Origin of the sequence: Corynebacterium sp. (genome assembly GCF_030532715.1) — a bacterium.
In the GTDB taxonomy this organism is placed as follows: Bacteria; Actinomycetota; Actinomycetes; order Mycobacteriales; family Mycobacteriaceae; genus Corynebacterium.
Genome location: NZ_JAUNKO010000001.1, coordinates 403,701 through 461,371 on the forward strand (window position 1 = coordinate 403,701; position 57,671 = coordinate 461,371).

A 57,671-nucleotide genomic window follows, 5' to 3' on the forward strand; every position below is an offset into this window, starting at 1 on the left:
GAGCCAGTCCTGCCCGCGCGCAATCACGCCGAGTATCACACCCACGATGAGGCCGTACACCACTTGGGCGCCAAACGAGGTAAACATGCTCCGGCGCGGGGCGTGCCCCGCTTCCGGCTTGGTAGCCACGGTTGTCATTGCTTTACTCTTTCGCTTGTATTTTTGGGCGCATTCCAACTCCAGAAATGCATTCGAAAGCATAAGCTAGACCAATCGGTATGGTCAAATAATGCAGCTCAACGCCCCGTAGCGCCTGCGCTTGTTCGCAATGACTAGACCGTCCGGTCTACTCTGGTTCCTGTTCGTGCTCCAACCGGGAACGCTCCTCACGCGCACCCTTCCGCTCCGCGCGCTTTAACGCCTTCGACAGCTGCGTAGACGTCATCTTCACCGGCGCCCATTCCGCGCTCGTAGGCAGCACCCAACCCCGCCAATACGCGAGGATGGCAAAGCCAGCGCCGAGCGTCGTTGCAACGAGCATGCCCACGGCGTCGTGACCCGCAAAGTGGAACGCAACCATCGTCGCCGAGGACACAATCGCTGGCGTTGCGTACAAGGTATTTCCGCCGAAGATCGAGGGGACGCTGCCGGTGGAAATGTCGCGAATCATGCCGCCACCCACCGCGGTGAGCATGCCCATAAACATTGCCGACGCCCAGGGCATCCCGTACGTCAGCGCCTTCGACGACCCCGTCACAGCCCACACGCCAAGGATGACCGCATCACCATGGACGCGAAACAGCTCCCACGCGCGGCCGTCGAGATGAATGAGCATCACCACCAGCCCGCCGGCAATCGCCATGCCCATATACATCGGCTCCGCAATTGCCGCAGGCGTCCCACGCTGCATCAACGTGTCGCGCAACATGCCGCCACCCAGCGCGGAAAACAACGCCAAAAACGCCACGCCAATAATGTCAAAATTGCGCTGCCGTGCAATCGTGCCGCCGATAGCGCCATTAAGCACAACGCCAATCAAGTCCAGGCTCTGATAGATCGCAAGAATCGTAGGGTCAACTGTGGGCATGCCACCCAGTCAACTACAAGTAGCGGCAACACCCAACCAGCGGCCATACCGCGTGGCGCGAAGTTAGGCCCATCCGTCAGGGGCAGCGTGGCGACCATACGAGGCCCGCAACGGCACACCCTCCGCAGGGTGTTCACCATCAAGAACAGACCCCAACTCGGGCTCCACCTGCTGCGAAAGCATCCAGTGAATGCTCTCCGCCCGGCCTTCAGCGCCAGCCACGATCTCTTCCCACACCCGGTCAATCGTCGCATCGTCGGAAGGCAAACCCAGCTCTTCGTATGCTTCCCGAACCGTACCCCTGAGGATCATCAATACTCTCCTTGATAGCTGACTATTACTGCGTATCTACTCCGTACCGAACCCACCTATTGCGGACTACTATTCAGTACTTCAAGTTCGATAAGTAGCATGCATGAAACTCATCCGGCCACCCTCTAAGACGAATTCTTGCGCAAAACTCAGGGCTATTTTCATCTAGAGGGCAAAACATTAGTCCCACACTCACATTGTGGGCAATCTTCCCAGGGTGTGGAACGCAATCGGTGGAGGCGCGCGCAACGAGCGACGCGCACGACAATCAGCGGGGTACGCAAAAGCACCCCATGCCCGTTGAATGAGCATGGGGTGCCGCAACGTTTGCTGGTGGGGCCAGCGGGGCTCGAACCCGCGACCAGCGGATTATGAGTCCGCGGCTCTAACCGACTGAGCTATAGCCCCGCAGGAAAGCTTAGCGGTTGAAGCGGCATGGTAAAAAACCGCACGCAAACGGCATTGGGACCGGCCGAAAACATGGTCGCCAATACCGCCCTCGACCTGCCCATTTGCACAGGATTCGCCCCCGCGTATATAGTTACTTCTCGTTGCCAGGGAATCTCCCAGCACACACTATTCCCCCATAGCTCAATTGGCAGAGCATTCGACTGTTAATCGAAGGGTTACTGGTTCGAGTCCAGTTGGGGGAGCTCAATTTTACCCCACCAGGACGCTTCCTCGGTGGGGATTTTTTGTAGCCATCGGTAGGTCATGGCCACCACCACAGCCTCTTGTTGCCACGCAACCGGGGTGAACGCCTATTCTCAAACCCGTGCGAGGAAAACGGATATCAACAACACGCTCGGTGAACACTCCGGTGTTCGCGATCACGCTTGTCGGCATTATCGCCCTGGTAGCGTGGGCGTTTTTCGGCCATGATTCGGCGGAGGCGGCACTCGGCACCGTCACTGGGTGGATTGCACAAAAACTCGGCTGGTTTTATGTGCTCACTGCCACCATCGCGGTTGTGTTCGTGTGTGTGGTGGCAATTTCAAAGATGGGCACGCTGCGGCTCGGCCCGGACGATTCCCGCCCCCAGTTCAGTTTGTTTTCCTGGTCCGCCATGTTGTTCGCAGCCGGCATTGGCGTCGATCTCATGTTTTTCTCCGTGGCGGAGCCGGTTACCCAGTACTACCTGCCTCCGCAGGGCGGCGGGCAGACCCGGCAGGCGGCGGAGGATGCCGTGGTGTTTGCCCTCTTCCACTACGGCATTTCCGGCTGGGCAATGTACTCCCTCTTGGGCATGGTGTTTGGGTTTTTTGCGTTCCGATGGAATATGCCGTTGACGCTGCGCAGCGCGTTGTACACGCTCCTAGGCAAACGGGTGCACGGACCGATCGGGCATTCCGTAGACATCGCCGCCACGTTAGGCACTGTGTTCGGCATCGCGGCGTCGCTAGGCATTGGGGTGGTGCAGCTCAATTACGGGCTCACACTATTGTTCGGCTGGGAGGAGGGGCCCGCGGTACAGACGGCACTGATCATCTTCAGCGTCACCATTGGCGCGTTTTCGGCGGTCTCCGGCGTGGACCGCGGAATTAAACGCTTATCGGAGCTGAACGTCCTGTTTGCACTGATCCTCATGGCGTACGTCGTTTTCGCAGGTAAAACCTCATTTCTGCTCGACGCCATGGTAATGAATATCGGCGACTACGCGGCGAATTTCGTAGACTGGTCCCTCGACACCTACGCCTATTCGGAAACCCCGGAGGATACGCGCGCGTGGCTGGCCAGCTGGACGTTGTTCTTCTGGGCGTGGTGGGTTGCCTGGGCGCCATTCGTAGGCTTGTTCTTGGCGCGCATTTCACGGGGGCGGACGTTGCGGGAGTTTGTGCTGGGCACGCTGACCATACCGTTTTTGTTCATCCTCATGTGGATGAGCTTCTTCGGCAACGCGGCGCTTGACCGCGTGCGTGGGGGCGACGATGAGTTCGGTCGCATCGCAATGGAAGCCCCCCAACGCGGGTTTTTCGACCTCATGCTCCACTACCCGGGCGGCATATGGCTGGTGGGGTTGACCACAATCATCGGCCTGCTGCTGTACATCACCTCGGCGGATTCCGGCGCGCTCATCATGTCGAACTTCACCTCACTCAACGACGACACGCACCGCGACGGCCCCCGCTGGTCCCGCGTTGTATGGTCCGTGGTCATCGGTGTGCTCACCCTTGTGATGCTGCGCATCGACGGCGTCGCCACCACCCAAGCCGCCACGGTAGTGATGGGGTTGCCGTTTACGGTGGTGATGTACCCGCTGATGATCAGCCTGTGGAAGTCCCTGCGCCGCGAACTCGAACCGGACGAACAAAAGCTCGACTGGCGCCACCGACTCGCCCGTTCTTTCGACTGGCCGAGCGCGCAGAAAGCCCAACGCTACCTGGACGAAACCGCATTGCCGGCGCTTCTCGACGTCGCGAAGGAACTCTCCGCCCAGCACTTCCCGGCCAGCGTCCACGTCGAGCCCACCACCCCCGTCGCCACACTAACCCTCAATGTTGGCGACAACACGCTGTCCATCGTCCCAGTGGAGTGCGATGTGCCGGCGTTGGCGGGCTATAACCTGGACCGCGAAGACCCGTACATCGAGTTGCGGCTCGGGGCGATCGACATCTACGGTTACGAAACCGAGGAGCTCATCAACGTCGTGCTGGACCTCGTCGAGGCCGAACGCGGATTTTTAGTAGAGTAGCCCTAATTACGAAACCATCGCATGAGGGATAAACAATGATCCAATTCGTCATTGGCGCTGCCGCAGGCTACGTGCTGGGCACCAAGGCGGGACGTAAACGATTCGAACAAATCAAACGCGGCTACGAGTTTGCCGTGCACTCCCCCGCCTCGAAAGCCGCGATTACGGCCACCCGCAAAGCCATTGCCAATCGACTGGATCCCCAGCCGCGCATGAAGGAAATCAAGGAAATCCGCCGGGAGGACGGCACACAAATCCTGGAACCGGACGAAGACTAATTCTGGAACGCGCGCGCCAGCAGATCACGGCGGGCCTGCTCGAGGGCAATGAGGTCCGCAAAAAGCGAGTTGTAGGTTTGTTCGTCATCGGACGGGCGCATGCGCTGCAATCGCCCCTTGAGCTGAGCGATCTGGTTTCCCACCCGCGCCTCCTGCAAACGCGACAGCACGCTATCGGTGTAGCGCGGCAACGCATCCGGTGAGCAGTGGATCTCCTCCACCGCCAACTCCGAAACCAACGACCTGCCCAGCAGGTCCGTCATTTCACCCGCCACCCCCGCGATACCCTGCGGGCTGCGGCACCCGCCCTGGCTTGCAATCGCCTGACGTACCGCCCGGTACGCCGGGTGGGTAAACGAATCCACCGACACGCCATCAAAGTAATCGCCCGCGATGTCGGGGTATTGCAGCGCCAGCTTCAAGCTTTCCCGCTCGGACCACAGCTGGGGGTCACGTGGGTTGGGCAGCTCGAATGAGCTGGTTGGGGCGTCGGTAGTAGCTTCGAATCGGCGGGCGCGGCGAGGCTCCTGCTTGCGCTGCTGCGGGCGGCGCGCGGCCTCCCGCACCTGGGCGAGCACCTCCACCGGATCCGTCCACCCCACCCAACCGGCGAGCTGGCGAGCGTACTCGTTGCGCAGCGTCTCATCCCGGATCGCCGCCACCACCGGCACCGTGCGGCGCAACGCCTGCAGGCGACCATCCGCCGAATCCAGAGAGTAATCCTCCAGCATCGCCCGCACCACGAATTCGAACATGGGTACGCGGCGAGCCACGAGGTCACGCACCGCGGCGTCCCCCTGCGCGAGCCGCAGATCGCAGGGGTCCATACCCTCCGGGGCGACCGAAACATACGATTGTCCGGTGAATTGCTGGTCACCCTCAAACGCACGCATGGCGGCCTTCTGCCCCGCCTCATCGCCGTCGAACGTATAAATCAATTCACCCCGGAAGTAGGCGTCATCGAGCATGAGCCGGCGCAACAGTTGCAGATGTTCCTCGCCGAACGCCGTACCGCACGCGGCCACCGCCACGCCCACCCCGGCGGCGTGCATGGCCATCACATCCGTGTAACCCTCCACCACCACTGCGCGATGCTGCGCCGCAATGTCCTTCTTCGCCTGGTCCAGGCCGAACAGCACCTTCGACTTCTTGTACAGCATGGTCTCGGGGGTATTCATGTACTTGCCAAGGTTGTCATCCTCGAAAAGCTTGCGCGCACCGAACCCAATCACGTCGCCCGCGAGGTTCCGGATCGGCCACAGCAACCGGCGGTGAAAACGGTCAATCGGCCCGCGGCGACCCATCGTGGTCAACCCCGCGGCCTCCAGTTCCTGGTGGCTAAACCCCTTGCGCAGCAGGTGCTTAGTCAACGTGTCCCATCCGCCGGGCGCATACCCGCATCCAAACTTATGTGCGTCTGCGGCGGAGAACCCGCGATCGGTGAGGAACCGCCGCGCCGTAGCCGCCTCCGGGGTTTCCAACTGCGCAATATAGAACCCATGTGCGGCTTTATTGGCGGCGACGAGTCGCTGCCGTGTGCCGGGCTCCTCACGCCGACCCGGCCCCCCACCCTCGTATCGAATCTGGTAGCCAATCTTCTCCGCGCAAATCTCCACCGCTTCCGGGAAACTCACGTGCTCCATCTTCATTAGGAAGCTGAACACATCCCCGCCCTCCCCGGAGGAAAAGCAGTGGAAATACCCGCGATTAGGCCGCACATGGAACGAGGGCGTTTTCTCATCCTTAAACGGGGACAGGCCTTTCAGCGAATCCGCGCCCGCAGGCTTGAGCTGCACATACTCCCCGACAATTTCTTCGATAGGAGTCCGCTCGCGGATTGCCGCAATATCCGAATCTGGGATTCTTCCTTTGGCCATGCCCTATACCTTAGCGCCGAAGCACACCGAGCGACCCTTGCGGCTGCATGCAACTACCCCGACGCTCGCACCCATGAAATGATGGCAAGTATGAATCGAGTGTTGAAGGGTTTGGGCGCGGCCGCCGTGCTGGTCGCTGCCGCGTGGCTGGGCATCGATCTTTCCCAAAGCGAGGGAAATTCCACCGCCAGCACAACCAGCACAAGTAACAGCGCCCCTGTGCAAGCCGCTCAAACACCAAACCGGCAGCAGCAGAAAACTCACCTGCCGTCGTGCCCCACCGACACGCTGCCGCAGCAAGCAACCGAGGTCATTGACGATATCCTCGCCGGAGGGCCGTTCGAACACCCCGAATATGACGGTACGCATTTTGGAAACTATGAGCGAGTCCTGCCCAAGCAGCACAATAACTTTTACCGCGAGTACACGGTAGACACCCCAGGGTTGCGTCACCGCGGGGAGCGGCGCATCGTCGTCGGTGGCGGCACCAAGCAAGACCCAGATACGTGGTATTACACCGACGACCACTACGAAAGCTTCTGCATGATTCCCGACGCGGAAGACTAACCCCACACAAATCGAACGACTATTCGTGCAGGGGTTCCCCTGTCAGCAGATGGTCCGCGTGGTTCAAACTTTCGATGACCAGGCGAGCGAGGTGCCCGTCCAACACGCGGTAGATAATGTTGCGCCCTTCGCGCCGCGATGCAACCAGCCCCCCGAGCCGCAATTTTGCTAGGTGCTGGCTAACCACGGTGCGGCTGACCCCGACGGCGTCGACAAGCTCGGCGACGTTATGTTCATTGTCCACCAGCAACCACAGCAAGTGCAGACGTGTCGGCTCGGCGAGCAGCTTCAAGGTGTCCGCCGCGGAGGTAAAAAGGTCGGCGTCAGGCTGAAGGTCGTGAACGAATGAGGGTTCTAAAGCGTTGCGTTGCGGGAGCATCTTCCACCAAGTCGCGTCAGTAGTGCGTGGGCACTGCCAATGTTTGTTCAAATTGTCGAGCGCTGAGGCTGGTGTACGCACTCAGCAGCACGCCACACAGCCCAATGAGCATTAACACCAGCGTAGCCCATGCCGGCCCTACCTCCGACCCGGCCCAGCCCGCCAATGGATAAGCCACGAGGTAGCACGCATGGCTCAACGAAAACTGCGCGGCAAATACAGCATCGAGGTCCTTCTCGGCAATGTGCAGCCGCAGCACTTGGCTCATCGGTATTTGCATCAGTGCCAGCGCCGCGCCGAGCACCGGCCACAAGGCCCACAGCGCCCACACGGCCTCCCCGACCAGCGTGAGATACAGCAACGCCATCCCGCCTATCGACGCCCCACCTCCCGCCAGCATGAGCGAATAATCGCCGAAGCGTTCGCGTAACCGCGGCACCACCAACGCGATCAGCATGGACCCCGCGCCGAACGCCGCGAACAGCCACGCGAGCACCGCGTCATCCCACTGAAATGTCGTGCGCACGATCACCACAGTATTCACCAACACCATCGCCATCGGCGCAGCGACGGCAAAGTTAAGCCACAGCACGCCACGCAATTCCGGCACTCGCACCATCAGCCGTACCCCTTGCAGCGTGCGCTTGCGAAACGGCTCCTGGCGGCCTGTGTCACCCCGGGCAGGCAGGCTGCGTGCGGCGGCAACCACCAGCAGCAGCGAGCCGAGGAACCCACCGGCGGTGCCCATAAACAACCCGTGATAGCTCACAACGAACAGCGCCCCAGCTGCGAGGATGGGGCTTGCGATTGCCTCGAGGTCATAGGCGAGCCGGGACAGCGAAAGCGCTGCGGTGTAGTCCCGCTCGCCGGGAAGCACCTTGGGAATAAGCGCCTGGAAAGCCGGGGTAAATGTCGCGGAAGCCGCCTGCAGCACGGCGATAGCGAGGTAGAGGGAGACGGCATTATCAACCAACGGGAGGACGAGTGCGATGGCGATGCGCACGGCGTCGGCACCCACGAGCACGACGGCGACGGGCAAGCGTTGGGCAGCGGCACTTATGATCGGCGCGGCAAGCACATACATCAGGATTTTGATGGTCAGCGCGGTGCCGAGGATGGTGCCGGCGTGGCTACCCGCGAAATCGTACGCCTGCAAACTCAGTGCGATTGTGAGCAAACCTGTTCCCACAAGCGCAACGACCTGCGCGCAGAACAGCTTGCGATAGGTGGGGTTGCGCAATGGGGTTAGCATCCGAGACTTCCTCACAACATGTCAATAGGTGCACCTGTGTGCACGTATTGGCAAATGGTAACCCTAACCTAGTCCACGCGCAAGAGCGTCAGGCAAGGAACCCCGAAACCACCACCGCTTCCTTATGGATCCGCTCCAAGCGCGACTCCGTCATCGAAGCGATCTGGTCAATAATCACGCGCTGGCGCTGCGCGTCCGAATCCGCAGCATTAAACCACGCACGGAACAAGGGATCCAACGTTCCCGGCGCACCCATACACAAATATTCGTACACAAGGCGAATCTTGTCGCGTTGCCGATCCTGGCGGCGCAAATGCCCAGGGTCCTCCATCACATACAACACTGCGATGGTCTTTAACAGCGTTACCTCCGCGAGCGCCTCCGGCAGCACAACCAAATCACCAAATCGATCCGGGTTCGCCTGCTTCGTCGCGCTAATCGTAGCGGACACAAAACGCCCCACAAGCTCGGAAGTCAACCCCTTTAAGGCGGCGAGCTTGGTCAGACTACCGTCATAATCCGCCGCGGCATTCACCACCTCCAACTGCCGTAGCCGCGCCGCCGCCTCCAACAATTCGTTCGGATCCCCGCCGAACGCCCGCGCGCCCTTTTCAGCCAGGGCTGCCAACTCCACAAGGTCCCACAGCACCCGCAAATCGATTCGATCAGAAAGGATGCCGTCCTCCACGTCATGCACGGAATACGCCACGTCATCGGACCAATCCATGATCTGCCCCTCCAGCGGCGGCCTCGTATCCGCACGCCCCTGACGCACCCATTCCAGGATCCCGCCATCCTCATCATAAGCCCCGTATTTCCCCCTCGGCGCGTTTGATTTCGTCCATGGGTACTTGCACGCGGCGTCGATAGACGCCCGGCACAGGTTCAACCCAAAACTCTCCCCGTCGGGCGAAAGCACTTTCGGTTCGAGCCTCGTGAGGATGCGTAGTGTCTGCGCATTGCCTTCGAAGCCCCCGCACATATCCGCAAGCTCATTGAGCGCCACCTCCCCGTTGTGCCCATACGGTGGATGGCCGATGTCGTGGCACAATCCCGCCAGCTCCGCCAACTCCGGGTCCACACCAATGCCGGAACCCAAACCACGGGCAATCTGCGCCACCTCCAGCGAGTGCGTCAACCGGGTGCGTGGAGTATCCCCATCATGAGGGCCCACGACCTGAGTTTTATCCGCCAGCCGCCGCAACGCCGCAGAATGCAACACGCGAGCACGATCCCGCGCGAACACACTCCGATGCTCCTCGTCCGTGCCCACGAAGTTGCTACGCTTTTTTGGTTCGCTTAGCCGTCGCTGACGATCCGCCTCGGAGTATTGGTAACCCACGGCACGGCCCCTTCCTGTGTATTGATGCGCTCACTATATGCACCAGTGTGCCACCTGCACCGCTATTGTTGGGGTATGATCTCGAAGCGCCCAAACAACCGCTTGCTTTCGGCTACATTCGCAGCCCTGTGCGTCGCCGCAGCGGCAGCGCTGAGCAACGCTCCCCTCGTATTCGCAGCGGCTCCCGCCCCACCCGCACCCGCACTCTCGGAACCGGTCGTGCCTGGATCGACGGACCCGCTGGCGCCAAGCAAGCTGACGTCGCACGTGGTGGACCACTCAGGCGTGCTTACGGAACCGGAAATTGCCGAACTGGAAGCGATGATCTCTCAAGTTCGCAAAGAAAAGCGCCGCGATATGTTCGTGGTACTGCAGCCTTCATTCGGCAGCTTGAGCGCCGAGGAGTTCTCCGAACGAACGTTTAAATTAAATAGAGCGGATAATGTGTTGGTTTTGGTCATCGCGACAGAGGACCGGAAATACGCGGTCTCCCGCGAGACGAACGACTCGAAATGGTCCGCCTCCGAGGCGCAAAAAGTTGAAGACGCCGCCTACAACAAACTCACCGACCTTGACTTTAAGGGCGCGGTGTACGCGGCAGTGACAACGGCGCGAGGCAAGCCACCGGCAACACCGGAAGAAATCGCGCGCCGGACGCGTAACGGCTACGCCATCCTCGGCGGGGGCGCTGCGAGCTTGGTGGCCGCCGGTGGTGGCGCGTGGGCGCTCCGCCGACGCAAGCGGAAGCGGACGATAGAAAGCGCACGCGAAATCTCGCCTTCGGACGTGAAGACGCTCGGGAATTTGCCGGACGACGTGCTCGAGCAGCTCGCCCAAGAAGAGCTCGTGTCTACGGACGAATCCATCCGCGGCGCGCGCTCGGAGCTGGACCTAGCAATGTCGGAATTCGGTGCGGAACGCGTGCGCCCGTTCACCAGTGCGATGAATAAGTCGACCTCCACGCTCCAGCGCGCGTTCCAGCTCAAGCAGGAGGTTGACACAAAGAACTATAGGGACTTGACCGACCGACGCAGCAAATTGGTTGAGATCGTGTCCAGTTGCGGCCAGGCCGACGACGCCCTCGAAGCTGTCGCCACCGAATTTGCGGAACTGCGCAACCTACTGGTCAACGCCCCAACCAAGATTGAGGAAATCACCCAGCAGCTGGTGGATCTGCGCACCCGCCTGCCAAAGGCGCAGGCCACGCTTGAAGAATTACAGCGGAACTACGAGCCTTCCGTCATCGACAGCATCGACGAAAACGTGGACCTCGCAAGCGAACTCACGACGAAGGCGGAGGAAAGTATCGATTCCGCGCGCAAGCAATTGGAGCTTCCGGTGGGATCCCAGGGCGGTGTGGTCGATGCGATCCGGAACGCGGAAAACGCTATCGCGCACGCGGACAAGGCGCTTGGGGGCATCGAAAATGCGGTCGTGGATATCGCACAGGCGCAATCCGGCATCCCCCCGCTCATCGCAGAAATCGAAGCTGAGGTCCAAGAGGCTCACCAGCTGAAGGAGCAGGGACAAGCCCACGGCACGCCCGCGAACTGGCAAGCAGTGACGGAAACGCTGAACCGCGCTCCGGAAGTGATTTCTACCGCTCAGGCTTCGGCGGAAGCCGATCCACTGGCTACGTACGCCACACTCGTCGAATATGATGCCGAATTGGACCTGTTATTGGACACGGTGCGTGAGAGCAACGCCCAACAGGCGCGAGCGCTGCAAATCTTGGACAACACGCTCGCCACTGCGGGAACGGCGCTGCGCACCGGCGACGATTATATTGGCACCCGCGGCAAGATTGTCGGCTCGGCGGCGCGGACAATGCTCGCGGAGGCTCACCGATACCACGCACAGGCCATTCAGAATCGAACTTCGAATACGCGCGGAGCGATTTCACTTGCGAAAATGTCGGCGACCCAAGCTCGGCGCGCGCTTAAGGCCGCGCGTAACGACGTCTCCGAATACCACGCCAGCCAGCAGCGCAACAACAGCTTCTCCTCCGGCATGATCGCTGGTCACATCATCAGCAGCGGCGGTGGCGGTTTCTCCGGCGGCTTCTCGGGTGGCGGTTTCTCCGGTGGGGGCGGCGGCATTAGCACCAGTAGCGGCAGTTTCTAGGCCCGGCTTTCGAAAAGCTGAGCGTTCGAACAAACGCGCCTGAGAGCCCGTTACCTAACCGTTACTTTCGCGTGGTTGCGGCGGGTTTCCCACCCCCGCAACCGCGTCTCGACGCCGCGTAAATGTACCGCAGACACTCACCACAACACGCCGCGCGATGCCTCTGACCTGCGGTTTTGAAAAAAATTCTTTATCGATCTTGCACAAATTAGTAAATCTTCTATAATTCAGGTAGAATAATTCACACGAAAAGCACAGCTTCACCTGATCCCGTACTACGCTGAACTTCGCAGAGGGGAAGAATGGAGGACCACAAATGAATCTTTATGAAATCTCTTCCCTGCTCTCCGAGTGGTACGCGCTCCCAGACGCTGAGAAGGCCGAAAATCGCCGCGCTGTCACGGTGGAGCGTGTGGCCATGTCCATGGCAATGGAGCGCGAGTACGTCAGTGATGAATGGTTTTGCCACGCCCAGGAACGTCAGTCTCAACTTGCTCCAGTTAAGGTTCAATGACACCAGACTCTAATGGCACACGTACATTCGATACCGTCCACGGTGAGCTAGCGTACTCAGAGGTCAACGAGCGAGTCGCCGAGCCCCTTCGATTACTTATCAATGAAATAAACGAAGGGGCTTTTCTCGATTTCGAACTCAACCCGCACCTACTACAAGAGTTCCACCGGCGGATCTGCGGGGACCTTACCCCCGCCATCGCGGGCCAATTGCGCCACTGCGCAGTGCGCATCGGCCACCACTATCCGCCCGAACACATCTACGTTTCGCAGAAGCTGTGGGAATACTTCGACGATATCAACGCGCGCATGATGTACATCCGCGGCGACCTGCAAAACACCCTGGAACTGCTCGCCTACGTTGAGGCCAAAGGCTTGCACATCCACCCGTTTGTAGATTTCAACGGCCGCGCAATCCGCGCCTTAGTGTACGAGGTAATGCGGCGCATCGACTTCCCACCCATCGAAATCTCCATCGACGCCCAGTCTGCCCTGCACAAAACATACATTCGGGCACTGCGAGAGTTTGACATCCACCAATCCCTCAACGGGCTGGTAGACATTTGGAAAAACCACCGCTTCCCCGCATTCCGCGAGCAATTCTACTGAAGGGGCGCGATGCGGATAAGGCAAGCGGATAGCACCCCCGCTACCCCCAACTTTGTGAACCTCAAAATGTGCCCAAGGTCACGTAATTTTATTTCCGGGATTATAGTCCGCGCTTGGCCAGTTTTCAGGTTAGCTACCTCTTCGAGCCGCCAAAGGGGCCTTGACGTGCGGCTTAGCTACCTTTCTGGGGCATACACCCCGCCCGACCACACTGTCAAATAACTATTGCGAACAAGCAATCGTAGATGTTGTTTTCCCTGGTTAACAGCGGTGCAACGGGGGTGAAGAATACATTGCTTCAAGCCCATTTCCGCTGGCCACGGGGGTGGTAGCACTTACGCGACTGCATTACACTAGAACTTGAAAAACAGCAAGTATTCGTGCGGGGTTCGGGAGGTGCGTGACAATGAGCGGCGAAGCCATCGGTTTCCTCATGCACGAACCCGATAACCCCTTCGGCCAAGCGGAAGTGCAGCAAAACCGAGAGTTCCTGAGCTGCTATTTACTGGCCACCTACGGACTGGATTTCCAGTACCTCAATATCAGTGCGCTGGTCAAGGAGTTCGCCGCACAGAGCGGGCGGTACTCCGAGTTACGCATGAACAATATTGTTGGTGGGTGTTTCCTGCTGCACCATTATCTTCCCCAGCTTAAAGCCCTGGCCATGAACCTGTGGCACGTCGACTATGACATGCTGCGCACCATCTGGAACGGGCTGATCGTAGTGCCGTTGAACTCTTCGCCGAAGATTTGGAACGCGATCGATGCGTTCCTCGTGAGCGAGCTCAGCCCGAGTCGACCCCACCAGGCGTTACCCACGTGCCGGCACATTGCAGCAGCATTAAAAGACGAGTTGGTGCGCCTCGGCGTCTACGAAGATTTTGAGGAGGACACCAGCCCGGAAGCATCCCAAGCAAAACTGGAATCAATGTTTGGGGTGGAGCTGTGGGATTCCCCGCATCCTGGCGTGAGCGTACTGAACGTGACCATGCCCAGCGACTGCGCCTTGGAAGCTAAGCAAAGCATCGAAGCTGCCGCGAAGGCACAACACAAACGCCAAGACGAAATCCTGCTGGCCCGCGTATGCGGAGAGCAGGACGAGCGGGATGAGAAATGTGAGATTCGGCTGCTGGGTTTTGGTGAGCTTACTCCTGCGGTAGAGGTGACGCCTGTGTCGTTGCACGGCGTCGGCAGGCTGACGGAGGCGCAGCGTATTCGCATTCAGGCACGTCAAATTCAATACGACAACATTCTCGCCGTTGCGGACATACGCCGGGGACCCCACGACCCTACCCCTGCACAGCGTGCGCTTGTGAAGCTGCGCGACGGCACCTGTCGCTTCCCCGGATGCAATGTCGACGCCCGCTTCTGCGAAGTTGACCACGTAATTAACTGGGAGGTTGGGGGCTGGACCACCATTTCCAACCTGCAATGCTTGTGTCCCCACCACCACAACTTTAAAACCGACCGCCATGCGAAAGCCCACTCGGACAGCTTTGGCAATATCACCTGGGAGTTCGCTACCGGAACAACAGTGACCACCGTTCCCAAAGGGATTCTCGCGGGGAAAGTCCAGGGGCGAGCCGATGGAATCACCACGCGGCACGACCACCCCACCAAAACCGACGAAGATTACCTCCAGCCCCCGATACGCGACGGGTTTGGACGGTGGGGCACCACGCTCACCCGCTACCGGGAAAAACAACGCGAACGGTACCTCGCACGCAATCACCTGAAAGTGAATATTTCAACGTCCCTTCCGGAGGAACCCCCACCAGAAGGATTCGAACCCCCACCGGATGACCAATATCCACAGGGTTAGGAAATGCGAATGTTCCGGCCTGGGGCGTCCACGAGGAGGCAGCCCCAGGTGAGGGCCACGGCGTCGAGAAGCGGAAAATCCTGCATGTCGAACACGGCGAGCGAAGTGCGGTGCGCGACCACGCGCGCCACAACTTGCCCACCCCGGCGGATGGTGCGCTCCTTGCGGAACGGGGAAACACGGTCGAGGCGGTACCTGCGGTCCGCACACACGGCTGAAAGGGAGCTGACGGTGAGTCCATTATTTCGCATGGTGATCATCTCGCCATTTTCGGCCGTGATACGGAGGCGGAAATTGCACGGGCCAGACATGGATTCGACCAGCAACCGGTGGGCGCCGACGAAAATGACGTCTGCACGCACTTGCGCCACCACGTTCCCTTCCGCGTCGCGCAGAACGTTATCGTCCCAAACCCACGTTGGCATGCGCACTCCTCACTACAACAAGAAAACCCACAGGATAAACGGAGTGAGCAGCAGCAACGAAAGCGTGAGAATCCACGTGGAGCCAACCAAACGAGCCTCCAGCACAATACGTGCCACCCACGCGAGGAACACCGCCTCATCCTGAGTCAGCGAAACGCCTTCTTCCAACTCCAGTTCTACATGACGGACCCCGTGGCCCGCGCCCGTGAACTGGGCTACCTTTTCCGAATCAAGTTCGACGATCCAATCGGACTTCGCCTCCCGCGTGAATGTGAACACGCGTGTGCCCACGGTTGCGGTGATGGTGTCGGAACGGTCAAAGCGGCCCTTTTCGGGAACGGCGGTGTACACAACGGAATCGCCAATACGTGCGACGGCGTTACCTTTACGGGCAACTTCGAACGACCACAATTGCTCGCCAACCTGTGCGGTAGTGGTGTCAGCTTTCCGGTCGGTCACAAACGTGGCGAGCACAGCGTCCCCCGCGAGCAGCGGAATGTGCACCTCCGCGCCAGATTGTTTACGCGCGCCCCAATGCAGGTTCTCCATGCTAGCAGCCTACAAGCCGCTGCCCGAGGTACGCTTCCAGCTCATCCAGCTTCACGCGCTCCTGCTGCATCGTGTCACGCTCACGCACAGTCACCGCGTTATCCTCCAGCGTGTCAAAATCCACGGTAACGCAGAACGGCGTGCCAATCTCGTCCTGACGGCGGTAGCGGCGGCCGATAGCACCCGAGGTATCGTACTCAATATTCCAAAGTTTACGCAGGTCAGCTGCGACTTTTTCGGCAACGGGGGTGAGCGTGTCCTTCTTGCTCAGCGGGAGCACCGCAACCTTGATCGGGGCGAGCCTGCGGTCCAGCTTCAGCACCACCCGCTTGTCCACGCCGCCCTTTGCATTCGGGGCTTCGTCCTCATGGTACGCGTCGCAAAGGAACGCCATAAGGGCGCGGGTAAGCCCGAAGGAAGGTTCGATAACCCAGGGGACGTAGCGCGACCCCGTGGTTTGATCAAAGTAGCTCAAGTCCTCGCCAGAGTGTTCAATGTGGCGGCCGAGATCGTAATCGGTGCGGTTCGCCACGCCCATCAACTCGCCCCACTCCCCGCCCGGGAAACCGAAACGGTACTCGAAATCGATGGTGGCTTTGGAATAGTGCGCACGCTCATCTTCAGGCACATCGAACTGGCGCAGGTTTTCTTCCTTAATGCCAAGGTCCACAAACCAGTCCTGGCAGGCATCCACCCACTCCTGGAACTTCTCGTCCGCGTCGTCCGGCGCAACGAAGTATTCGATCTCCATCTGCTCGAACTCACGCGTGCGGAAAATAAAATTGCCGGGCGTAATTTCGTTGCGGAAAGATTTGCCTACCTGCGCGATACCGAACGGGGGTTTCATCCGCGCGGTGGTCATGACGTTTTTGAAGTTGGTGAAGATACCCTGCGCGGTTTCGGGGCGCAGGTAGTGCAAGCCCTGTTCATTGTCCACGGGGCCGAGGTAGGTTTTCATCAGCCCAGAGAACAATTGCGGTTCGGTCCACTGGCCCGGCTGCCCGGTTTCCGGATCGTTGATGTCCGCGAGGCCATTCTCCGGCGGGTGGCCGTGCTTGGCCTCATACGCCTCCAGCAGGTGATCCACCCGATAACGCTTGTGGGTATGCAGGGACTCCACGAGGGGATCGGTGAAGGTTTCCACATGGCCGGACGCCACCCACACTTGGCGCGGCAGGATAATGGAGGAGTCGATGCCCACGACGTCGGCACGCGCTTGGACGAACGTCCGCCACCACTGCTTCTTGATGTTCTCCTTCAGCTCCATGCCCAGCGGACCGTAGTCCCAAGCCGAGCGAGTGCCGCCGTAGATTTCGCCACAGGGGTAAACCAATCCGCGGCGCTTGCAAAGGTTCACCACGGTATCGATGACGGATTCATTCGCCACTGAACTCTCACAACTCCTCAATCGAGTCGAAGGCGCAAAGCCTCCAATAATCCTTATGCCCGCCTGGCTGACGGGCATGCGATGACGGCTAAGGTCACACATAACCTTAGCGCGTCACGCAAATTACCAGCCATCAGGGGGTTTCGTAACGCTGTACACGTGCTTTTACGGAACTTTCTTCACGCTGTGTTCACACTGTTACCTACAGCGCATAAACCTCACGTTCCACGAGGTAACACCATAGAAAGCTCCTATAGACGGCGTGGACAGCAGCGCCGTAAAGCCATAAATGCACGCGCGTGAACAGCGCTTTTTCATTATCAGGGTACTTAATGGGGTAGCATTGAACGTGGACTCCCGCATCGTAACGCACACCGTGAATCCGCCAACACGGACCTCTGGAAGGAGCCTGGACATCATGGCTGTACACAACGAATCAATCATGCCGAAGCTCGGTGTTCGCAGCACACGCCAACGCGCCGCCGTAGTCAACGTACTCCGCGAACTAGATAATTTCGCTTCCGCGAAGGAAATCCACCAAGCCCTCACCGAACGCAAACACAAGGTCGGCCTCACCACCGTGTACCGTACCTTGCAGTCGCTCGCGGATATCGACGCCGTAGATGTCCTCCACATGGCCAGCGGGGAATCCCTCTACCGCCAATGCACCTCCGACGAGCACCACCATCACCTTGTGTGCACCGGTTGCGGCACCACCGTAGAGATCGACGGCGGCCCCGTGGAACGCTGGGCGAACAGCGTGGCGGAGGAAAACGGGTTCCAGCTCACTGGGCACACCGCCGAAGTGTTCGGCCTATGCGCCCAATGCCAAAGCTAGCCCACCGCCACCCCGAATGCGCGGCCGAGGGCGTACGTGACGGCTGCCGCCCCGAGCCCGATCGCCAGCTGCCGCAACCCGCGCTTCCACGGTGACACCCCAGACAGCACACCGACGATGCTGCCGGTAATCATCAACGCCACGCCGACAAGCACACACGCCGCAACGCCAGCCGTGAGCGGATCAATGGGCAGCAGGAACGGCAGGACGGGCACCAACGCGCCGGTAGCAAAGAACATGAAGCTGGAAATTGCGGCAGACCACCCGCTACCCACCACGTCCGAGTCATTGGTATGTTCGACACCCGCGATGGGGGATTCGGCGGTCATCCCGGTGGCCTTAAGCTCGGCAAACACGCGGCGGGCTTTGCGTTCAGCTTCGTCTTCGCCCATGCCACGCGCCCGGTAGACTAACGCCAGTTCGTTCGCATCAACATCCAGGCGGGGCACCGCGGACGAGGTTTCCGGGTCGGGGGTGGAGGCTTCGAGGAGTTCCTTCTGGGAGCACACCGAAACGTATTCCCCCGCCCCCATGGACAGCGCGCCCGACAGCAACCCGGAAATCCCGGTAAGCAAAATCAGCCGACTATCGACGCCCGCGGCCATCACCCCCAGCACCAACGCAAGGTTGCTCACCAAACCGTCGTTGGCGCCGAAGACTGCCGCGCGGAAGTTGCCGGACATTTCTTCTCGCCCGCGCGCCGCCAATCCGCGGACGATTTCGGCATGAATCCGCTCATCCGCGATCATTTGTTCGGTGGCGTCTTCGTCTTTCGCGTAGGGGGTGCGCGTTTCCGCCGACTGCATCAGCGCCAAGGTGAACACGCTACCGAAGCGCTTCGCCATAAAGCCTAGGAATTGCGTTGAGAGGTCAGGGCGCTGCGGCATGCCCACATAGTTGCCCAACATTTTGCGCCAGTGTTCCTCGTGCCGCAGCTCGGCGTCGGCAATAGCGAGCAGAATGTCCCGCTCAGCGCCTTCCTTACTGAACGCCAGTTCGCGATACACCGCTGCTTCCGCCCGTTCGTTCGCAAGGTGGCGTTGCCAACGGCGGATTTGCTTGCGCGTAGGTGGGGTCATTTCACCCCTCCGAAGCGGCGGTCGCGACGGGCGTACTCCTCCACCGCCGAGTACAAATCGGCCGCCGTGTAGTCGGGGAACAACTTGTCTTGGTACACCATTTCCGCATACACCGACTGCCACACCAAGAAGTTGGATGTACGCTTCTCGCCCGAAGGCCGCAGGAAGAGATCCACATCCGGCATATCCGGCTCGTCGAGAAAGTTTGCGAACGATTCCTCGGTAATGTCGTCGGGGCGCAACTGCCCAGCGGCTGCCTGGCGGGCGATTTCGCGCGCGGCGTCGATAATTTCCGCACGGCCGCCATAGTTGACGCACATGGCCAACGTCATGCGGGTGTTGTCCTTGGTAAGCTCCTCCGCCGCCTCAAGTTCGCGGATGACGGCGCGCCACAATCGCGGTCGTCGCCCCACCCACCGCACTCGCACACCTTTTTGGTGGAGACCATCGCGTTGGCGGCGCAATACGTCCCGGTTAAACCCCATGAGGAAGCGCACTTCGTCCGTACTGCGGCGCCAATTCTCCGTGGAGAACGCATAAGCGGAAAGGTAGGGGATGCCGAGCGCTAGGCAGGCGTCTACAACGTCGAGCAGCACGGCCTCACCACGGCGGTGACCTTCAGTTCGTTTCAGCCCGCGTTGCTGCGCCCACCGACCGTTTCCATCCATCACGATGGCGATATGCCGGGGCAAAAACTCAGCGGGAATCTGCGGCGGATTGTCGTTCACCTCGCCTATACTACAGGGCTACGAAAACGCCCCTTGATCATGAACATCCAGCGCTGCAACACTACGTTCGAGGTGCCAATGCAGGTGCGTACGCGTCAACCTGTGAGCGCTCCCCGCCACCTCCCCGCCTATCGACGCCCCCCGCACCGCCGACCAGCGATCGTGCGCCAACCACCACATCAGGCGCAAACTCAACTCCGGCACATCCGCCGACCCGGGGGGCCGGCACCGCACGCAGACCGCCCCACCAGCACCGGGATGAAACGCATGGTGCGGCCCCGGCGCGCCGCACTGCGCGCAATCGAACAAACTTGGGGCCCAGCCGGCATGCTGCATAGCCTGCAACAAGAATGCGTCGAGCACCAACGTGGGGTCGTCTGCGCCGCACAGGCGGGACAAGGTGGTCAGGGCGGTATCGAACAGCCAGGGATCTTCAATTTCGGCGACGGCGAGACGCTCGGCAGCCTCTAGGGCGGCGCAGGCGGCGGTATAACGTTCGTATTCGTCGATCACCCGTCCGAAAAAGGCAACGGTGTCGGCGCCTGTAATGGTGTACAGTGAGCGGCCGGGATACAACTGCACATTGAGCTCCACAAAGGGCTGCAACCTCGAACCGAACCTACTTTTGGCCCGGCGCACACCCTTCGCCACGCCGCGCACCACGCCGTGATTACGAGTGAGCAGCACAATAACCCGATCCGCCTCCCCGAAATCATAGGTGCGCACCACCAGCGCGCGGTCCCGGTGACTGGCTCGGCGCATGGCTAGAACCCGAGGCGGCCCAGCGCTTTCGGGTCAGATTGCCAGTTCTTCAGCACCTTCATGCGCAGGTCAAGGTATACATTTTGGCCAAGGAGTTCGATGATTTGCGGGCGGGCGTTGTGGATAATGCGACCCATGCGGCGGCCATCTTTGCCCATGAGGATGCGCTTCTGACCGGGACGTTCCACGTAGATCACGGCATGCACATCAAGCACACCTTCGCGCTCTTCGTTGGGCAGGATCTCGTCGATCTCCACAGCCACGGAGTGCGGCAGCTCGTCCTTCAACCCGCTCAGCGCAGCTTCGCGGATCAGTTCGGCAATACGTGTGTTGGTGTCATCGTCGGTGATGTGGTCGTCGGGGTAAAACTTGGGCCCCTCCGGCAGCAGCGACACCATCACATCGATTAATACGTTTGTTTGTTCACCTTTGACGGCAGATACCGGGACGACTTCGCATTCCCCGCCCAACAATTCGTGCAGGGCGACAAGTTGCTCCGCCACGGCGTCGCGCGACACGGTGTCTACCTTGGTGACCACACCCATCAATTTGGTATTCGGCGCCGCCTTACGCACGGCGTCGAGGATCCACCGATCGCCCGGACCGATCTTCTCGTTAGCCGGAATGGTAAGCGCGATCAGGTCAACGTCCGCGTACGTCTCCTTCACAATTTCGTTCAACCGTTCGCCAAGCAGGGTGCGGGGACGGTGCAACCCGGGCGTATCCACCAAAATGATCTGCGCATCCTCACGGTGCACAATGCCGCGAATGGGGTGGCGCGTGGTTTCCGGCTGGTCTGCGGTAATGGCAATTTTCTCCCCCACCAACGCATTAGTGAGGGTCGATTTGCCGGTGTTTGGTCGGCCCACGAAGCTGACGAATCCACTTCGGAAGCCCTCGGGTGCATTGAACATGTTTTCGTCCTTAATCTTCGGGGGCGGAATGTACTTCCACTGTTACTGTAGTCATTCGCATGCGGCCGCGGCGATCCCGCTTACCAGCAGCGACAAGGGTCATGCCGTGCGTATCAACCTTCGAACCGGGCAAGGGGACACGACCCAACTCCAACGCCAACAGGCCGCCAACGGTGTCCACCTCTTCCGTGATTTCCTCGTCGAAGAACAGTTCCACGCCGCAGGACTCCTCCACCAATTCGACCAATTCTTCGAGCGAAAGGCGAGAGACCACCCGGAAGGTGCGATCGCCGAGGCGTTCGATTGGGGCAATTTCCGCGGCGTCGTACTCGTCGGCGATCTCACCGACGATTTCCTCCAAAATATCCTCGATGGAGATCAACCCCGCGATGCCACCGTACTCGTCCACCAACATTGCAATGTGAAAGCGGTGCAGCTGCATCTCGTGCAGCAAGCTATCCAGGCGCTTGGAATCCGGCACAAACGTTGCCTTCCGCATCACGTCCGAAACGCGCACGCTGTGCCCGCCGTCGGTGGCGTGGTAGGTGCGCTGCACCAAGTCCTTCAGGTACACCACCCCCACGATGTCGTCCACGTTTTCCCCCACCACGGGGATGCGGGAATGCCCGGAACGCACGCACAGCGCGGTGGCGTGCCCAGCGGTCTTCTCCTGTTCGATCCACACCATCTCCGGCCTCGGTACCATCACCGATCGCGCCGTCGTGGAGCCGAGATCGAACACGGATTGGATCATGCGGCGTTCTTCCTGCTGCACAATGCCGTGCTCCTGGGCGATGTCCACCATTTCCCGCAACTCGTGCTCATTGGCAAACGGACCATCGCGGAACCCTTTCCCTGGGGCGAGGACATTGCCCACCCAAATGAGCAGGCGAGCCACCGGGCCGAGCACGAACGCCAACACGGACAGGATCATCGCGGAACGCAGCGACACCGTGTACGGGTTCTGCCTGCCGATGGTGCGCGAGTACACCCCCACCACCACAAAGGTCACTAAGGTGAGCACCACAATCGCCACCAGCAACGCAACGGAGTCGAAGGCGAACAGCTGGTAGGTCAGCGCCGTAGTAAGCACAGCGCCCACGGATTCCAAGAGGGTCCGCAGCAGCACCAACAGGTTAATGTGTTCGGCGCGGCGATCCAGCACGCGCAGCAGAGTGGCCGCGCCGGAGTGGTCCTCCCGCATGAGTTCTTCCACACGGGTGCGCGAAATGGAGGCGACGGCGGATTCCACCGTGCCAAGCGCGCCCGCGAGCAAGATGGTTGCAACAGCCCCGAGCGCTAGCCAGGGTTCCATGAGCTACTGGCCTCGTACCAAGCCTCCAGCAATTCGTTCTGGAGTGCAAACATCTCTTGTTCTTCGGCGGGCTCGGCGTGATCGTAACCAAGCAAGTGAAGGCACCCGTGCACCACCAACAGCGCCAACTCACGGTCCAGCGAATGCCCCGCGCGGGCGGCCTGATCCACCGCGAACTCGGGGCAAATCACGATGTCCCCAAGCATGGCGGGCCCAGGGTCAGTGGCGTCAGGGCGGCCACCGCCGGGGGTGAGCTCATCCATGGGAAAGCTCATCACGTCCGTGGGCCCCTCCAGGTCCAGCCATCGAACATGCAGATCGGCGATGGTATCCAGGTCCACGATATGGATCGCGGCTTCGGCGTCGCGGTGCACATCCATCGCTGCCAGCGCGAAGCTCGCCACATCCATGAGTGCTTCCTCGTTGACGCCCTCGAAGCCGGATTCGTTGAACACTTCGATGCTCATCGCATGTCCTTTTCGTAGGTTTCGTACGCATCAACGATAGCCGCCACGAGGCTATGGCGCACCACGTCCGCGGACGTGAGTTCGGCGAAGTGAACGCCCTGCACCCCACGCAGAATGTCACGCGCCAGCCGCAACCCGGACTTCTGTCCGCCCGGCAAGTCCACCTGGGTAATGTCGCCCGTAACCACCATCTTGGAGCCAAACCCCAAGCGCGTGAGAAACATTTTCATTTGCGCCGGCGTGGTGTTCTGCGCCTCGTCCAAGATGATGAACGCGTCGTTGAGGGTGCGGCCGCGCATGTACGCCAGCGGCGCAACCTCCACGATGCCGGCCTCCATCAGCTTCGGGATGATCTCCGGTTCCACCATGTCCCGCAGCGCATCGTGCAGCGGCCGCAGGTAAGGGTCTATTTTGTCGTTGAGGGTGCCGGGCAGAAAACCGAGTTTCTCCCCCGCCTCCACCGCCGGCCGGGTCAAAATAATCCGGTTGACTTCCTTATTGTTCAGCGCCTGCACCGCCTTCGCCATAGCGAGGTAGGTTTTCCCGCTGCCCGCGGGGCCGACGCCGAACACAATGGTGTTGGCATCGATGGCGTCCACGTATTCCTTTTGGCCTAGTGTTTTCGGCCGCACGGGGCGCCCGCGCCGCGTGACAATGTCGGCGGCCAACACGTCGCGCACGGATTGCGGCGCCTCTACCGTCACAATGTTCACGGCGTTTTTTACCGTCGCGGGGCTGATCACGTGCCCGCGGCGCGCGATTGCCTGCAGCTCATCGAGCACGCGTTTGGCGCGGGCCACCTCGTGGTCTGGGCCGGTCAGGGTAACGTCCGTGCCGCGGACGAACACATCGCACGCCAACTGGTTTTCCAGCGTGCGTAAGTTTTCGTCGGTGGTGCCCAGCACGGTTTGGGCGTGCGCTTCGTCGAGCCGGTACGGCTTGGTCAAGATTTGGGTGGTTCGTTCCAACGTGTTCCTTTTCTTCTCATTGCGGAACTTTACCAGCGTGAGGTGAGTACCCCGAGCGCCGACAACGCCGCAAACGCCGCACTGGCTGTGCGCAATACTTCTGGGCCGAGTTTGACCGCCTGCGCGCCCGCTCCGGTGAAACGTTCCACTTCCGCGGGGCTCAGGCCGCCTTCCGGGCCGACTACAAGAAGGACTTCCTGCGCCTGCGAGTAGTCCAAGGATGCGAAGGGGACGGCGGCTTCTTCGTGGAGGAGGAGGGCGGGGCCGTCGGTACGCGCGATGAGGGCGGCGACGTCCGTGGTGGTTGCTAGGGGGGCGACGTCGGGAACCGTAAACCTGCGCGCCTGCTTCGCGGATGCCAGCGCTTGGTTTCGCCACTTCAACAACGCTTTGTCCGCCTTGGCACCCCACTTAGCGATGCACCGGGACGCCTGCCACGGCACGATGCGGTCCGCCCCGGCTTGGGTGGCAAGGTCCACGGCAAGTTCCGCGCGTTCCGACTTCGGGATCGCCTGCACCACCGTCACCTGCGGCACACTCGCTCGCTTCTCGACGCCCTCCCCTACCGCAACCAGCAACCTATCCTTACCGCTGGTGCCGGTGACGGTGGCGTGGACGCCGTGGCCGCGGCCGTCGATAAGCACGAGCTGCTCTCCGGGGCACAAACGTTTGACGGTGACAGCGTGGCGCGCCTCCGGCCCCACCAATTCGACAGCCGAACCGGGGACTGGTAACTCCCCGTCGGCCCACAGGAACACGGGCAGCGACATTAGCGCCTAAACCGGCTACGCAAACGGCTGAACAAACTTTCCTCTTCCTGGTGCGAATCCTGCACCCGCACCTTGTCGGCGCGGTGGGAACGCAACTTCCGCAGGTAGTCTTTGGACTGCGAATCCAGATCCTTCGGAATGATCACGTCCATGTGCGCAACCATATCGCCGGCGCCCTCCGCGCGCAGATGCGGCATACCGGCGCCTTGGACGTGAATACGTTCGGCAGGCTGGGTGCCGGGGGCGACGTGGAACTTCAACGGGTTGCCGTCCAGCCCGGTCACCTCAAACTCCGTGCCCAACGCCGCATCAACCATGGGTAGGCGCACCGTCACATGCAGGTTATCGCCGTCGCGAGTAAACACGGAGTGCGGTTGGGTAATCACCTCAACGTACAAATCACCCGCGGGCCCACCGCCGTGGCCGACCTCGCCTTGCCCGGCCATGCGGATTCGCATACCGTCGCTAATCCCGGCGGGGACGTTGACCGTCAAATCGCGGCGCGCCTTCACGCGGCCGTCGCCGTGGCACTTTGTACAGGGGTCGTCGATAACCTCGCCGAAGCCCTGGCAGGCGGGGCACGGGCGGGACGTCATCACGTTGCCCAGGAAGGAACGCTGCACCTCTTGAATCTCCCCGGCCCCCTGACAATGCGAACACGTATGCGCGCGAGACTTGGATTCGGAACCGGTGCCCTCACACTGATCGCACAACACTGCAGTATCCACCGTAATGTTCTTCTTCACCCCAGAGAACGCCTCCTCGAGGGTGATAGCGGTGCGAAGCAATGCGTCATCCCCCGGCTGCACGCGCGAACGCGGGCCACGGGGCTGGCCGCCGCCGAAAAACGCACCGAAAATGTCCTCGAACCCGCCGAAGCCACCGAAACCGCCGGCGCTCGGCGATTGCTCCATCGGGTCACCGCCCATATCCACAATGCGGCGCTTCTCCGCATTGGTGAGCACCTCGTACGCCAAAGACACCTCGCGGAATTTCTCCGCCGCCTCTTCGGTCCCGTTCACATCCGGATGGTACTTTCGGGCCAACCGCCGGTACGCCTTACGGATTTCGGTTTCCGTCGCCGACCTGTCCACTCCGAGAATGCCGTAATAGTCACGCGCCACGGTCTACTTCTAACTCCCTTATGGATTATTCAATGAACGTCAAGGCATTGTAGCCTACTGGCCGGCAAGTACCCTGCCTACATACTGTGCAACGGCGGACACCTTCGAAATTGTTCCCGAATAATCCATATAGTTCGGGCCGACCACTCCCATGCCACCCAACGTGGCACCCGTCGCCCCGTACCCCGCGGCCACCACCGCAGCGCCCCGCAACTCTTCGTCCCCAATGCTCACCTGCACCTGGCCGACATCCTGCGCGCTGGACAACAGCTTCAGCACCACCACTTGCTCCTCCAGCGCCTCCACCACGCTCGGCAGCCCGGAGGGGAACAGGTGCGAAGCACCAGACAGGATCAACCGGTCGCTCGGCGCCTCCACCAAAGTTTCCACCAGCACGGTGGCGCACCGAATGGAGGCGTTGCGCACATCCGCCGAGGCCTCCACCGCCATGTCTGCCATCGCTACGCTCGCCTCCGTGAGCGTCTTCCCGGCCAACCTGCGGTTAAGGTTCTCCTTCAGCTGCGCCACCTTCTCTGGGCCAAGGTGCTCATCCAACTCCACGTTGCGCTGCTCCACCCGGCCAGTGTCCGTAATCAACACGAGCAGCAAGCGCGTCGGGGTGAGCTCCACCACCTCACAATGCCGCACGCGGGATACCTTTAACGTGGGCAATTGCACCACCGCCGCCTGACGGGTGAGCTGGCTGAGCAATTGCACACTTCGGCGCAACACGTCCTCCAAGTCCACCCCCTGGTCGAGGAACGCGAGAATGGCGCGGCGCTCCGCCCGGGACAGCGGCTTGACATCGTGAATGGAATCCACAAACGCCTGATAGCCCTTTTCCGTGGGAATACGCCCCGAGCTGGCGTGCTGCTGCACGATATAACCTTCGGATTCCAGCACAGCCATATCGTTGCGGATCGTCGCCGGACTCACACCAAGATTGTGGCGGTCCACCAACGCTTTCGAGCCAACCGGCTCCTGGGAGGAAATGTAATCGGCCACAATGGCACACAGCACCTTATGCCGCCGCTGTTCCGTGGCACTAGACACGTTGATGCTCCTTCCCTACAAGCTCCCGCAATAGTCTACGCAGTTTTTCCCACACGCCGACATCACACACCCTGCACCCACGACAAAGGGAAGCCTAATCTAAAGGGTATGGATACCGTGTCCCATACATTATTCTTTCCCTTATTCGGCCGCGCCCAAGCAGCCCGCACCTGGCCAGACCTCTTTCCCGACCCGTGGGCCCTCAAAGCCGAAGCCATCGCCCGCGACGCCGGCACCCCGGCACAATCACTCGGTGACTTCCCCGCCGTCGTCTACGGGCTGCGGCACCTCATCAGTGTCACCAACACCAAACGCTACTTAGAGGCGCATCCCGGCGCGGCCGTCGTCAATCTTGGGTGTGGGCTCGACAGCCTCGCCATGGACCTCGAAGGCCTCGATTGCACCATCTACAACGTGGATTTCCCCGCGGTCATCGAACTCAGGCAACGCTGGATCCCCACCGCCAACAACGAACACGACCTGCCGTATTCGCTCACAGACCACCGGTGGTTCGACCAGGTAGACCCCAGCCGCGGGGCCATCGCCATGGCCAACGGTGTGTTCTACTACCTGGAGGTCGCTCAAGTACGCGATGTGGTGGTAGCGATGGCGGAACGCTTCCCCGGCGGCCGGCTCATATATGACAGCCAATCCCCACGCATCATGCGAAAAAGCGAACAACAAATCGCGGCCAAGGGCACGCCCTGCAGCATGCCGTTCCGCCTCCGCGACCCGTACACGCCGCGCACCTGGAGCGACCGGATCAGCAACGTCACGGTGGAATACGATTACAGCCGCTACCTCACCCCAGCACAGCGGAAACAACTACGCCTCGGGTACCGGCTGGGATTCAACGTGTTCAAAGTAATTCGAGGGATGTACGAAGTCACCATCGACTTCGCCTAATCATCCCCAAGCAAAATGTCCGCAACGATTCCATCCGCGAGCAGGCGCCCCGCCTCCGTCAACGCGATGCGGGAACCCGCCGCTCGGCGCAGCAATCCGCGAGCACAATAATCCTCCACCACAGCCAGACCGCCCGCGCCCAACATGCCCGCCGGAATGCCCTCCCGCAGGCGCAGCCCCAACATCACGCGCTCGACATGCCGGTCGTGCGCACTTAACGTCTCCGCCTCCTGGATCGGTAGCCGACCTTGCGCACACAACGCCGCATACCGGGCGGGGTGCTTGACGTTATAAAAGCGACTGTCCCCCACATGCGAATGCGCGCCAGGGCCCGCACCCCACCAATCACCGTCACGCCAATAGCCCAGGTTGTGGCGGCATTCCCCGCCTAAGCGAGCCCAATTGGACACCTCGTACCACTGGAAACCAGCGTCGCGCAGGGCGGCGTCAATAAGCCCATAACGGTGAGCCAATACGTCCTCATCAGGCGCAGGAATCTCCCCGCGGCGGACTTTCCGCGCCATGGCGGTGCCATCCTCCACGATGAGCGAGTAGGCGGACACGTGGTCCACCCCCGCGGACAGCACCGCGTCGAGGGTTGCGCGCACGTCGTCATCAGTCTCACCAGGGGTGCCGTAAATCATGTCAAGGTTCACGTGTGCAAACCCCGCCCGCGTGGCTTCCCGCGCGGCCGCCACCGCGCGGCCCGGGGTGTGCCGGCGCTCCAACACCCGCAACACGTGCGGTGCCGCGGACTGCATGCCCAGCGATATCCGGGTAAACCCCGCCGCGCGCAGCGCTGCAAACAACTCCGGGGAAGTCGACTCCGGGTTTGACTCCGTAGTCACCTCCGCGCCCGGCGCCAACCCAATGGTTTCCCGCACGTACTCCAGCACCCGCACCAGCTCCCCACCCAGCATCGACGGGGTGCCGCCGCCCACAAAGACAGTCTCGGCGGGCCGCGTATTCCCAGTTTCGGCAGCCAATTCCAACTCGCGGCGCAGCGCAACCAAATACTCCGGCACGGAAGCGGAACTGCCTAACTCGCCCGGCGTATAGGTGTTGAAATCGCAATAACCGCAGCGTGACGCGCAAAACGGAACGTGGATATACACCCCGAAGGGTCGCGTCATGAAGCGAAGCCCCCGTCACGTGCGGCCTCCGCGCGGCGGCGAGCGACGCGGGCAACCACGGCGTCGATACGTGCGCGCTCCATGAGAAATTGCGGCGGATTATGGCCGCGCATCGTCCGCGTGTACGCCGGGTGCGCCTCCGCGACGGCAATAAACCACGCCTCCACGGCGCAGGCAACTAGGTCCCGGGTGCGGGAAAACAGCAGCGGAAGGCTCAACGCATCTAGGTCATCCGCAGCTACCGCAGTCTGGTCGACCACCCATTCGGTGATCTCCCCAAGGTGTTCCACGACGGCGGACGAACGCGCATTCAAAGCATCAGCGAGCTCTCGAACTGCAACCGGGCTGCTATCCAACGGATATTCGCGCATCAGATCCACCGCACGCAGCCGACTCGGGCGCTCCACCAAAGCTTCGCGCGTCGTCCGGGCCGTACTCATGGATCCGGAGCGCAGCCCAGATACTAAAGCTTGGCGCACACCCGCCAGCTCGGCGACGACACGGCGGGAATCATCGCGAGCCTCGATCACAATCTCCTCAAACTCGAGGCGACAATCCGTGACCAACTCCGTGTCCCAATCCGTGAGCGCCTCCACAAGATTATCGATGTACGTGGCTACCTCATCGCCAATGTCGTACACCTCTTGCGTAAGCTCGCGGTGGCGCAGCTTCGCATCAGTCACCTGCACGGCTGCTCCTTAAAGTACTCGAACTGGTACAGCCGCCGCGGTTTGCTTCGCCGGCTGTTATCGAATACGACCCTAAGGCACTTCTTAGAGTGGTGGGGGAAGCCTCGCCGTGAGACACACCAGAATCGTTGCGACACCGGTCAGCGGGGGTGCTTCCCCGGTAGCACCATCCTCGCACCACCTATCGACGCCCCACCCCCGAAATCCCCAGGCAGCGTCAATATTTTCCACTTTCCAAACGAACGTAACGACGAGGGTGTGACGCCACCCCCGCGTTACCTGAATAGCTCGCGCCCTGCCGACTCAGCAGCGCGGCTTATCGCTTATATAATTGATCAATCGCATCTGCGTATCGTTGCACTACAACGTTGCGCTTGATCTTCATCGTGGGCGTCAACTCATTCTCGGCTTCCAGCAGGTCACGGTCCAAAATATAAAATTTCTTAATGGCCTCAGCGGCGGATACTTGCGCGTTCGTATCGTTAATAGCGTCCTGAATTTCGGCGCGCAGCATCGGCTCCGTGGCCAACTCCCGGACCGTTTTCTGCTCCGGAATATTGTGGTTGAGTTTCCACCGCTTTACCGCCTCCTCATCGAGGGTGATCAGAGCGCCCACAAACGGCTTGCCATCCCCCACTACCAGCGCCTGACTGATCAGCGGGTGGTTACGCAACCGGTCCTCCATGGGGCCGGGGGAGACGTTCTTGCCGCCTGCCGTAACGATCAGATCCTTTTTGCGGCCTGTGATTACGATGTGACCAGATTCAAGAATCTCACCCAGATCGCCAGTGTTGAACCAGCCGTCCTCAGTAAACGCTTCCCTGGTCGCTTCCTCGTTGTTCCAGTAGCCATCAAAGACCGTCTCGCCCCGCAACATGATTTCGCTCTCCGAGTTCACACGCACCGAAACCCCGCCGACGGGCCGCCCAACAGTGCCGATGATGTTGTCGTCGAAATTTACCGACGCCGCGGCCACCGTCTCCGTCAGCCCATACCCCTCGTATACGGTCACACCCATGCCCCGGAAGAAGTGCAACAGGTCGTGGTTCATGGAGGACCCACCCGAAATGCAATAGCGCACAGACGAGCCCATAGCCGCCCGGATCTTCGAATACACCAACCGGTCAAATGCCTTGTGCTTCACGGACAGGACGCGGGACGGCCCGTCGAGTGTATCCATAGCGCGGGAGTATTCGATAGCAACGTTTTCTGCCGCGCGAAACATGGTGCCCTTGAATTGGCCGTTATCAAACGCGTTGGCTTCCGCACCGTTCCGCACCTTTTCGAACACGCGAGGCACACCAAGGATAAGGTTAGGCCGCGCCCGCTGAAACTCCACGGTCAACGTCGAAAAATCCGACCAGTGCGACTGGGTGGCGCCACCAATCACCACCGCCAGTGACACCGCCCGCGCAAACACATGCGCCAGCGGCAAAAACGTAAGCACCCGGGTACCCGGCACCGCAATCGCGCCAATGGGATGGGTCAACAGCGCCCGCACCTCTGCGAGCCAGTTATGGTGCGTGGAACGACACCCTTTCGGCCGCCCCGTGGTGCCCGAGGTGTACACCAAGGACGCGAGATCCGTCGACCGAGTAGCATCGATGCGCTGCTGCACCTCATCGTCCGAGATGCCGCGGCCCTCAAACTTCAATGTCTGCACCGCGGAGGCGTTAATCTCCAGCACGCGGCGCAAGCGCGAAGACGAACCCTTCAGCTTTGGGTTGCCATCCGCGTCCAGCTCCAAGTGCTTCATCAAGTCCGTGTGCTCAATGGTTTCAGTGATGGCGAACACAGCGCCGGAATCCTCAATAATCCACTGCACTTGGCTCAGCGACGAAGAACTATAAATCGGAACGCTTACCGCGCCCGCCGCCCAAATCGCAAAATCGAGCAGGGACCACTCGTAGCGAGTCTCGCTGAGCAACGCGACCCGGTCCCCCTGCTGCACCCCGTTGGCGATGAGGCCTTTGGCAACCTCAAACACCTCCTCAACGAACTCTTTTGCGGTGACATTCACCCACTCAAAACTCCGCGGGCGGGTGAATAGCACCCCATACGGGCGGGCCTGCGCGGTATCGAGCAACGCCGTCAAACACGTCTCATGAGGCCCAATTTCGTAGGCTGCCGGGGTGGTGTATTCCTGCACGGTATCAAAGCTCCTTTAAGGGCAAAATATATCGGACTCCTGATAACAAACTACGCGTTTGCGCTCTACAATGCCTAGAACAAACCAATAAGGTGGCAAGATAAATATTTGTGACTTATAGAGACGAACTCAAAACCCTAGCGGCGGCTCACAGCGTTGCCACTTCTTATTACTCCTCCACAGGTGAGTATGTTGAAGTGAGCGAAGACACGCTACTGAAAACGCTCAACGCGCTAGGCGTCAACGTTGGTTTCGGCGAAAACGCGCCCACCGAAGAGGCGCTGCGCGCGGCAATCAGCGAATTCGAGGACGCCAAATTTACCCGCAGCCTGCCGCCTTGCGTGGTTGCCGTCCAAGGCGACGAACACGTATTCCCCGTGCACGTGCATGACGGATCCGAGGCGAAAGTAACCATCGAGCTGGAAAACGGCGAGGTGGTACCCGCCCATCAGGTGGAAAACTGGGCACCCGCACGCGAAATCAACGGCGTGGTCTGGGGCGAGGCCAGCTTTGCCACCCCGGGCGATCTGCCACTCGGTTGGCACACCATTCACCTGGTCACCGAGGGCCTTACCGCCTCCTGCCAGCTGGTCATTACCCCGGCGCGCCTGTCCACCGCGGATTCGCTGATTAGCAAACCCGTTTCCGGCGTGATGGCGCAACTGTACTCCGTGCGCAGCCGCCAATCCTGGGGCATGGGCGATTTCCACGACCTCGGCTCCATTGCGGAAACCACCGCCCGCGCCGCCGGTGCACAATTCCTGCTGATCAACCCGCTGCACGCTGGTGAGCCCTTCGCCCCCATCGAAGACTCCCCCTACCTGCCCACCTCCCGGCGGTTTATCAATCCCCTGTACATCCGCGTCGAAGACATCGAGGAAACCGCCGGGCTGTCGGAGGAAAACCGCGCCGAACTAGAACGCTTTGCCGAGCATTTCCGCACGCGCAACACCACCTCCGAGATGATTGAACGCAACCCCATCTTTGAGGCGAAGTTGGCGATCCTGCACAAGGTGTTCCACGTGAGCCGCTCCCCCGAGCGCGAGCAGGCTTTCCGCGAATACTGCGAGGTTGAGGGCACCGGGTTGGAGGCCTTCGCCACGTGGTGCGCCGAACGTACTATCGCCGCCGGAGCTATCGCACACAACGACGAAACAGCGGATATGGCGGAGGCGACCGACTTCTACCGTTGGCTGCAATGGATCTGCGACCAGCAACTCGGCACCGCCCAAGCACGCGCCAAAGCGGCCGGCATGAGCATCGGCATCATGGCTGACCTCGCCGTCGGCGTCCACCCCGGGGGTGCCGACGCCGCGACCCTCGCCCCCTACCTTGCCCCTTCCGCGTCCGTTGGCGCGCCGCCAGACGGATACAACCAATTCGGCCAGGACTGGTCCCAGCCGCCGTGGCACCCAGTGAAACTCGCCGAGGCTGGCTACGCCCCTTGGCGGGACATGCTGCGCACCGTACTGCGACACTCTGGCGGCATCCGCATCGACCACATTTTGGGCTTGTTCCGCCTGTGGTGGATCCCCCGCATGCAAAGCCCGATCACCGGCACCTACGTCAATTACGACCACAACGCCCTCATCGGAATCCTCGTGCTCGAGGCGGAACGCGCCGGTGCCGTGGTTATTGGCGAAGACCTCGGCACTTTCGAAGCGTGGGTCCAAGATGTGCTCACCGCCCGCGGCATCATGGGAACCTCCGTCCTCTGGTTCGAAGGCTCCCCGAACGGTGGGCCCCGCCACCAAGGCGAATACCGGCCGCTGGCACTGACCTCTGTGACCACGCACGACCTACCACCCACCGCTGGCATGCTTCACGGGGAGCACATCGAATTGCGCCATCGCCTCGGCTTGTTCACCCGCGACGTCGCGGAGGAAGATGCTGACGATCTCCGCTGGCAAAACGAAATCCTCCAGCGCATCGCCGACACCGGCAGCTTCCAAAACGGGCCGCTCGCGGACAAACACTTCTATGATTCCTCCCGCGCCGAGCGGGGCGACGCCCTCGACCTCATTGCTGGCATGCACCGCTTCATCGCCGGCACCCCGTCGGCGCTGGCATGCCTCTCACTAGTCGATCTCGTTGGCGACGTCCGCGCCCAGAACCAACCGGGCACCTGCCGCGAGCAATACCCCAACTGGTGTGTCCCCCTGTGCGATAGCACGGGCCACCCCATGCTCATCGAAGAGTTTGAAACGCACCCAGCGTTCCAAAAGGTCGCCGAAGCCGGCCGCCGCTAACACCACCGGGGATCGGGGGGGCCACGGGGGCGGCGGCTAGAACAAACTCACAAGCCAGGACACGGTAACCAGCAATAACAACACGACAAGCGCAAGCTTTACCTGCGACTTGGGATACTTATTGCCGTTCTTACGCTCTGAAGACATCGCAGCAGTTAATCGTCTTTCCCTAAGGCAACCGTCGAGTGCGGAAGCGTCTGGCCACTATGGAACAACGGATACGTCCGAGCACCAAGCATATCGATGACACGCAGCAACACAAACGCCAACAACGCGCACATCAGCACCACCGTGATCAGCACTACCGGTGCTTGAATCCACAACGGAATGCCAGTGAGCTCATGGCCGATCCAATCTAACGCATCAACCACAGGTTGGGAAATGTTCATCGTGGGCTTAAGTGTAGCGCAACCCAGATTCGGTGGACGGGGTTAGGCGAGTTCGGTACCGGCCAACCCACGGCGCTTCAACAACGGCGCCACATCCTTCGCACGACCGCGCAGCTGCTCGAATGCTTCGGTGTAGTCGCGGGCCGCGCCACGGGACAGGATCAGGTCACGGAACCGCAACCCAGCGACCCGAACGGCCTCGGCGGTAGCATCCGCGCCGGTGGCACCCTGCTCAGCAAACCAATCAAAGCCATCGGCATCTAACGCTTCCGCCCACAGGTAGGAGTAATAGCCCGCCGCATAGCCCCCGCCAAACACATGGTTGAAGTATGTGGATTGGTAACGGGGCTTCAAATGATCCACCACAAGCCCGGCCCGTTCCAAGGCCTCCCGCTCGAACTGCGCGATGTCGGAAACTTCGGCGGCCTGCTCGGGGGTCAGGGAATGCCAGGCGAGGTCGATGATTGCGGCGGCCAAATATTCGGCGGTGCCGAAGCCTTGGCCGAACAACTTCGCGGCGTCGATAGCTTCCAAGAGCGCGTCTGGGATAACTTCCCCGGTCTCCACGTGCCGCGCATAGTTTCGGACAATGGTGCGATCGAGCGCCCAGTTTTCATTGATCTGGGAAGGGAACTCCACATAGTCTCGGGGAACACTTGTTCCTGAGAACGTCGGGTAACGGACGTCTGAAAGCAGCCCGTGCAGCGCGTGCCCAAATTCGTGGAACAGCGTAGTCACCTCGTCAAGCGTCAACAGCGCCGAGGATCCATCCGCGGGCTTCGTCACGCCCATAACGTTGACCACCACGGGTTTCGTGCCCAACAGGTGTGATTGCTGCACAAAGCTAGACATCCACGCCCCGCCGCGCTTGGATGGGCGGCCGTAATAGTCTGTGAGGAACAGGCCGATGCCGCTGCCGTCCGCATCCAACACTTCCCACACCTGCACGTCCTCGCCGTACGCTTCGAGGTCGGTGCGCGGGATCACGCGGATTCCGTAGAGGCGCTCCGCGGCGTAGAACACACCGTCGGTAAGGACCTGCTCCAGCGGGAAATACTGCCGCAGCGCGTCCTCGTCAAGGCTGTAGTCCCGCGCCCGCAGCTGGGACTCCCAATAAGGCCAATCCGCGCCGGTGACTGGGGCGTCCGCGATATCGGAAATGAGTTTGTATTCACCCTGGGCGTTTACCGCCGCGGCAGGCGCCAAGTCGAACAACAATTTGCGCACGGCGTCTACGGTTTCAGCGGTCTCCTCTTCGATCACATACTCGACGTGTGAGGCGTATCCGAGCAGGGCTGCGCGCCGGGCCCGCAGCCGCACCATCTCCAACAATACCGCATCGTTGGTGCCCACGCCCCTGCGTTGCGACGCCGCGTACAACCTCCCGCGCGCCGCCGCGTCCGCGAGGTCTGTTTGGGCAGGTTGGACGGTCGGCAATTCGAGCGGAATTGCAAAACCAGTTCGACCAAGAGCTTGGGCGTCGGCGGCGGCGGAGGCACGCCGAGACTCGCTGAGCCCAGCAAGCTCGGACTCCTCAAAAGACACAGCCAACTCATTGGTAGAAGCAAGCAGGTTCCGCTGGAATTGCTCCCTTAACACGGACAGTCGTTCGTTGAGGGAGCTGAGTTCAGCCTTGCCATCCGCGGGGAGGGCGGCGCCGCGGCGTCGAAAAGCGCGCAGGAGATAGTCGTGCAGGCGTTCGGATTCTATGTCACCTTCGGGCGGGCTGACCTGCCGAATTCGGTCGTATAACGCGTGGTTTTGGTAGATGGCATCCGCATGGGCGGAAAGTTTCGGGGTGATCTCCGCGGCGATCGCATTGAGCGCATCGGAAGCGTCCGTACCGTGCAAATTAAAGAAAATCGAAGATACGCGCGACAGCGTGGTGCCGGCGCGTTCCAACGCTTCGACGGTGTTTTCCCACGTTGGGGATTCCTCGCAGGCGATAATCGCGGCGATCTCCGCGGCGTGCTCGTCCATTGCGGCAACAAAGGCGGGCAAGAAATGCGATTCGCTAATTTCAGCGAACGGCGGGAGGTTGTAGGGCAACGTCGAGGCGGTAAGCAAAGGATTCGGCATAGTCAACGATGGTACCGGCTGCTACATTCGTCAGGTATGGGACCTTCCACTTCCCGCGTGCGCTGCCTGGCAGGGCTTTTCACGGGCCGCAACCTCGGCGACATTGATACGTTTTATTCCATCCCGTACAGCCGCATATCCGACAAGTTTGCGGACGCCGAATTGCTTGACGCTGGCGAGGTGGACGCCACGCAGCCCGCCACCCGTGACGTCGCGCTCACCGTCACCCACCCCGCCGGGCTGGCCGCCGGCAGCGACGCCCCCGTGGTGGTGTTTATTCACGGCGGCCGCTACGAAGAAGGCCACCACGACGACCCCGAACTCCGTGGGGACAGTTTCGCCCGCAGTGGATGCGTGTACGTTTCGGTGGGCTATCGCCTCGGCTTCGCCGGCTTCGCACCCTTTGGCGATCAACTGCCGAGCCAGTACCGCGGCGTGACCGATTGTTTGATCGCTTTGGAATGGGTGCAGCGCAATATTGAATACTTCGGCGGCGACCCCACGAACGTGACCTTGATTGGGCAATCCGCAGGCGCGGGCATCGCCTTGTGGTTGGCTCGCAAAGACCATTATCGCGGGGCGTTTCGGCGGGTGATTGCGCTGTCCCCCGGGTACCCGAGGCAGGGGTTTGCCCAACGCGAGTGGGCGCTGCGGGTGGCATCGGGACGTTTCAACGCCGCGCGCGCACTGCCGCAGTTGAGCGCACGAACGTATCGCCGATTCCGCACGCTTTACCTCGACGATATCGCCCTCGGACCGTTTCCTTTTGACCCCCGTGAGCTTGCCTCCGTGCCGGTACTGGTGAGCAGCACCCGGGAGGAGATGTACTTGGACCCCGCGGGGCGCGCGATCGACCGAAGGGGACTAGCTCCCCTGCTGGTCCGTACGCACGGTCGCAGGATGGGGTGCCTTAACCCCTCGGAATACCTCGAATCCATGCTCAAGGAGGATCCGGCGCGGATGTATGGCCGGATGCTTGGCGATTCCGTCATCCGGCGTTGGGCCGCCGCCACGGCGGAGTACGCGAACGGACCGGTGTGGATGATGGAATTTACCGGCGACGAATCGCTGCCCGCACATCACTGCGTGGACCTACCGCTGATGTTCCACAACCTTCACACACGCCCGGCGCGGGTGGCGGAATTGCTTGGCCCGAACGCTGTGGAAACGAAGACATCGTTGTCGGATCATGTCCACGGCCTTGTGGTATCTGTCGCCCAAGGCGCTCCCCCGCCGTGGCCCGCCTACACCTCAGACGAGCGCATTTGTTATTCCATTGCGTTAACCGGGGAAACAACCCTGACACAAGACCCGCTGAAATTGGTACGCACCACCTTCCGCTTACCCGGCATTAACGCAGCTCAAGGCGGGTTTTCAGCAAATGCGGGTAAGCCGCTAATCTAGTGGGTATGTCGCCCAACCCCTTTTGGTATCGCCAAGCTGTGATGTACGAGGTGCTCGTCCGCGCCTTCCAGGATTCCGACGACGATGGCAGCGGGGACCTTCGCGGTCTGACGCAACGGTTAGACTACCTCGCCTGGCTCGGCGTGGATTGCCTGTGGCTGCCGCCGTTTTTTGACTCCCCGTTGCGGGACGGCGGCTACGATATCCGCAATTTCCACCGCGTGCTGCCGGAGTTCGGCACGGTGGCGGAATTGCAGGAACTCATCAAGCAAGCGCACGCCCGCGGCATTCGCGTGATCGCGGATTTCGTGGTGAACCACACTTCGGACGAACACCCGTGGTTTGAGGCGTCCCGCACGGACCCGGATGGGCCGTTCGGCGATTTCTACGTGTGGTCGGACACCCCCGCGAAGTATGAAGGCGCGCGCATCATCTTCGTGGACACGGAGGAATCCAACTGGACCTTCGATGAGGTTCGCGGCCAGTATTACTGGCATCGCTTTTTCCACCACCAGCCGGATCTCAACTACGAAAACCCCAAGGTGCAGGAGGCGATGCTGGATACCTTCCGGTTCTGGCTCGACTTGGGCCTTGACGGTTTCCGCCTCGACGCCGTGCCCTACCTGTTCGAACAGGAAGGCACCAACTGTGAGAACCTGCCGCTCACGCACGAATTTTTGCAACGCTGCCGCGCCGTGATCGACTCGGAATACTCCGACAAGGTACTGCTGGCGGAGGCGAACCAGTGGCCGCGCGACGTCGTGGAATACTTCGGCACCGAGGAAGCGCCGGAATGCCACATGGCCTTCCATTTTCCCTTGATGCCGCGCATTTTCATGGGTTTGGCGCAGGGCGATAGCCGCCCGATTCGCAACATTATTGCCTCCACGCCGCAACTGCCGGACAATGGCGCCCAATGGGGCATTTTCTTGCGCAACCACGACGAACTGACCTTGGAAATGGTCACCGATGAGGAACGCGCATTCATGTACCAGCATTACGCGCCGCATCCGCGCATGAAGGCGAATGTGGGGATTCGCCGCCGCTTGGCTCCCCTGCTGGAGAACGACCCTCGCCGGTTGAAACTGCTCACGGCGTTATTACTGACTCTCCCGGGCACGCCGGTGTTGTACTACGGCGACGAGATTGGCATGGGCGACATCATCGAACTTGCCGACCGCGACGGCGTGCGCACCCCCATGCAATGGACCGACCAGCCGGGCGCGGGTTTCAGCGGCGCTGCGGAAACCTACCTGCCACTGATTAGCACTGGGGAATACGCGCATTCGAAGGTGAACGTGGCGGCACAGCAGGAGGACCCAGATTCGCTGCTGCATTTCACGCGCAACATGATTGCGTTGCGGCGCTCTAATGCGGCGCTAGCAGACGGCGAGTTTAGCTTGCTCCCCGCTGCCGACCCGGCGATCTTAGCCTTCCTTCGGACCCACGAAAACACGGCTACTAGCTGCTACTTTAACCTTTCCGACCGCGAAGTTTCTGGCCTCATCGCCGACCAGCACGAAACGCTCGCTCCGTACGAATTCCGCATTTCCTAGGACGCCCCGCATGCACACCGAACTCGCCGAAAAACTGCAACACAGCCGCTTCTACGGTTCGAAAACACAGACGATTACCGGCGTGGAGGTTGTGCAAAGTCAGCCGTTGGGTTCCGCCACGCACTGCATCGTACGCGCCAGCCGCAACGGCGACAGCGACCTCTACCAACTGTGTATCGACGCCGCGTCCAACGACGTCTTCGCAACCGAAGACGTGGTGAACCATTACGGCGCAGCTCTGCAGGATGGTTCGGTCATGGGCACGGTGCATGCGCGGCGCACACCACTCCTTCCCGCGAACGCCACGGGACGCAGCCTCGGCGCGGAGCAATCGAACACTTCGCTGGTGTTCGGTGGGGAATTGCTGGTCAAGGTATTCCGAAAATTGCAGCCGGGTATCAACCCCGATGTGGAACTACTCAATGGCTTGGCCGAAACCGGGTGCGAATATGTGCCAAGGTTGCAGGGTTGGGTGAGCCAGCACATTGACGGCCAAGAATACGTCACGGCCCTGCTACAAGATTTTGCGGCTGGGTCGCGCCCCGGTTGGGATACCGCACTTGAGTTCGCCAACGAGGGGCGCTCCTTCGCAGCGGAAGCGAAACTCCTTGGACGTGCAACCGCCGCGGTACACGAAGACCTCGCCAAGTTCTTTGGTACCCAAACGGTCCCTGGCCGGGCGCTTGCCCACAAATTGCACACGCGCCTGAATTCGTTGGCAGACGAGATCCCCCAGCTCCGCGAGTTCGCGCCGCACGCCGCGAAACTCTATGACGCGGTATCGGACGCCGAAGCCACCATGCAGCGGGTGCACGGTGACTACCACCTCGGCCAAGTGTTGCGCACGGCGGATCGATATCTTCTCATCGACTTCGAAGGCGAACCGGCGCGGCCGCTAGCGGAACGCCGGCAAATGGATTGCGCGGTGCGTGACCTCGCGGGCATGATGCGCTCCTTCGACTACGCCGCCCAACTGGCCACCGACGCACCTTCCGGCTGGGCTGATGAGGCGAGCGCCGCCCTGCTGGAAGGTTACGGTGGGGACCATCAAGCGCTGATGAACGCGTACCTCATGGACAAGCTACTGTACGAAGTAGCCTACGAGCTCAACAACCGCCCCGATTGGGCTTACATTCCGCTCGGCGGGCTCGCCCGCCTGCTGCGCAGCCTTTAGGTCAACTGTGCTACCAACCTGGGGTCGGCAAGTTGTTCGACCATCCAGGGGCTAAATCCGTGCGGGGACGTACGCACCCGGCGCAGCACCTCATCCACAGCAACCCACTCAAACTCTTTCACCTCCGCCGGGCGGGGCGCCACCAACTCCACATCGCGCACATGTGCGGTATACACCGGGCAGATTTCCCACTCCATCACCCCGGAGGCATCTACTGCGCGGTAGGAAAAATCCGGTACGGCGAGCTGGACGTCGAAAAGTTCGCCGACGTGCACACCAAGCTCCTGGAACGCGCGACGATGCAATGCATGTTCGGTAGCTTCGCCGGGGCCGGGATGGCCGCAGAAACTGTTGGTCCACACGCCCGGCCACGTGGCTTTCCCCAGCGCGCGGCGAGTAAGCAGCAACCGCCCGTCCGCACCCTGAAGATAGCAGGAAAATGCCAGGTGAAGCGGTGTTTCATGCGTGTGAACTGTAGCTTTATCTGCTGTTCCGGTGGGGTTACCGTCGGCGTCACACAAGACGACGAACTCCGTACTGTCGGTCATGGACTCCACCCTACCGGGGTGAAGCGTTGCCGTTGACCGAAACCATGAGACAATACCTATCATGCCCGAGCTTCCCGCCCCGTTTGTCGCAAGAACCGCCGCATCCACGGCTTTTCTGCAGCATACGCTTCAGCGCATGGTGGCTCGCGTCGCCGAATACAACACCGATATCGCACAAGCATACGAGCATGCGATGCGGATTGCGGTGGGCGGCAAGCACCTCCGCGCCACCCTGGTCCATGTCGGCGCCGACCGGCCTATCGACGCCCCACCCCACGCCGCCGACACCGCCGTCGCCGCCGCATTCGACTTACTCCACGCATCCTTTCTCATCCTGGACGATGTGATCGACGCCGATGAAACCCGGCGCGGTTACCCCACCATCCACGCCGCGGCCAGAGACCGCTCCGGAAACGCACACTATGGCGAATCCGTGGCGATCCTTGCAGGCACGGCAGCGCTGAATACTGCCACCCACATCGTGGCCAATTGCGGCGCCAACGCGGACATCACGCTCCGCGTACTCACTGAGTTTACGGAGGCCACGGAGGATTCCATGATCGGCGAGTTTATGGATATCCATCATTCCCTGCCCCACGTCACCCCGTCGGATCGATCGATCCACCTCGCCTCTCGGCTCAAAACATCCGCCTACTCTTTCGAAGCGCCGCTTGCGTGCGGAGCGCTGCTCGGCGGTCATGCGGAACGCGGAGAACAATTGGTGCGGATCGGCAGGCATCTGGGTACCGCGTACCAAATGGCCGACGACCTGCAATCGGTGTTCGGCTCGCCCGCGCGCACCGGCAAGGACCCCGCCGGAGATCTACTTCATGGGCGCGCCACCCCGCTGATCGCCACGGCGCGGGCCACCCCACACTGGCCGAAAATCGAACAAGCTATCACCACTCAGGATTGGGAACAGGCGCGCGAATTGTTCCGCGAGTGCGGTGCCGCAGCACGCTCCGCCCAACGCGCGGCAGACCACCTAGATACCGCAGCCGCGCTGGCGGCCGACACCCCACTGTCAACGCCAGCGCAGGCGGTACTTACGGTGGTCGGAGCGGCGATCAGGGAGAACACCCGTGTCTGAGCAACACCACCCACCTGCGCTATTTAGTGCAATGTCCGAACGGGCAGCCGCCGGGGTGATGGCGCACTATTCCACCAGTTTTTCACTCGCTACCCAACTACTCTCCCCGCGCATGCGAGCAGATGTTCGCAACCTCTATGCGGTAGTGCGCATCGCGGACGAAATTGTTGACGGCGCGGCTGCCGGCGTCGCAAGTACAGAAATTGCGCACGAACTCACATTGTTCCGCCAAGCGGTGTTTCGGGGCTGCGCACTTGGTTTTTCTAGCAACCCGATCATTCACGCGTTTGCCGCCACGTTTCGGCGCTGCCGCATCGCCGAGGCGCAACTCGAATCCTTTTTTGATTCCATGGAGCGCGATCTAGGCCAAACCACACACACCGCCGAATCCCGCGCCGACTATGTATACGGTTCCGCGGAGGTTATCGGCCTCATGTGCCTCGCAATCTTTACCGCCAATGACCCCTTACTACCTGCGGATAAACCCCGCGCGGAAAGCGGGGCGCGGGCGCTCGGCGCGGCGTTTCAAAACATTAATTTTCTGCGCGATTTGGCCACCGACCGCGATTTGCTGGGCCGTACCTACCTCACGGACGACCAACCATTTGATGACGCCGCAAAGGATGCGATCATCGCGGAAATCCGCGCCGACCTACGCACCGCATACGATGCGATCCCGCTACTCCCCCGCGCCGCCCGCACTGGCGTGCTCACGGCGTATTACATGTTTGATGAGCTGACGCGGCGCCTTGAAGCGGCCCCCGCCAGCGTGGTTGCCACTAGCAGGATCCGCGTGCCGGGTACGGTGAAAGCAGCGCTCACTGCCCGCGCGATTGCCCACGCTCCGCGCCTTGGCTCCCCTCGGTGAAAGGAATTCCACTGATGAATACCTCCCAACCCCGCAGCATCGTCATCGGCGGTGGTATCGCCGGGCTCGCCACGGCGGCCCTATTGGCGCATCGCGGGCACGACGTCACCCTCGTCGAACAAACCGATCAACTGGGCGGCCGCGCGGGCAGGCACCAAGCGCACGGATTCACCTGGGACACGGGCCCCAGCTGGTACCTCATGCCGGAGGCCTTCGAACATTTCTTCACTCAATTGGGGACCAGTGCCGATGCGGAACTAGAGTTGGTGCGATTGGAACCCGCCTACCGAGTATTCCCAGAACACGCGGAACCGATGGACGTCGTCACGGGCAACGCCGAAGAACTCTTCGAATCGCTGGAGGTCGGAGCGGGTGAGAAACTAGCCACATATCTGCGCCATGCGGAGCTCACCTACCGCACCGCTCTTGATCAATTCCTCTACACCACGTTTTCCTCCCTTCGCCCGTATCTAAAACTCCGCTTGTTGCGACGCGCAACGTTGCTGAAACGGCTGCTCACCACGAGCCTCAAGGATTGGGTGGAGCGGGAGTTCACCCACCCCGTACTGCGGCAAATCCTGCAATACCCTGCGGTGTTTTTATCCTCCGATCCTGCGCGCACGCCCGCGATGTACCACTTACTTAGCCACACCGACCTCACCGACGGTGTGTACTACCCGCTCGGCGGCTTCAACGCGGTGGTGGATGCGTTAGTACGGCTCGCCACGGAGGCAGGGGCGACGCTGCGAACCAATTGCACAGCGGAAGAGATTTTGTGCGATCCCGGGTTTGTTACCGGCCGCCGCCACGCGGTCCGCGGTGTGCGCATCCGCCACACCGATGACAGGGTGGAAACCCTGCATGCCGATACCGTCGTCTCCTGCGCTGACCTGCATCACACCGAACACGCGCTGCTGGAGCCCGGTTTTCGCAGCTATCCGGAACGCAGTTGGAAGCGCCGAGACCCCGGCATCAGCGTCATCGTCGCCCTCCTCGGCGTGGAGGGCAAGCTACCGGAGTTGTTGCACCACCAACTCTTGCTCTCGGCAGATTGGGACGCTGATTTTGATGCCATGTTCCGCACTGGCGGGGTGTCCCGCTCGCTGTACGTGAGTAAGACGTCCGCGACGGATCCTAGTGTGGCCCCCGAAGGGTGCGAAAACCTGTTCGTATTGATCCCGGTCGCGCCGGATCCGGACTTGGGTTCCGGTTCGCTGTACGCGGCGGACGGTATCGCCGACCCGCGAGTCGATCGGGCGATCGACGAAGCCATTGCGATGATTGCCCACCGTGCGGGCATCCCCGATCTTGCGGACCGGATCGTGAGCAGGCACAGTATCGGGCCAACGGACTACGCGGAACGTTTCAACGCCTGGCAGGCGGGAGCCATTGGGCCCGCGCACACGCTGCGACAATCCGCGTTCCTGCGCGGCAGTAATGCCTCAATAAAGGTCGCCGGTTTGTACTACGCTGGCGCAACCACGGTGCCGGGCGTAGGCGTACCCATGTGCCTGATCAGCGCGGAAAATGTGCTCAAGCGCATCGACGGGGATACCTCCGTCGGGCCCGCCTAACCAGGTTGGCGCACCCACGCGCCAATGGGCCCGTCGAGGACGGGCTTGAGCTCCCCAATGAGATCATTCACGTTTTTGTTGCGCTCAAGTTTGTTGCGGCTTCGCTTCTGTTTGCCCTGTTGGGCCGCATGATGCGGCGCCCCACCCGCCATTGGCATGCCGCCCATGTATCCGCCGCGCGTGCCCGTTGCCACCGTGTTTGAACTTGTCGAGGCGGTGGGGACCGGGGAGCTGCCAAAACTGGGCCCTGGGCCGGCTGGTGAATTTCCCGTCAGCCCACCAATGGGGGCACTATGGCCACGCTTGTTCCATGCTCCCATGAGCGGCGTACCCATCGCCCCCGACATGGGCATGGGGGCGGCCGCGCCGCCCGACGGCGTGGTGGCACCATTGATTGGGCCAGGTGGTGCGGCGTGTTTGCCGTACATCGGTGCGGAATCAATCCCGTTCATACCGGACCTGCTGATCGGCTGCTGTGGGCCAACCAGCGGCATCGGAGCAGCCCCGAACGGCGACGGCGAGTATCCGGGCGTTGGCGCGGGAGTTCCAGCGAACCCAAGGGTGTGTGGTGGTGTCGGCGGATGCAATAGGTCAGGGCCCACACCAGCTTGTTGGGTGCCTATGCCGCCGAAAAGCCTGTGTATCCCATCAACCACCTGCCCTACCGCGCCCAGTGTGGAACCAATCGTGGGCTGGCCGTACGGGGTAGGCGCCGCAGTACCGACGCGCAACGCTGGCCCGATGTTCAAAGGCTGACCGCTGCCAGCCACGGAACCGAAACCCGCCTCAATAGGCTGGCCCCCAGCAGGGTTCCATTGCGAAGCCGTGCTTTGGGCACTATCCATCAGCCCACCAATGGGCGGCACGCCACCTTGAAGGGCTGCGGGGAATTCTCCACCCATAAAGCCAGCGAGAAATTCCTGTTCGGCAGCCTTTTGCGCCACTGGGTCAGGGATCGCATCAATCCCGGCTTTCGCGGTGACGGCTTGTTGCTGGCCCCACGTGGTGACCGCATCCACGTGATTCAGCGTGGCGGCCATGGTCGCAGCATTCGCCGCAAAATCCTTACCCACTTCAACCACTTTGGTGATGATCTCCACAGCGCGCTGAAAAATATCGCCCGTATTGCAGGTAAGCAATTCGTCGGCGATACCGGCAAGTCGGGTGACCACATCGAGGATTTCACCGGACATCATGCTCCAGGCCTGGCACGCCTGCCGAATCACATCGAGTTTAGTGCCGGCGAATGCCGAGATGAGTTGATCCAGACTGGTCACCACACCAGCGGCGGCGGGTGCCGCAAACGTAAACGGATGGAATTCCATGGGTGGACGCTGCGGAAAGCTCACACATTCAGTTCCGATATCGCCGCCTTGATCGGCGATGTCCATGGCGCGGGAGTTGCAATCCTCCTGGCTCGCAAGCGCCTCAATGCTCGCGGCCAGCGCCTTGGAAATCCAATTGACGTGCTGTTTATAGCAGGCGAGCACGTCCGCCGCGGAGCCGACGCCGCCGCACAGTACTTGCCCGTGGGAGGCGCCTAATTGGTCAAGGCCCGGCACTGCCGAAAAGGAGCTGTCCAGCTGCCCTTCGAACGCGTGCCGCACGGTGCCTTCAAGCAGGTTGGCAATGTCTTGGATTTGACAGGCCAGGCCCATCCCAGACTCCGGGACAAAATCGAGTTCCATGGAATTCCACCTCGCAGCGCGCGCTCCAACGTCACATGATCACGGCTTGGCACAAACCAGCAGATTTCTTGACCAACCCGCTTGCCGAATTAGACGAACGAGGAACCCAACGCGGTTCCATGGAGCAGCGCAGCCCACCCCGCAACGGGGGCACTAGCCGACAAGGCTGCCGCGGAAGACGACGTTACCTACCTTGAGCTCGGAGGAATACAAATTACCGATTGTCGTGTTGAAAGCATACGTAATGGTAGTTTTGGCGCCCACGCCCAAAGGCAAATCGAGGCCAGACTCCACGCCGGAGGAATCCTTATCCAAGGGTTCCACTTCGGTGACATTTCCGGAATAGTCTTTCAACTTCAATGTTGCTGACTTCACAGCATCAGGAGGGAGTGGAACATCATTCAGATTCTTGATATAAAGGCTCACTGCCACGCCGCCATACGGGGCAACCTGTGCTCCTACGAGTGTCCATTCCACATTTAACCCAGGATCGTGGTGGTTGCCGTAAATTTCATCGACAATCACGTCGTCCACATCCTTGGCGCTAAACGTAGGTTTAGAAACGGCGCTGGCAGACACTGTTGACTCAGCCGATTCCGCATCCGCTGTGTCATCCTTTCCGCCAAATGCGCTGCAACCTGCGAGGACTAGTGCGGACGTAACTAGGATTCCAGCACCAACCAACAACGTTTTGCGTGCATTGTTTCCTCTCATGCACACGTCTCCCTTCCGGCGGCCAATGACCTCATCCAAATATTCTAATACGCGCAACTTATCTCGTGGTTAGCCCGCGTCCTCCCAGCTGCGCCCATACAAGAAAAAGACGAAAGCTCTCCCGTGCGTTCCCTAACAAAAATTTTGCGCGATGCCAGCACATTGTGGCCGTTGTATGTGGGTGTGATCATCACATCACTCACCACTGCGGGGCTGGCGCTAGTCACCCCGTTTATCATTCGCACGGCTACGGATACCATCGTGGCGTCGATAAGCGGACAACAGTCCGCACCCGACGCGATGCAGGTGATTCTGTGGCTAGCGGCCGCATTGCTGGCGGCGGAAATCGCGCATAGCCTGGTGTTTAACATCGGCGGCTACCTCGGCGACGTCCTCGCTGCGCGGCTCAAGCAGATACTGTCCACGCGGTACTTTGCCAAGCTGCTCAGCCTGCCGCAACAGTATTTTGACAAGCAGGTCACCGGCACCATTGTGGCCAGGCTAGACCGCTCAGTAAACTCCGTCACGCAGTGCTTCCAGGCGTTTACCAACAACTTTTTCCCCATGCTGCTTACCGTGGCGGCCGTCCTCGGCATCACCGCGTGGTACTACTGGCCAATCGCCGTGCTGCTCGCCATCGTGTTTCCGGTTTACATGTGGCTCACCACCATGACCAGCACCCGATGGCAAACCATCGAAGGGGAAAAGAACAAAAACATCGACATCGCGGACGGCAGATTCGCCGAGGTGATCGGTCAAACCAAAACCGTCAAATCGTTCGTTACGGAATTGCTCGAGCTGGGCTCCTTTGCCCGACGCTACGGCAACACGATAGGGCTGACCCGCACACAATCGAAATACTGGCACCGCATGGATTTCCTACGCGGCGCCGCGCTCAACATCCTGTTTTTCGGAATCTACGCCCTGCTTTTTACCCGCACCTTATCCGGGCATTTTTCCATCGGTGACATGGTGATGTTGATCCAGCTGGTCACCATGGCGCGCCAACCAGTGTTTATGATGAGCTACCTGGTGGATATCTCGCAGCGCGCCATCGCCGGCTCAAAGGACTACTTCGAGGTAATGTCCACGGACCCAGAACCTACCGCAGACCCGCAGCTGGTGGCGGCAACCGCTACATCTGACGTGCCACAGCTCCGTCCCACCCCATTGGAACCCCTACCGCCTGCCGAACCTGTGTTGGAACTGAATAATGTTTCCTTCGGCTATCCGGGCGATAAGGAAGTCATCCACGGGGTTTCGTTCGTGGCGCGCCGCGGGCAGCGAATCGCTTTGGTGGGCGAATCGGGCGGCGGGAAGTCCACGCTAGTCAACCTCATTCTCGGCCTCTATGCCCCAAGCTCCGGAGAGCTCAAGGTATGCGGGCAGGACGTCAAACAACTGTCCGCGTCGAAATTGCGGGCTTCGGTTGGTGTGGTGTTCCAAGAGGCGAGCCTGTTTTCCGGCACCATCCGGGAAAACATCGCTTACGGTAAGCCGCACGCCACACAGGCGGAAGTCATTGCCGCCGCGCAACGCGCCAACGCGCATGATTTCATCGTGGGTTTCGAGGACGGGTACGACACTGTTGTCGGTGAGCGCGGTGTGCGGTTGTCGGGCGGGCAGAAGCAGCGCATCGCGGTGGCGCGCGCCATGCTCAAGGACGCCCCTGTGCTGGTGTTAGACGAGGCGACCTCCGCGCTGGATACCCGCAGCGAACTCGCCGTGCAGCAAGGCCTGGACGAACTCATGGCCGATCGCACCACGTTGATTATTGCGCACCGGTTGTCCACCATTGCTGGCGTAGACACGATTGTGACGCTGCGCGATGGGCACATTGATGAGATCGGCTCGCCGCAGCATCTTGCCACCACTGGCGGTATATATGCGCAGCTCTTGGCGCTGACCGATGCGGAACAGCTGAAAGCCTTTGAGTTGCGCAGTTAAAGTGTGAGGCATGCGTTTTCCTGACCTCAAAGAATTGTACAACCGCAAAACCCTCAAGTGGACCCGTTACCCAGCCGATACGCTGCCCATGTGGGTTGCCGAAAGTGATTTCGGGACCTGCCCAGAGGTAAAACAGGCGCTTGTCGACGCCGTGGAACGCGAAGCCTTCGGTTATCCCCCGGAAACCCCGGGCTTGGGTGAGGCCCTTGCGAACTTTTACCGGAAGCATTTCGGCTGGGGCCCCAACCCTGAATGGGTGTTCCCCATCCCGGATGTGGTGCGGGGCGTGTGGTTAGCCATCGAACATCTCACCCGGCCCGGTACGCCAACGATTGTGCCCACCCCCTCCTACATGCCGTTTTTGGGGCTCACGGGAGTTACCGGCCGGGAAACGATGATGATCGACGCCTACGGCGGCATCGACCTCAATGATGTGGAGGAATGTCTGCGCAAGGGCGCGGGCAGCATCGTCCTAGTCAGTCCGTTTAACCCGCTCGGCTTTACGTTCGATCGGGAGTTTTTGCGTGAGTTGGCCGAGCTGGTCGATCGCTACGACGCCCGCATTATCGCCGACGAAATCCACGCCCCACTGGTGTACCAGGGGCGCAATATCCCCGTCGCCTCCGTGTCCGAAACGGCGGCACGGGTGACGGTCACCGTCACGGCTACCTCCAAGGCGTGGAACATCGCCGGTTTGAAATGCGCCCAGATGGTGTTTTCGAATGCCGAGGACGCCGCCGCGTGGGAACGAATCCACCCGCTGCTGCGCGAAGGGGTTTCCACCATCGGGCTGATCGCTGCGGAGGCAAGCTATCGCGCGGATACCGCCTTCCTTGACGATCAGCTTGCGGTGCTGCTGCACAACCGGGACACCCTCGCACAAGAGTTACCGCGCATCCTGCCGGGCTTGGCCACCACTGTCCCGGACGCCACGTTCCTCATGTGGCTTGATTTCCGGGACACTCCCCTGGCGGATCGCCCGGCTGCGCAGATCCTAGAGCGCTGCAATATCGCGCTCAACGAGGGCACCACGTTCGGTCCCGGCGGGGCGGGCCACGCCCGGCTGAACTTTGCCTGCACCCCGGACACACTCAACGAGGCGCTCGAGCGCTTCAGCCGCGCCTACTAGTAGCCGCGCCCGGGGTCCACCTCGGTGAGCATGCGGTCCCCGGCAACAAACCGGCGGTAGTTTTCCGCCACCACTGGGGCCAAAAGCCGATCCATGGAGTGGATGGTGTTGGCGGTATGCGGGGTAATCACCACATTGTCGCGGCCCCACAGCGGGTGCGAATCCGGTAGGGGTTCCGGATCCGTCACATCCAGGCCTGCGCCGGCGATTTCGCCGGCATCGAGCGCGGCGACAAGGGCGTCCGTGTCTACCACCTCGCCGCGAGCTACGTTGATGAGCAGGGCGCTCGGCTTCATGGCGGCCAGCACCTGCGCATCCACCATACGTTTGGTATCCGCGGTGAGCGGGCAACACAGAATCACTTGGTCCACGTCGCCGGCAACGTCGAGGAGCTGATCCTCCCGCCCCAATGGCACCACCTCTGTTTCGAACGTAACAAGCATTTCTTCCAGCGCTTTACCAATGCCGCCCATTCCCACGACGGCGGTGCGGGTGCCCGCGAGCTGGCTGGTCGCGGTGTCGATACGCAAGTCCTGCGGCCAACGATCCGCACGCACCATGGCGGGAATCGCGTGGCGCAGGGAAAGCAGCAATGCCAGCGCCCCCTCCGCAACCTGCCGCCCGTACACGCCGGACGCATTGGACCACCGGCGGTCGGACGTGACCACGCCTGCGGCAATGTAATCGTTGATGCCGGCGTGCGGCAATTGCACCCACTGAATATTATCCGGCAGCTCGGGAAACTCACGGCGCGGAATCTGCGTAAACACAAACGCATCCGCCTCCTCCAAGGAGGAGACGATCTGGGCGCCTTCCGCACGCAACGCAGATTCCACGTACGGATAGGAGCCAAAACCAATGTATACCTTCATACTTAAAACCCTACCGGTGCCGGAAAACTCGCGCTCACCTGCTACGATGAGGCGCGTCGCATTGTCGTTGGGAAAGGTAGACATCCTCCATGGCCAAAGCAGCCACCGCGGCCACCACCACGTTCACCGCCGCCGTTACCGTAGCAACGCTGATGTTGTTTTCCATGTTTTTCGGCGCCGGCAACCTTATTTTCCCGCCCATCCTCGGCGCGAGCGCGGGTGACGGATTCGGCCCGGCCATCCTCGGGTTTTTGATCGCGGGTGTGGCACTACCGGTGATTTCCGTCATTGCGGTCGCGGTTACCGGCAACGACATCATCGACCTTGCCCGTCGCGGCGGCATTATCTTCGGCGTCGCGTTCCCCGTGCTGGTGTACTTGGCTATCGGCGCGTTCTACGCACTGCCCCGCACCGCCGTGGTGAGTTTCTCCACCGCCGTCACCCCGATCACGGGCTTGGATTCTACGCTCGCGGCGGCGGTGTTTTCCGCAATCTTCTTCGGCATTTCCCTCGCATTAGCGTTCGATCCTTCGCATTTGGTGGACAAGCTTGGCAAATACCTGACCCCGGCATTGCTCCTGTTGCTTGTAGCGCTCGTGGTGCTTTCCGTATTCAAACTCAATGGCGAACCTGCACCGGCGTCTGGGGAATACGCCGAGCACCCACTGACGGCAGGGTTGATTCAGGGCTACTTCACCATGGACTCGCTCGCCGCACTGGCGTTCGGCATTGTGGTGGTGTCGTCGTTGCGGCACAAAGGCATCCCCGCTGGCCGCCAGCTCGTCCGCGGTGTTTCCTACGCGGCAATTGGTGCTGGCGCGCTGCTCATGGTGATTTACCTAGGCTTGGGCTACATCGGGCACGTGATTCCCAACCGGCAGCAATATTCGGACGGCGCAACGCTACTTACCGACGCCGCGCAACTCACCATGGGCACCCCCGGGCTCATCGTGTTCGGGCTCATTGTGCTGCTGGCGTGTTTGACCACGTCCGTGGGGCTCATCGGCGCGACCAGCGAGTTTTTTCACCGACTGGTCCCAACACTGAGCTACCGCAATTGGGCGATCTTATTTACCGTGATCTCGTTTGTGGTGTCGATCTTGGGCCTAGAAACGGTGCTGAGCATTGCCGCCCCGATCATTGGCTTCCTCTACCCAGCGGCAATCACCCTCGTATTCCTCACCCTGATCGAACCGTTGTTCCGCCGCGAGCTGCGTTTTACGTTTCGCTTCGGGTTAAGCGTGGCGGTGATTTGGGCGGGGCTGATGAGCATCAGCGCCATCGGCGTCGGCACCAGCCTCATCGAACCGTTGCTTGATTGGTCGCCAATGCATGCCCAAAGCCTCGGGTGGATGCTGCCCACGGCAGCCGCCATTGCGCTGGGTATCGGGGTGGACACCGCCGTGATGCCCGCCCGCCGCACGCCAGTTGCCGCCGCGAGCTAGCAGCGAATATTGCCGAGCTTTTCCACCACCACATCCGGGTTTTCTGCCCGGATCAGCTCGACCACTTCGAACACGTTTGGTTCCACGCCGCGGGGAAACTCCGCCACATAAGCGTCCAGTTCGCGGGGCGCCCCAGATGCGGTGTCTGGCCCTGGGCGGTTGCCCATACGGGCGTCGATGTGCGCGGGTACAAGGGCGAGGTAGCTATAAACTCCCCCCTTGCCAAAATCCCGCGTCCAGGTTTGCACGCGGCTGATCTGCGACATCTCAAGACGAACTCCCGTGCGGGTGATGTGGAGGTGGTGGCCAAGCTCCAGCACGACCTTGCGGCGCCGCCACACCACCACCACCAAACTCGCCGCAGCCACGAGAATCCCCACGGCCGGCACGCTCGCTGAAATGCCGAACAGCACGCGCAGCGTATGATTTGCGGCGGCCGCCCGGGCGCCAAGAAAACCAATGGTCATGGGCGTAAGGCAAACCATAAACAACGCAAAGGTCACCACCGCCCGAGAGCGCGCGATGGTTGCGTAACTGGTCCGCACACGAAGAGTATTCATTGTGCGCGTTATTTTACGCGGCGCTCACCTCATTCTTGGTTATCGCGCAGGCGTTTCATTCCACTTGGGCGCGCTCACGCCGCATACGCGGCGCAAAACCTACCCCCGAATTCACAAGGTTTGCTACCACAACAAGAAACCTAGTGCATTACATTACCCCCACTCGGAGGGGCTCAAGCTGTGGATTCTGCGGGTTTAAGCCTACCCTTCGACTACCCTCTCAACACATGGGTAAATTTCAGGCCCCCAACGCGACGCTTTCAGTGATCGCTGCCGCCACGGTGACAGCGACACTCAGTGCCTGCAGCGCAGGACAGACAGCGACTCGCGTGGGACGAATCGCCGATGAAAACACAGTGGTGATTGCGGTGTCCGCAGCCCCGGCATCTTTGGATTTCACCAAGACTTCCGGCGCGGCGATTCCGCAAGCACTCATGGGAAATGTGTACGAAGGACTGGTAAGGATCAATGATGAGGGTGAGGTAGAGCCGCTCCTGGCAACCAGCTGGGACGTGTCACCGGATCGCCGCACCTATACGTTCCAGTTGCAGCGTGGGGTGAAGTTTTCCAATGGTTCGCCGTTCAATGCGGAAACGGCCAAGTTTTCTATTGACCGGGTACGTTCCGAGGAATGGACCAACGGCCTGAAAAAACAAATGGATGTCGTATCGGACACCAAGGCCCTGGATTCGCACACGCTTGAGGTCACGCTGGAGCGCCCGAGCAATCACTGGCTGTGGTCGATGGGGACGTTTGTGGGGGCAATGATGTCTCCCGACGGTGTGTCCGATTTGGCGGCGAACCCGATTGGCACCGGACCGTACACGGTGGCGCATTGGGCGGTGGGGCAATCGTTGTCCTTTGACGCCCGCGACAACTATTGGGGGAATAAACCCAACAACGATGCCGCCGCGATCCGTTACTTTAGTGACGCCGTGGGCGCTACCAACGCGTTGCGCTCGGGGGACGTGGACGTGGTGTATTCGATGCAGTCGCCGGAACTGTTGCAAACGCTGTCCGATTACCAGGTCAAAGAGGGCACCACCAATGGCGAGGTGTTGCTGAGCATGAACAACCGCCGCGCGCCGTTTAACGACGTCCGCGTGCGCCAAGCCGTCCTTTATGCCATCGATCGGCAGGCGGTGATCGACACCGCGTGGGCCGGCAAAGGCATCGATACGGGCGGCGCACCCGTCCCTCCCACCGACCCTTGGTACGAGCAGTCCGAGCGCTACCCATTCGATCCGGACAAGGCGCGCCAGTTGATCCGCGAAGCCGGCGCGGAGGGCAGCCGCATCGTGCTGTCGGTGCCCTCCCTGCCGTATGCCACGAACGTGTCCGAGATTGTGGTTTCGCAATTGCGTGACGTGGGCCTTGACGTGGTGATCGAATCCACGGAGTTCCCCGCGGTGTGGCTTTCCAAGGTGCACCGCGCGCATGACTACGACATGTCCGTGATTATGCACGTGGAGGCGCGGGACATCCCGACGTTGTTCGGCAACCCCGACTACTACCTCGGCTTCGATTCCGAAACTGTGCGCAGTGCGCTCGAAATGGCGGATTCCGACGCCCCCGAGCAGCAAACCGAACACATGCGCCGAGCGGTGGATAGCATTATGGCGGAAGCCGGCGCGGCGACCTTGTTTAACTACCCCAACATCGTGGTCTCCTCCCCGGAAGTCACCGGCGTTGAGGCGAACATTGTTTCGGAAGGCTTGCCGTTGGCGGCGCTGCGGAAGGAGAAACAACAGTGACCGAAATGCTGCGCATTCTCGCGCGCTTTGCCCTCACCTTGTTCGTGGCCAGCGTGGTCATTTTCGTCCTGCTGCGCGTCATCCCTGGCGACCCCGCAGAAATCGCACTCGGCGTGACCGCCACCCCAGAGCTATTGGCCGCCGCGCGAGAGTCCGCGGGGCTGGATCAACCGTTACTCACCCAGTACTTCGCCTGGATGGGCGCATTGCTCACCGGCGATTTTGGCACCTCTTTGACCAATAAATTGGATATCACGCCACTGGTGCTCGACCGCCTGCAGGTGAGTCTCATCCTCGTGGGCGTGAGCATGCTGCTGGCACTCGCCGCCGCCATTCCATTGGGCACCTGGGCCGCCGTTCGCCACCGGCATATCGACGGCGCGATCATCACCGCCGGCAGTCAGATCGGCATTGCGATCCCCAGTTTCCTGGCCGGTATTTTGTTGGTTTCCGCGTTCGCGGTACGGCTGGGCTGGTTCCCCGCAAACGGCTGGGTTCCGCCCTCCTATTCGATGAAAGAATTCGCGTCGCGGCTGGTCTTGCCCGCCGTCGCGCTCGCCGCTGTCCAAGGCGCGATGATGACGCGCTACGTACGCGCCTCCGTGCTGGAAATCCTCAACGAGGACTTTATGCGCACGGCCCGCGCCACCGGCCTCTCGCGGGCGAAGGCACTGGTGCAGCACGGGTTGCGGAATGCGGCAATCCCGGTGATTACCGTTACCGGCGTGCAATTGGCCGCCCTCGTGGTTGGCGCCGTAGTAATTGAACGGGTGTTCACTATTCCGGGGTTGGGCACCATGCTTCTCGACGCCGTGCTCACCCGCGACCTGCCCACCGTCCAGACCGTAGTCATGGTGCTGGTGTTCCTTACGCTCGCGGCCAACCTGATCGTTGATCTATTGGCCGCCGTGGTGGACCCGCGCATTGGAAAGGAAGCTTAATATGCGTACCAGTGGCATCGTTGGCGCGATCATCGTTGGCATTGTCATCTTCGGCGCCGCAGTTTCGCTGGTGTGGACTCCCTACGACCCCATCCACGCCATTCCCGCCGACCGCCTCCAGGGTTCCTCGTGGGCGCACCTGCTAGGCACCGACCGCTACGGTAGGGATATCTTCTCCCAAATCTTGGCGGGTTCCCGGGTCACCCTGCTGGTGGGGCTCATCGCCGTGGGCATCGGCGCCGGGCTTGGCACCCCGTTGGGAGTCATCGCGGGTATGAAGCGCGGGTTTTTGGATCAACTTATTATGCGCGGCGCGGACATGCTGCTCGCGTTTCCTGCCCTCCTCATGGCGATTGTTGCTGGCGCAATCTTCGGCGCCTCCACGGTCTCCGCGATGGTGGCCATCGGCATCGCCGCCGCCCCGAGTTTCGCCCGCGTGGCCCGTGCCGGCACCCTCCAGGTGATGAGCCGCGACTATATCGCCGCCGCTCGCCTGTCTGGCCGCTCACCCATCCCACACATCCTGCCGAATATCGCGGGCATGCTGACCGTCCAGGCGTCCGTGGCGTTCGCGCTGGCCATCCTTGCCGAAGCCGCGCTAAGCTTCCTCGGACTGGGCACGCCCCCGCCGGATCCGTCGTGGGGCCGCATGCTGCAAAGCGCACAGGCCTCATTGGGGTCCGCGCCCCAGCTAGCCATCTGGCCTGGCTTGACCATCGCCATGACCGTCCTCGGTTTTAACCTGCTGGGCGACGGACTCCGTGACCTTATCGACCCGAAAACTAGGAGGGCGGCATGACGCTGCTCGAAGTGTCCGATCTGCACGTTCGCACCCGCAGCACCACGCTGGTCCGCGATCTCGCGCTCAACCTCGAGCCCGGCGAACGCGTCGGGCTCATTGGGGAATCCGGCTCCGGAAAGTCCCTCACCGCGTTGGCCATCATGGGCCTGTTGCCGGAAAACCTCCACGCCACCGGCTCGGTCACGCTCGAAGGCATGGGCAATCTGCTGCAGCTGAACGACCGCATCCTACGCACAGTGCGCGGCAAGCGAATCGCCATGGTGTTCCAGGAACCTATGTCGGCGCTGGACCCGTTAATGAAGGTGGGCAAGCAAATCGCCGAGGTGCGCCGCACACACGGATTGGCCGCCACCGCCACCACCGTTGGCGACATGCTGCGGGATGTGGACCTGCCGGAATCCATGGCGAATTCCTACCCGCACGAACTTTCGGGCGGGCAGCGGCAACGCGTCCTCATCGCAATGGCACTTGCGTGCGATCCGGATATCCTGCTGTGTGACGAACCGACCACCGCACTCGACGTGACCGTGCAAAAGCACATCGTCAAGCTCATCCTGCGGCTGGCGGACCAAGCGAAGGCAGCACTGCTGTTTATCACCCACGACCTCGGCTTGGTGGCCAGCACGTGCGAACGCCTACTGGTGATGCGTAACGGCGAAGTGGTGGAAACCGGTACTACCAGCGAGGTGTTAGACACCCCGCAACATGACTACACCCGCATGCTGGTGCGGGCCGCAGACCTCAGCGAACCTCGGTACGTCGATATCGAAGCCAACGGGGACGTACTGCTGGAAGCTCGTGGGATTTCCCGAGTGCGCCGCGGCACCACCACCTTGGC

Annotated in this window: 52 protein-coding genes, 2 tRNA genes and 1 pseudogene (2 of these 55 cut by a window edge); 24 read left to right on the forward strand and 31 right to left on the reverse strand. The window is 61.0% G+C overall.

The genetic code is table 11. From position 1 onward, the window contains the following. From Q4D83_RS01880 to Q4D83_RS01895, 4 genes are all read right to left on the reverse strand, one after another. On the reverse strand, nt 1-138 hold the start of the coding sequence (locus Q4D83_RS01880) for a dicarboxylate/amino acid:cation symporter (RefSeq protein WP_303172468.1). 1,170 nt of this gene lie to the left of the window's left edge; 138 of the gene's 1,308 nt are visible here — the first part of the coding sequence; it begins with the start codon at nt 136-138; its stop codon lies beyond the left edge, outside the window. Between the two features lie 148 nt (nt 139-286). Further along, the gene (locus Q4D83_RS01885; protein ID WP_303172470.1) at nt 287-1,027 is read right to left on the reverse strand and encodes a trimeric intracellular cation channel family protein; all 741 of its coding nucleotides are present in this window, start codon (nt 1,025-1,027) and stop codon (nt 287-289) included. 63 nt (nt 1,028-1,090) lie between these two features. Next, the gene (locus Q4D83_RS01890; RefSeq protein ID WP_303172472.1) at nt 1,091-1,339 is read right to left on the reverse strand and encodes a hypothetical protein; all 249 of its coding nucleotides are present in this window, start codon (nt 1,337-1,339) and stop codon (nt 1,091-1,093) included. A gap of 331 nt (nt 1,340-1,670) precedes the next feature. Further along, nucleotides 1,671-1,747: transfer RNA gene (locus Q4D83_RS01895), tRNA-Ile, on the reverse strand. A 172-nt stretch (nt 1,748-1,919) separates the two neighbouring features. On the opposite strand from Q4D83_RS01895, the gene Q4D83_RS01900 reads away from it, so the two are divergent. From Q4D83_RS01900 to Q4D83_RS01910, 3 genes are all read left to right on the forward strand, one after another. Beyond that, nucleotides 1,920-1,992: transfer RNA gene (locus tag Q4D83_RS01900), tRNA-Asn, on the forward strand. Nucleotides 1,993-2,147: 155 nt separating this feature from the next. Next, nucleotides 2,148-4,031: a choline BCCT transporter BetT gene (gene betT / locus Q4D83_RS01905; protein ID WP_303172473.1), complete on the forward strand. Its 1,884-nt coding sequence runs from the start codon at nt 2,148-2,150 to the stop codon at nt 4,029-4,031. A 35-nt stretch (nt 4,032-4,066) separates the two neighbouring features. After that, nucleotides 4,067-4,309: a hypothetical protein gene (locus tag Q4D83_RS01910; protein ID WP_303172474.1), complete on the forward strand. Its 243-nt coding sequence runs from the start codon at nt 4,067-4,069 to the stop codon at nt 4,307-4,309. Here the strand turns inward: Q4D83_RS01910 and dnaG are convergent. Further along, nucleotides 4,306-6,186 carry a DNA primase gene (gene dnaG / locus Q4D83_RS01915; RefSeq protein ID WP_303172476.1) on the reverse strand — a complete coding sequence of 627 codons (1,881 nt, stop codon included), beginning with the start codon at nt 6,184-6,186 and terminating at the stop codon, nt 4,306-4,308. The genes Q4D83_RS01910 and dnaG overlap by 4 nt on opposite strands. 81 nt (nt 6,187-6,267) lie before the next feature. Here dnaG and Q4D83_RS01920 point away from each other — a divergent pair, with 81 nt between their 5' ends. After that, the gene (locus Q4D83_RS01920) at nt 6,268-6,753 is read left to right on the forward strand and encodes a ribonuclease domain-containing protein (RefSeq protein ID WP_303172478.1); all 486 of its coding nucleotides are present in this window, start codon (nt 6,268-6,270) and stop codon (nt 6,751-6,753) included. A gap of 19 nt (nt 6,754-6,772) precedes the next feature. On the opposite strand, the gene Q4D83_RS01925 is transcribed toward Q4D83_RS01920, so the two are convergent. The 3 genes from Q4D83_RS01925 to Q4D83_RS01935 form a co-directional block, all read right to left on the reverse strand. After that, nucleotides 6,773-7,132, reverse strand: a complete 360-nt coding sequence (locus Q4D83_RS01925) for a metalloregulator ArsR/SmtB family transcription factor (RefSeq protein WP_303172480.1) — start codon at nt 7,130-7,132, stop codon at nt 6,773-6,775. A gap of 16 nt (nt 7,133-7,148) precedes the next feature. Continuing rightward, entirely contained in the window at nt 7,149-8,384 is a 1,236-nt protein-coding gene (locus tag Q4D83_RS01930) for an MFS transporter (RefSeq protein WP_303172482.1), read from the reverse strand. A gap of 88 nt (nt 8,385-8,472) precedes the next feature. Further along, the gene (locus Q4D83_RS01935) at nt 8,473-9,726 is read right to left on the reverse strand and encodes a deoxyguanosinetriphosphate triphosphohydrolase (RefSeq protein WP_303172484.1); all 1,254 of its coding nucleotides are present in this window, start codon (nt 9,724-9,726) and stop codon (nt 8,473-8,475) included. A gap of 75 nt (nt 9,727-9,801) precedes the next feature. Here Q4D83_RS01935 and Q4D83_RS01940 point away from each other — a divergent pair, with 75 nt between their 5' ends. From Q4D83_RS01940 to Q4D83_RS01955, 4 genes are all read left to right on the forward strand, one after another. Beyond that, on the forward strand, nt 9,802-11,850 hold the full coding sequence (locus tag Q4D83_RS01940; protein ID WP_303172485.1) for a TPM domain-containing protein: 2,049 nt from the start codon (nt 9,802-9,804) through the stop codon (nt 11,848-11,850). A 316-nt stretch (nt 11,851-12,166) separates the two neighbouring features. Continuing rightward, nucleotides 12,167-12,364, forward strand: coding sequence for a hypothetical protein (locus Q4D83_RS01945; RefSeq protein ID WP_303172486.1), 198 nt, complete (start codon nt 12,167-12,169; stop codon nt 12,362-12,364). Then, nucleotides 12,361-12,972 (forward strand): Fic family protein, encoded by a 612-nt coding sequence (locus tag Q4D83_RS01950; protein WP_303172488.1) that lies wholly within the window; start codon nt 12,361-12,363, stop codon nt 12,970-12,972. Before Q4D83_RS01945 ends, Q4D83_RS01950 begins: the two co-directional genes overlap by 4 nt. A gap of 406 nt (nt 12,973-13,378) precedes the next feature. Next, nucleotides 13,379-14,794 carry an HNH endonuclease signature motif containing protein gene (locus Q4D83_RS01955; RefSeq protein WP_303172489.1) on the forward strand — a complete coding sequence of 472 codons (1,416 nt, stop codon included), beginning with the start codon at nt 13,379-13,381 and terminating at the stop codon, nt 14,792-14,794. On the opposite strand, the gene Q4D83_RS01960 is transcribed toward Q4D83_RS01955, so the two are convergent. From Q4D83_RS01960 to Q4D83_RS01970, 3 genes are read right to left on the reverse strand one after another with little or no spacing between them, the layout of a single operon-like run. Beyond that, the gene (locus tag Q4D83_RS01960) at nt 14,791-15,219 is read right to left on the reverse strand and encodes a hypothetical protein (RefSeq protein ID WP_303172491.1); all 429 of its coding nucleotides are present in this window, start codon (nt 15,217-15,219) and stop codon (nt 14,791-14,793) included. The two genes, Q4D83_RS01955 and Q4D83_RS01960, sit on opposite strands and share 4 nt — an antisense overlap. Nucleotides 15,220-15,231: 12 nt before the next feature. Next, nucleotides 15,232-15,768, reverse strand: a complete 537-nt coding sequence (locus Q4D83_RS01965) for a hypothetical protein (RefSeq protein ID WP_303172492.1) — start codon at nt 15,766-15,768, stop codon at nt 15,232-15,234. 1 nt (nt 15,769) lies between these two features. Next, on the reverse strand, nt 15,770-17,155 hold the full coding sequence (locus tag Q4D83_RS01970) for a glycine--tRNA ligase (RefSeq protein WP_303172493.1): 1,386 nt from the start codon (nt 17,153-17,155) through the stop codon (nt 15,770-15,772). Between the two features lie 418 nt (nt 17,156-17,573). On the opposite strand from Q4D83_RS01970, the gene Q4D83_RS01975 reads away from it, so the two are divergent. Continuing rightward, entirely contained in the window at nt 17,574-17,993 is a 420-nt protein-coding gene (locus Q4D83_RS01975) for a Fur family transcriptional regulator (protein ID WP_303172495.1), read from the forward strand. Here Q4D83_RS01975 and Q4D83_RS01980 read toward each other — a convergent pair. From Q4D83_RS01980 to hrcA, 10 genes and pseudogenes are all read right to left on the reverse strand, one after another. After that, nucleotides 17,990-19,072 (reverse strand): VIT1/CCC1 transporter family protein, encoded by a 1,083-nt coding sequence (locus Q4D83_RS01980; RefSeq protein WP_303172496.1) that lies wholly within the window; start codon nt 19,070-19,072, stop codon nt 17,990-17,992. The genes Q4D83_RS01975 and Q4D83_RS01980 overlap by 4 nt on opposite strands. Beyond that, the gene (locus Q4D83_RS01985) at nt 19,069-19,800 is read right to left on the reverse strand and encodes an isoprenyl transferase (RefSeq protein ID WP_303172498.1); all 732 of its coding nucleotides are present in this window, start codon (nt 19,798-19,800) and stop codon (nt 19,069-19,071) included. Before Q4D83_RS01985 ends, Q4D83_RS01980 begins: the two co-directional genes overlap by 4 nt. 18 nt (nt 19,801-19,818) lie before the next feature. Beyond that, on the reverse strand, nt 19,819-20,562 hold the full coding sequence (recO, locus tag Q4D83_RS01990; RefSeq protein WP_303172499.1) for a DNA repair protein RecO: 744 nt from the start codon (nt 20,560-20,562) through the stop codon (nt 19,819-19,821). 2 nt (nt 20,563-20,564) lie between these two features. Beyond that, nucleotides 20,565-21,476 (reverse strand): GTPase Era, encoded by a 912-nt coding sequence (gene era, locus Q4D83_RS01995; RefSeq protein ID WP_303172500.1) that lies wholly within the window; start codon nt 21,474-21,476, stop codon nt 20,565-20,567. 10 nt (nt 21,477-21,486) lie between these two features. Further along, the gene (locus Q4D83_RS02000; RefSeq protein ID WP_303172502.1) at nt 21,487-22,791 is read right to left on the reverse strand and encodes a hemolysin family protein; all 1,305 of its coding nucleotides are present in this window, start codon (nt 22,789-22,791) and stop codon (nt 21,487-21,489) included. An 11-nt stretch (nt 22,792-22,802) separates the two neighbouring features. After that, nucleotides 22,803-23,258 (reverse strand): annotated as a pseudogene (gene ybeY / locus Q4D83_RS02005) (rRNA maturation RNase YbeY); the annotation flags it as partial. Continuing rightward, nucleotides 23,255-24,226, reverse strand: coding sequence for a PhoH family protein (locus tag Q4D83_RS02010; RefSeq protein WP_303172504.1), 972 nt, complete (start codon nt 24,224-24,226; stop codon nt 23,255-23,257). The pseudogene ybeY and the gene Q4D83_RS02010, both read right to left, overlap by 4 nt. A gap of 29 nt (nt 24,227-24,255) precedes the next feature. Continuing rightward, nucleotides 24,256-24,996, reverse strand: a complete 741-nt coding sequence (locus Q4D83_RS02015; RefSeq protein WP_303172507.1) for a 16S rRNA (uracil(1498)-N(3))-methyltransferase — start codon at nt 24,994-24,996, stop codon at nt 24,256-24,258. After that, nucleotides 24,996-26,120 carry a molecular chaperone DnaJ gene (gene dnaJ, locus Q4D83_RS02020; RefSeq protein ID WP_303172509.1) on the reverse strand — a complete coding sequence of 375 codons (1,125 nt, stop codon included), beginning with the start codon at nt 26,118-26,120 and terminating at the stop codon, nt 24,996-24,998. Before dnaJ ends, Q4D83_RS02015 begins: the two co-directional genes overlap by 1 nt. A 54-nt stretch (nt 26,121-26,174) precedes the next feature. Further along, nucleotides 26,175-27,173, reverse strand: a complete 999-nt coding sequence (gene hrcA, locus Q4D83_RS02025; protein WP_303172511.1) for a heat-inducible transcriptional repressor HrcA — start codon at nt 27,171-27,173, stop codon at nt 26,175-26,177. A 108-nt stretch (nt 27,174-27,281) separates the two neighbouring features. On the opposite strand from hrcA, the gene Q4D83_RS02030 reads away from it, so the two are divergent. Further along, on the forward strand, nt 27,282-28,079 hold the full coding sequence (locus tag Q4D83_RS02030; protein ID WP_303172513.1) for a class I SAM-dependent methyltransferase: 798 nt from the start codon (nt 27,282-27,284) through the stop codon (nt 28,077-28,079). Here the strand turns inward: Q4D83_RS02030 and hemW are convergent. The 3 genes from hemW to Q4D83_RS02045 form a co-directional block, all read right to left on the reverse strand. Then, entirely contained in the window at nt 28,076-29,212 is a 1,137-nt protein-coding gene (gene hemW / locus Q4D83_RS02035) for a radical SAM family heme chaperone HemW (RefSeq protein WP_303172515.1), read from the reverse strand. The genes Q4D83_RS02030 and hemW overlap by 4 nt on opposite strands. Then, the gene (locus Q4D83_RS02040) at nt 29,209-29,901 is read right to left on the reverse strand and encodes a hypothetical protein (RefSeq protein ID WP_303172517.1); all 693 of its coding nucleotides are present in this window, start codon (nt 29,899-29,901) and stop codon (nt 29,209-29,211) included. Before Q4D83_RS02040 ends, hemW begins: the two co-directional genes overlap by 4 nt. A 316-nt stretch (nt 29,902-30,217) precedes the next feature. Beyond that, nucleotides 30,218-32,050: a long-chain fatty acid--CoA ligase gene (locus Q4D83_RS02045; RefSeq protein ID WP_303172519.1), complete on the reverse strand. Its 1,833-nt coding sequence runs from the start codon at nt 32,048-32,050 to the stop codon at nt 30,218-30,220. Between the two features lie 110 nt (nt 32,051-32,160). Here Q4D83_RS02045 and malQ point away from each other — a divergent pair, with 110 nt between their 5' ends. After that, on the forward strand, nt 32,161-34,299 hold the full coding sequence (malQ, locus tag Q4D83_RS02050; RefSeq protein ID WP_303172522.1) for a 4-alpha-glucanotransferase: 2,139 nt from the start codon (nt 32,161-32,163) through the stop codon (nt 34,297-34,299). Between the two features lie 155 nt (nt 34,300-34,454). Here malQ and Q4D83_RS02055 read toward each other — a convergent pair whose 3' ends face one another. Continuing rightward, nucleotides 34,455-34,688 (reverse strand): hypothetical protein, encoded by a 234-nt coding sequence (locus Q4D83_RS02055; RefSeq protein ID WP_303172524.1) that lies wholly within the window; start codon nt 34,686-34,688, stop codon nt 34,455-34,457. A 42-nt stretch (nt 34,689-34,730) separates the two neighbouring features. Beyond that, complete coding sequence (locus Q4D83_RS02060; protein WP_303172526.1) at nt 34,731-36,773, reverse strand: M3 family metallopeptidase; 2,043 nt, start codon at nt 36,771-36,773, stop codon at nt 34,731-34,733. Nucleotides 36,774-36,803: 30 nt separating this feature from the next. On the opposite strand from Q4D83_RS02060, the gene Q4D83_RS02065 reads away from it, so the two are divergent. From Q4D83_RS02065 to Q4D83_RS02075, 3 genes are read left to right on the forward strand one after another with little or no spacing between them, the layout of a single operon-like run. Continuing rightward, nucleotides 36,804-38,171, forward strand: coding sequence for a carboxylesterase family protein (locus tag Q4D83_RS02065; RefSeq protein ID WP_303172528.1), 1,368 nt, complete (start codon nt 36,804-36,806; stop codon nt 38,169-38,171). A gap of 5 nt (nt 38,172-38,176) precedes the next feature. Beyond that, entirely contained in the window at nt 38,177-39,727 is a 1,551-nt protein-coding gene (treS, locus tag Q4D83_RS02070; protein ID WP_303172529.1) for a maltose alpha-D-glucosyltransferase, read from the forward strand. Between the two features lie 10 nt (nt 39,728-39,737). After that, on the forward strand, nt 39,738-40,901 hold the full coding sequence (locus tag Q4D83_RS02075) for a hypothetical protein (RefSeq protein WP_303172530.1): 1,164 nt from the start codon (nt 39,738-39,740) through the stop codon (nt 40,899-40,901). Here Q4D83_RS02075 and idi read toward each other — a convergent pair. After that, nucleotides 40,898-41,449, reverse strand: coding sequence for an isopentenyl-diphosphate Delta-isomerase (gene idi, locus Q4D83_RS02080; protein ID WP_303172531.1), 552 nt, complete (start codon nt 41,447-41,449; stop codon nt 40,898-40,900). The genes Q4D83_RS02075 and idi overlap by 4 nt on opposite strands. Nucleotides 41,450-41,510: 61 nt before the next feature. Here idi and Q4D83_RS02085 point away from each other — a divergent pair, with 61 nt between their 5' ends. Genes Q4D83_RS02085 through crtI form a run of 3 tightly spaced genes read left to right on the forward strand, consistent with a single transcriptional unit; the run spans nt 41,511 to nt 44,981 of the window. Next, the gene (locus Q4D83_RS02085; protein WP_303172533.1) at nt 41,511-42,539 is read left to right on the forward strand and encodes a polyprenyl synthetase family protein; all 1,029 of its coding nucleotides are present in this window, start codon (nt 41,511-41,513) and stop codon (nt 42,537-42,539) included. Beyond that, nucleotides 42,532-43,407 (forward strand): squalene/phytoene synthase family protein, encoded by an 876-nt coding sequence (locus Q4D83_RS02090; RefSeq protein WP_303172535.1) that lies wholly within the window; start codon nt 42,532-42,534, stop codon nt 43,405-43,407. Before Q4D83_RS02085 ends, Q4D83_RS02090 begins: the two co-directional genes overlap by 8 nt. 14 nt (nt 43,408-43,421) lie before the next feature. Beyond that, entirely contained in the window at nt 43,422-44,981 is a 1,560-nt protein-coding gene (gene crtI, locus Q4D83_RS02095) for a phytoene desaturase family protein (protein WP_303172536.1), read from the forward strand. On the opposite strand, the gene Q4D83_RS02100 is transcribed toward crtI, so the two are convergent. Then, nucleotides 44,978-46,669, reverse strand: coding sequence for a hypothetical protein (locus tag Q4D83_RS02100; protein ID WP_303172537.1), 1,692 nt, complete (start codon nt 46,667-46,669; stop codon nt 44,978-44,980). The two genes, crtI and Q4D83_RS02100, sit on opposite strands and share 4 nt — an antisense overlap. A gap of 153 nt (nt 46,670-46,822) precedes the next feature. Next, nucleotides 46,823-47,383, reverse strand: coding sequence for a hypothetical protein (locus Q4D83_RS02105; protein ID WP_303172539.1), 561 nt, complete (start codon nt 47,381-47,383; stop codon nt 46,823-46,825). 123 nt (nt 47,384-47,506) lie between these two features. Here Q4D83_RS02105 and Q4D83_RS02110 point away from each other — a divergent pair, with 123 nt between their 5' ends. Both Q4D83_RS02110 and Q4D83_RS02115 read left to right on the forward strand, forming a co-directional pair. Beyond that, a complete protein-coding gene (locus Q4D83_RS02110) occupies nt 47,507-49,330 on the forward strand; it encodes an ABC transporter ATP-binding protein (RefSeq protein WP_303172540.1) in 1,824 nt (607 codons plus the stop codon). 10 nt (nt 49,331-49,340) lie between these two features. Next, entirely contained in the window at nt 49,341-50,459 is a 1,119-nt protein-coding gene (locus tag Q4D83_RS02115) for a MalY/PatB family protein (protein WP_303172541.1), read from the forward strand. Here Q4D83_RS02115 and Q4D83_RS02120 read toward each other — a convergent pair. Continuing rightward, nucleotides 50,456-51,415 carry a D-isomer specific 2-hydroxyacid dehydrogenase family protein gene (locus tag Q4D83_RS02120; protein WP_303172543.1) on the reverse strand — a complete coding sequence of 320 codons (960 nt, stop codon included), beginning with the start codon at nt 51,413-51,415 and terminating at the stop codon, nt 50,456-50,458. The two genes, Q4D83_RS02115 and Q4D83_RS02120, sit on opposite strands and share 4 nt — an antisense overlap. Before the next feature lie 5 nt (nt 51,416-51,420). Between Q4D83_RS02120 and brnQ the strand changes: the two genes are divergently transcribed. Next, on the forward strand, nt 51,421-52,776 hold the full coding sequence (gene brnQ, locus Q4D83_RS02125) for a branched-chain amino acid transport system II carrier protein (protein ID WP_303172544.1): 1,356 nt from the start codon (nt 51,421-51,423) through the stop codon (nt 52,774-52,776). Here brnQ and Q4D83_RS02130 read toward each other — a convergent pair. Next, nucleotides 52,773-53,336 (reverse strand): hypothetical protein, encoded by a 564-nt coding sequence (locus tag Q4D83_RS02130; RefSeq protein ID WP_303172546.1) that lies wholly within the window; start codon nt 53,334-53,336, stop codon nt 52,773-52,775. The genes brnQ and Q4D83_RS02130 overlap by 4 nt on opposite strands. Before the next feature lie 227 nt (nt 53,337-53,563). Here Q4D83_RS02130 and Q4D83_RS02135 point away from each other — a divergent pair, with 227 nt between their 5' ends. The 4 genes in view from Q4D83_RS02135 to Q4D83_RS02150 are tightly spaced (at most 5 nt apart) and all read left to right on the forward strand, a layout consistent with a single transcriptional unit that may run on beyond the window. Then, nucleotides 53,564-55,090 (forward strand): ABC transporter substrate-binding protein, encoded by a 1,527-nt coding sequence (locus Q4D83_RS02135; protein ID WP_303172547.1) that lies wholly within the window; start codon nt 53,564-53,566, stop codon nt 55,088-55,090. Between the two features lie 5 nt (nt 55,091-55,095). Beyond that, on the forward strand, nt 55,096-56,031 hold the full coding sequence (locus Q4D83_RS02140) for an ABC transporter permease (RefSeq protein ID WP_303172868.1): 936 nt from the start codon (nt 55,096-55,098) through the stop codon (nt 56,029-56,031). 1 nt (nt 56,032) lies between these two features. Further along, nucleotides 56,033-56,830 carry an ABC transporter permease gene (locus Q4D83_RS02145; RefSeq protein WP_303172548.1) on the forward strand — a complete coding sequence of 266 codons (798 nt, stop codon included), beginning with the start codon at nt 56,033-56,035 and terminating at the stop codon, nt 56,828-56,830. Continuing rightward, on the forward strand, nt 56,827-57,671 hold the 5' portion of the coding sequence (locus Q4D83_RS02150) for an ABC transporter ATP-binding protein (RefSeq protein WP_303172549.1). The gene runs 649 nt beyond the window's last position; 845 of the gene's 1,494 nt are visible here — the first part of the coding sequence; it begins with the start codon at nt 56,827-56,829; the stop codon falls past the right edge of the window. Before Q4D83_RS02145 ends, Q4D83_RS02150 begins: the two co-directional genes overlap by 4 nt.

Excerpts from the sequence above, each read along its gene's own strand:
- Q4D83_RS02120 (WP_303172543.1), bottom strand. The coding sequence starts at position 51,415 with ATGTCTACCTTTCCCAACGACAATGCGACGCGCCTCATCGTAGCAGGT.
- Q4D83_RS01925 (WP_303172480.1), bottom strand. The coding sequence starts at position 7,132 with ATGCTCCCGCAACGCAACGCTTTAGAACCCTCATTCGTTCACGACCTT.
- treS (WP_303172529.1), top strand. The coding sequence starts at position 38,177 with ATGTCGCCCAACCCCTTTTGGTATCGCCAAGCTGTGATGTACGAGGTG.
- Q4D83_RS01920 (WP_303172478.1), top strand. The coding sequence starts at position 6,268 with ATGGCAAGTATGAATCGAGTGTTGAAGGGTTTGGGCGCGGCCGCCGTG.
- Q4D83_RS02135 (WP_303172547.1), top strand. The coding sequence starts at position 53,564 with ATGGGTAAATTTCAGGCCCCCAACGCGACGCTTTCAGTGATCGCTGCC.
- Q4D83_RS02065 (WP_303172528.1), top strand. The coding sequence starts at position 36,804 with ATGGGACCTTCCACTTCCCGCGTGCGCTGCCTGGCAGGGCTTTTCACG.
- Q4D83_RS02140 (WP_303172868.1), top strand. The coding sequence starts at position 55,096 with ATGCTGCGCATTCTCGCGCGCTTTGCCCTCACCTTGTTCGTGGCCAGC.
- Q4D83_RS01965 (WP_303172492.1), bottom strand. The coding sequence starts at position 15,768 with ATGGAGAACCTGCATTGGGGCGCGCGTAAACAATCTGGCGCGGAGGTG.
- brnQ (WP_303172544.1), top strand. The coding sequence starts at position 51,421 with ATGGCCAAAGCAGCCACCGCGGCCACCACCACGTTCACCGCCGCCGTT.
- Q4D83_RS01945 (WP_303172486.1), top strand. The coding sequence starts at position 12,167 with ATGAATCTTTATGAAATCTCTTCCCTGCTCTCCGAGTGGTACGCGCTC.
- Q4D83_RS01930 (WP_303172482.1), bottom strand. The coding sequence starts at position 8,384 with ATGCTAACCCCATTGCGCAACCCCACCTATCGCAAGCTGTTCTGCGCG.
- crtI (WP_303172536.1), top strand. The coding sequence starts at position 43,422 with ATGAATACCTCCCAACCCCGCAGCATCGTCATCGGCGGTGGTATCGCC.
- Q4D83_RS01890 (WP_303172472.1), bottom strand. The coding sequence starts at position 1,339 with ATGATCCTCAGGGGTACGGTTCGGGAAGCATACGAAGAGCTGGGTTTG.
- Q4D83_RS01950 (WP_303172488.1), top strand. The coding sequence starts at position 12,361 with ATGACACCAGACTCTAATGGCACACGTACATTCGATACCGTCCACGGT.
- Q4D83_RS02000 (WP_303172502.1), bottom strand. The coding sequence starts at position 22,791 with ATGGAACCCTGGCTAGCGCTCGGGGCTGTTGCAACCATCTTGCTCGCG.
- Q4D83_RS01940 (WP_303172485.1), top strand. The coding sequence starts at position 9,802 with ATGATCTCGAAGCGCCCAAACAACCGCTTGCTTTCGGCTACATTCGCA.
- Q4D83_RS01955 (WP_303172489.1), top strand. The coding sequence starts at position 13,379 with ATGAGCGGCGAAGCCATCGGTTTCCTCATGCACGAACCCGATAACCCC.
- Q4D83_RS01960 (WP_303172491.1), bottom strand. The coding sequence starts at position 15,219 with ATGCCAACGTGGGTTTGGGACGATAACGTTCTGCGCGACGCGGAAGGG.
- Q4D83_RS02100 (WP_303172537.1), bottom strand. The coding sequence starts at position 46,669 with ATGGAACTCGATTTTGTCCCGGAGTCTGGGATGGGCCTGGCCTGTCAA.
- hemW (WP_303172515.1), bottom strand. The coding sequence starts at position 29,212 with ATGACGCGACCCTTCGGGGTGTATATCCACGTTCCGTTTTGCGCGTCA.
- Q4D83_RS01910 (WP_303172474.1), top strand. The coding sequence starts at position 4,067 with ATGATCCAATTCGTCATTGGCGCTGCCGCAGGCTACGTGCTGGGCACC.
- recO (WP_303172499.1), bottom strand. The coding sequence starts at position 20,562 with ATGCGCCGAGCCAGTCACCGGGACCGCGCGCTGGTGGTGCGCACCTAT.
- dnaG (WP_303172476.1), bottom strand. The coding sequence starts at position 6,186 with ATGGCCAAAGGAAGAATCCCAGATTCGGATATTGCGGCAATCCGCGAG.
- Q4D83_RS02030 (WP_303172513.1), top strand. The coding sequence starts at position 27,282 with ATGGATACCGTGTCCCATACATTATTCTTTCCCTTATTCGGCCGCGCC.
- Q4D83_RS02130 (WP_303172546.1), bottom strand. The coding sequence starts at position 53,336 with ATGAATACTCTTCGTGTGCGGACCAGTTACGCAACCATCGCGCGCTCT.
- Q4D83_RS02115 (WP_303172541.1), top strand. The coding sequence starts at position 49,341 with ATGCGTTTTCCTGACCTCAAAGAATTGTACAACCGCAAAACCCTCAAG.
- Q4D83_RS02145 (WP_303172548.1), top strand. The coding sequence starts at position 56,033 with ATGCGTACCAGTGGCATCGTTGGCGCGATCATCGTTGGCATTGTCATC.
- Q4D83_RS02085 (WP_303172533.1), top strand. The coding sequence starts at position 41,511 with ATGCCCGAGCTTCCCGCCCCGTTTGTCGCAAGAACCGCCGCATCCACG.
- Q4D83_RS01980 (WP_303172496.1), bottom strand. The coding sequence starts at position 19,072 with ATGACCCCACCTACGCGCAAGCAAATCCGCCGTTGGCAACGCCACCTT.
- idi (WP_303172531.1), bottom strand. The coding sequence starts at position 41,449 with ATGACCGACAGTACGGAGTTCGTCGTCTTGTGTGACGCCGACGGTAAC.
- Q4D83_RS01885 (WP_303172470.1), bottom strand. The coding sequence starts at position 1,027 with ATGCCCACAGTTGACCCTACGATTCTTGCGATCTATCAGAGCCTGGAC.
- era (WP_303172500.1), bottom strand. The coding sequence starts at position 21,476 with ATGTTCAATGCACCCGAGGGCTTCCGAAGTGGATTCGTCAGCTTCGTG.
- Q4D83_RS02055 (WP_303172524.1), bottom strand. The coding sequence starts at position 34,688 with ATGAACATTTCCCAACCTGTGGTTGATGCGTTAGATTGGATCGGCCAT.
- Q4D83_RS02075 (WP_303172530.1), top strand. The coding sequence starts at position 39,738 with ATGCACACCGAACTCGCCGAAAAACTGCAACACAGCCGCTTCTACGGT.
- Q4D83_RS02015 (WP_303172507.1), bottom strand. The coding sequence starts at position 24,996 with ATGTCGCTGCCCGTGTTCCTGTGGGCCGACGGGGAGTTACCAGTCCCC.
- Q4D83_RS02105 (WP_303172539.1), bottom strand. The coding sequence starts at position 47,383 with ATGAGAGGAAACAATGCACGCAAAACGTTGTTGGTTGGTGCTGGAATC.
- Q4D83_RS01975 (WP_303172495.1), top strand. The coding sequence starts at position 17,574 with ATGGCTGTACACAACGAATCAATCATGCCGAAGCTCGGTGTTCGCAGC.